This is a genomic window from uncultured Rothia sp. (assembly GCF_963555405.1).
Lineage (GTDB): Bacteria > Actinomycetota > Actinomycetes > Actinomycetales > Micrococcaceae > Rothia.
In genome coordinates this window covers 57672-115342 of record NZ_CAUVVO010000001.1, presented here as the reverse complement: position 1 = coordinate 115342, position 57671 = coordinate 57672, and the positions used below count along the sequence as shown (strand labels likewise).

The 57671-nt window shown below is 60.6% G+C and carries 37 protein-coding genes and 1 tRNA gene (1 of these 38 only partly in view); 25 read left to right on the top strand and 13 right to left on the bottom strand.

The features are described from left to right. On the top strand, window positions 1-1694 hold the 3' end of the coding sequence (locus RWL87_RS00445; protein WP_313968540.1) for an ATP-dependent DNA helicase. Its footprint begins 3058 nt before the window's first position; the window shows 1694 of its 4752 coding nt (coding positions 3059-4752); its start codon lies off the left edge, out of view; the stop codon is at window positions 1692-1694. A 1004-nt stretch (window positions 1695-2698) separates the two neighbouring features. On the opposite strand, the gene RWL87_RS00440 is transcribed toward RWL87_RS00445, so the two are convergent. Beyond that, entirely contained in the window at window positions 2699-3655 is a 957-nt protein-coding gene (locus tag RWL87_RS00440; protein WP_313968539.1) for a phosphotransferase, read from the bottom strand. Window positions 3656-4021: 366 nt separating this feature from the next. Between RWL87_RS00440 and RWL87_RS00435 the strand changes: the two genes are divergently transcribed. Next, on the top strand, window positions 4022-5926 hold the full coding sequence (locus tag RWL87_RS00435) for an ATP-dependent helicase (RefSeq protein WP_313968538.1): 1905 nt from the start codon (window positions 4022-4024) through the stop codon (window positions 5924-5926). Beyond that, window positions 5910-6542, top strand: a complete 633-nt coding sequence (locus RWL87_RS00430; RefSeq protein ID WP_313968537.1) for a M48 family metallopeptidase — start codon at window positions 5910-5912, stop codon at window positions 6540-6542. Before RWL87_RS00435 ends, RWL87_RS00430 begins: the two co-directional genes overlap by 17 nt. A 140-nt stretch (window positions 6543-6682) precedes the next feature. On the opposite strand, the gene RWL87_RS00425 is transcribed toward RWL87_RS00430, so the two are convergent. Next, window positions 6683-8146 (bottom strand): zinc-dependent metalloprotease, encoded by a 1464-nt coding sequence (locus RWL87_RS00425; RefSeq protein WP_313968536.1) that lies wholly within the window; start codon window positions 8144-8146, stop codon window positions 6683-6685. 297 nt (window positions 8147-8443) lie between these two features. Between RWL87_RS00425 and RWL87_RS00420 the strand changes: the two genes are divergently transcribed. From RWL87_RS00420 to RWL87_RS00395, 6 genes are all read left to right on the top strand, one after another. Then, the gene (locus RWL87_RS00420) at window positions 8444-9673 is read left to right on the top strand and encodes a PDZ domain-containing protein (protein WP_313968535.1); all 1230 of its coding nucleotides are present in this window, start codon (window positions 8444-8446) and stop codon (window positions 9671-9673) included. A 215-nt stretch (window positions 9674-9888) separates the two neighbouring features. Next, window positions 9889-13002 (top strand): UPF0182 family protein, encoded by a 3114-nt coding sequence (locus tag RWL87_RS00415; protein ID WP_313968534.1) that lies wholly within the window; start codon window positions 9889-9891, stop codon window positions 13000-13002. Window positions 13003-13337: 335 nt separating this feature from the next. After that, window positions 13338-13414 (top strand) — tRNA-Met (locus tag RWL87_RS00410). 648 nt (window positions 13415-14062) lie between these two features. Further along, window positions 14063-15298, top strand: coding sequence for an IS256 family transposase (locus RWL87_RS00405; protein WP_313968533.1), 1236 nt, complete (start codon window positions 14063-14065; stop codon window positions 15296-15298). A 98-nt stretch (window positions 15299-15396) separates the two neighbouring features. Next, window positions 15397-15990, top strand: a complete 594-nt coding sequence (locus RWL87_RS00400; protein ID WP_005505324.1) for a protoglobin domain-containing protein — start codon at window positions 15397-15399, stop codon at window positions 15988-15990. Between the two features lie 1940 nt (window positions 15991-17930). Next, window positions 17931-20432: an S-layer homology domain-containing protein gene (locus tag RWL87_RS00395; RefSeq protein ID WP_313968532.1), complete on the top strand. Its 2502-nt coding sequence runs from the start codon at window positions 17931-17933 to the stop codon at window positions 20430-20432. A gap of 118 nt (window positions 20433-20550) precedes the next feature. Here RWL87_RS00395 and RWL87_RS00390 read toward each other — a convergent pair whose 3' ends face one another. From RWL87_RS00390 to RWL87_RS00375, 4 genes are all read right to left on the bottom strand, one after another. After that, window positions 20551-21315: a PspA/IM30 family protein gene (locus tag RWL87_RS00390; protein WP_313968531.1), complete on the bottom strand. Its 765-nt coding sequence runs from the start codon at window positions 21313-21315 to the stop codon at window positions 20551-20553. Window positions 21316-21578: 263 nt separating this feature from the next. Continuing rightward, a complete protein-coding gene (locus RWL87_RS00385; protein ID WP_313968530.1) occupies window positions 21579-23639 on the bottom strand; it encodes a TPM domain-containing protein in 2061 nt (686 codons plus the stop codon). Window positions 23640-23892: 253 nt separating this feature from the next. Further along, the gene (locus RWL87_RS00380; RefSeq protein WP_313968529.1) at window positions 23893-26325 is read right to left on the bottom strand and encodes a non-ribosomal peptide synthetase subunit; all 2433 of its coding nucleotides are present in this window, start codon (window positions 26323-26325) and stop codon (window positions 23893-23895) included. Window positions 26326-26628: 303 nt separating this feature from the next. Continuing rightward, window positions 26629-26796 carry a hypothetical protein gene (locus tag RWL87_RS00375; protein ID WP_313968528.1) on the bottom strand — a complete coding sequence of 56 codons (168 nt, stop codon included), beginning with the start codon at window positions 26794-26796 and terminating at the stop codon, window positions 26629-26631. 380 nt (window positions 26797-27176) lie between these two features. Between RWL87_RS00375 and RWL87_RS00370 the strand changes: the two genes are divergently transcribed. Beyond that, complete coding sequence (locus RWL87_RS00370; protein ID WP_313968527.1) at window positions 27177-28505, top strand: trypsin-like peptidase domain-containing protein; 1329 nt, start codon at window positions 27177-27179, stop codon at window positions 28503-28505. A 205-nt stretch (window positions 28506-28710) separates the two neighbouring features. Here RWL87_RS00370 and RWL87_RS00365 read toward each other — a convergent pair whose 3' ends face one another. Both RWL87_RS00365 and RWL87_RS00360 read right to left on the bottom strand, forming a co-directional pair. Further along, window positions 28711-29358: a uracil-DNA glycosylase family protein gene (locus RWL87_RS00365; protein WP_313968526.1), complete on the bottom strand. Its 648-nt coding sequence runs from the start codon at window positions 29356-29358 to the stop codon at window positions 28711-28713. A gap of 1 nt (window position 29359) precedes the next feature. After that, window positions 29360-29827, bottom strand: a complete 468-nt coding sequence (locus RWL87_RS00360) for a tRNA (cytidine(34)-2'-O)-methyltransferase (RefSeq protein ID WP_005508556.1) — start codon at window positions 29825-29827, stop codon at window positions 29360-29362. 159 nt (window positions 29828-29986) lie between these two features. On the opposite strand from RWL87_RS00360, the gene RWL87_RS00355 reads away from it, so the two are divergent. From RWL87_RS00355 to secA, 10 genes are all read left to right on the top strand, one after another. Then, window positions 29987-31234 (top strand): cysteine desulfurase family protein, encoded by a 1248-nt coding sequence (locus tag RWL87_RS00355; protein WP_049345810.1) that lies wholly within the window; start codon window positions 29987-29989, stop codon window positions 31232-31234. 195 nt (window positions 31235-31429) lie between these two features. Continuing rightward, window positions 31430-32644 carry a tRNA 2-thiouridine(34) synthase MnmA gene (gene mnmA / locus RWL87_RS00350; protein WP_313968525.1) on the top strand — a complete coding sequence of 405 codons (1215 nt, stop codon included), beginning with the start codon at window positions 31430-31432 and terminating at the stop codon, window positions 32642-32644. A 73-nt stretch (window positions 32645-32717) separates the two neighbouring features. Further along, the gene (locus RWL87_RS00345) at window positions 32718-33116 is read left to right on the top strand and encodes a chorismate mutase (RefSeq protein ID WP_313968524.1); all 399 of its coding nucleotides are present in this window, start codon (window positions 32718-32720) and stop codon (window positions 33114-33116) included. 67 nt (window positions 33117-33183) lie between these two features. Continuing rightward, entirely contained in the window at window positions 33184-34488 is a 1305-nt protein-coding gene (locus RWL87_RS00340) for a methionine synthase (RefSeq protein ID WP_313968523.1), read from the top strand. A gap of 55 nt (window positions 34489-34543) precedes the next feature. After that, on the top strand, window positions 34544-35245 hold the full coding sequence (gene mtrA / locus RWL87_RS00335; RefSeq protein ID WP_012903206.1) for an MtrAB system response regulator MtrA: 702 nt from the start codon (window positions 34544-34546) through the stop codon (window positions 35243-35245). A 34-nt stretch (window positions 35246-35279) separates the two neighbouring features. Then, the gene (mtrB, locus tag RWL87_RS00330) at window positions 35280-37031 is read left to right on the top strand and encodes an MtrAB system histidine kinase MtrB (RefSeq protein ID WP_313968522.1); all 1752 of its coding nucleotides are present in this window, start codon (window positions 35280-35282) and stop codon (window positions 37029-37031) included. 235 nt (window positions 37032-37266) lie between these two features. Further along, complete coding sequence (locus RWL87_RS00325; RefSeq protein ID WP_313968521.1) at window positions 37267-38973, top strand: LpqB family beta-propeller domain-containing protein; 1707 nt, start codon at window positions 37267-37269, stop codon at window positions 38971-38973. Between the two features lie 40 nt (window positions 38974-39013). Then, window positions 39014-39916 (top strand): ComF family protein, encoded by a 903-nt coding sequence (locus tag RWL87_RS00320; RefSeq protein ID WP_313968520.1) that lies wholly within the window; start codon window positions 39014-39016, stop codon window positions 39914-39916. A gap of 209 nt (window positions 39917-40125) precedes the next feature. Continuing rightward, window positions 40126-40767, top strand: a complete 642-nt coding sequence (hpf, locus tag RWL87_RS00315) for a ribosome hibernation-promoting factor, HPF/YfiA family (protein WP_012903212.1) — start codon at window positions 40126-40128, stop codon at window positions 40765-40767. A 364-nt stretch (window positions 40768-41131) separates the two neighbouring features. Further along, window positions 41132-43747 (top strand): preprotein translocase subunit SecA, encoded by a 2616-nt coding sequence (secA, locus tag RWL87_RS00310; protein WP_294627513.1) that lies wholly within the window; start codon window positions 41132-41134, stop codon window positions 43745-43747. A gap of 163 nt (window positions 43748-43910) precedes the next feature. On the opposite strand, the gene RWL87_RS00305 is transcribed toward secA, so the two are convergent. Continuing rightward, entirely contained in the window at window positions 43911-44561 is a 651-nt protein-coding gene (locus RWL87_RS00305; protein WP_313968519.1) for an Rv3235 family protein, read from the bottom strand. 126 nt (window positions 44562-44687) lie between these two features. After that, a complete protein-coding gene (locus tag RWL87_RS00300; protein ID WP_313968518.1) occupies window positions 44688-45668 on the bottom strand; it encodes a LysM peptidoglycan-binding domain-containing protein in 981 nt (326 codons plus the stop codon). Between the two features lie 208 nt (window positions 45669-45876). Between RWL87_RS00300 and RWL87_RS00295 the strand changes: the two genes are divergently transcribed. Further along, the gene (locus RWL87_RS00295) at window positions 45877-46560 is read left to right on the top strand and encodes a histidine kinase (protein ID WP_313968517.1); all 684 of its coding nucleotides are present in this window, start codon (window positions 45877-45879) and stop codon (window positions 46558-46560) included. A gap of 123 nt (window positions 46561-46683) precedes the next feature. Here RWL87_RS00295 and RWL87_RS00290 read toward each other — a convergent pair whose 3' ends face one another. Next, window positions 46684-46917: a helix-turn-helix domain-containing protein gene (locus RWL87_RS00290; protein WP_044150292.1), complete on the bottom strand. Its 234-nt coding sequence runs from the start codon at window positions 46915-46917 to the stop codon at window positions 46684-46686. Between the two features lie 363 nt (window positions 46918-47280). Here RWL87_RS00290 and RWL87_RS00285 point away from each other — a divergent pair, with 363 nt between their 5' ends. The 3 genes from RWL87_RS00285 to RWL87_RS00275 all read left to right on the top strand — a co-directional run bounded on the left by RWL87_RS00285 (window position 47281) and on the right by RWL87_RS00275 (window position 51559). After that, window positions 47281-47973, top strand: a complete 693-nt coding sequence (locus RWL87_RS00285; RefSeq protein ID WP_049356534.1) for an SAF domain-containing protein — start codon at window positions 47281-47283, stop codon at window positions 47971-47973. Further along, complete coding sequence (locus RWL87_RS00280; protein WP_313968516.1) at window positions 47970-49646, top strand: P-loop NTPase; 1677 nt, start codon at window positions 47970-47972, stop codon at window positions 49644-49646. Before RWL87_RS00285 ends, RWL87_RS00280 begins: the two co-directional genes overlap by 4 nt. A 338-nt stretch (window positions 49647-49984) precedes the next feature. Then, complete coding sequence (locus RWL87_RS00275) at window positions 49985-51559, top strand: sensor histidine kinase (RefSeq protein ID WP_049342195.1); 1575 nt, start codon at window positions 49985-49987, stop codon at window positions 51557-51559. A gap of 155 nt (window positions 51560-51714) precedes the next feature. Here RWL87_RS00275 and RWL87_RS00270 read toward each other — a convergent pair whose 3' ends face one another. Next, on the bottom strand, window positions 51715-51963 hold the full coding sequence (locus RWL87_RS00270; RefSeq protein ID WP_005505386.1) for a WhiB family transcriptional regulator: 249 nt from the start codon (window positions 51961-51963) through the stop codon (window positions 51715-51717). Between the two features lie 485 nt (window positions 51964-52448). Here RWL87_RS00270 and RWL87_RS00265 point away from each other — a divergent pair, with 485 nt between their 5' ends. Beyond that, window positions 52449-52889 (top strand): hypothetical protein, encoded by a 441-nt coding sequence (locus RWL87_RS00265; protein WP_005508577.1) that lies wholly within the window; start codon window positions 52449-52451, stop codon window positions 52887-52889. A gap of 50 nt (window positions 52890-52939) precedes the next feature. Here RWL87_RS00265 and RWL87_RS00260 read toward each other — a convergent pair whose 3' ends face one another. Continuing rightward, complete coding sequence (locus tag RWL87_RS00260; RefSeq protein ID WP_313968515.1) at window positions 52940-57403, bottom strand: FtsK/SpoIIIE domain-containing protein; 4464 nt, start codon at window positions 57401-57403, stop codon at window positions 52940-52942. Window positions 57404-57671: the final 268 nt, after the last annotated feature.

Genomic DNA, 57671 nt, shown 5'->3' with positions numbered 1-57671 from the left:
ACCATGTGCGCCGCTGGGCTGAGCAGCTGGCTGAGTCGAAGTACCGCTTGGTGGAGCCGGTAACCCTGGTGCACGGCACGGTCGTGGATCCCGCGAATCTGCCGCCCGCCCCCGATGAGGCGGCACTGCTGGAGGAGCTGGAACGCTACCCCCTCGACGCCGACGAGCTCACCCCCGAGCAGGCGGAGGCGCGCGCGGCCGCCCAGGCAACCTACGTCGAGCAGGTGCAACGCTACGCCTGGGCGCTGGTTGAGGTCATGGCTCCCGCCCTCGCGCGGGATTGGCAGCTGGCGGCTCCTCATACCCGCGCCCGCACGGTGGCGGAGAATTGCTCCCGCCTGAACCTGCCGGTGCCCGAGTGGATTATTGAGGCTACGGAGCGAGAGAAATGGCGTGAAACGCAACCGCTCGAGCCAGGTTACTCACCCACAGTGGCGGCGGCACTGCCGATTGAGGTGCGCGGCCAGTTCGCCCAGAAGAACTACGAGGACAGGAACCCGAACCTGGGTGCGGTGCTGACCGCCATGTGGCCTTTCGACCCGCTGGAGCGCCCCGTGATTTGGCGTTGGGCGTCTGACGATGCCCTCACGCAGGGTACTGAGGCGATGCTTCGTCGCGGCCAGTACGAGAACCTGCAACGTGAGATTGCGATTAACTCCTCGAGCCGTCGTGAGGCGGTGGAGCGTGCCGCTCTGGCAGTAGAGCTTGCCGTCGGCGCGGGTGACGAGGGTGCCGTGTATGAGGGCGCCGAATCTGAGGCACCGGGGGAGGGCTCAAACCACCCTGCACCCGTGGCAAGCGGCGAGTCCGCTATTCCCGAGTCGCTATGCCAGCAGGCGGTGGACTGGGAACGCGAAGCCGACCTGCTACTGCTCATGATGGGTCAGACCGACCCGGTGCTGCCCGAGCAGCTGCCGGGGCACCTGTCCGCCTCCACTTTCATTCGCCTGAGCGAGGACCCGCAGGGCACGGTGCATCAGCTGATGCGCCCGGTGCCTCAGCGTCCCTCGCGCGCGGCGACAATCGGTACGGCGGTGCACGCCCTGATTGAGGAGCACTTCGGTGTGGTTCCGACCGCCGACCCGCTGGAGGCACCCGAAGCGGAGGACACGGTGGGCGTTGACCTGCCGGGCTCCACCTCCGTTGCTTCCGCCGCATCAGGTGCGCTCGCTGAGTCTGCAGACCCCGCTGACCTACAGGAACAGGCGCTGGGGGAAAGCTCCGACGAGTTCACCTTCGAGGATGCCTACGAGGAATCCGAGAGCGAGCTGGAAGCCTCCGTTCAGCGCCTCTGGGAGCGCTTCGCCAACAGCGAGTGGGGCAGCGATGAGTGGAAGGAACGCATCTGGGCGGTCGAGTACCCGGTCGAAACCCATATCGAGGGCGTGAGCCTGCGCGGCCGTATTGACGCGGTGTTCCGCACCGAGGACGAGGACGGCGAACGCTGGGTTCTGGTGGACTGGAAGAGCGGTTCCCGCCCGAAGATGTCGACCATGCAGTCTCGACGCTTCCAGCTGGGCCTGTACCGTATCGCGTTCTCCCGCATTATGGGCGTGGACCCGGAGCGTATCAGCACCGTGTTCGTGTACCTGGGCGGCAAGGGCGTTGCGGAGGTGTGGGATCACCAGATTCGCGGCGGCCTGCCCACGGAGGCGCAGCTGGCGAAGGTGATTCGTGAGGCGCGCAAGGGCTAAATGGCTAGGCTAGACAACAGGGCTAGACAGCATGCGCTCGCGCGTTAGCCTGAGCCAATAACCGCATATAGAAAAGCAGCTCACGGAGGCATTACGTCTCGTGAGCTGCTTTTCTGTGTGGACTTTTCGTGTTAACGGCAGAGGACGCCTCGTTACCCCACTGCATTAGGGTAAGAGGCGTCCTCAGCCGCTGAAGAACTATAGAGGTACTTCGTGCCCTCGCACGCTCCGGGAAAGAATCGCGCCGAACGACTGCCGCTCTCGCGGCCTCACTCGCGCCGCCGGCGCCCCGTGGGGTTTGCGTGCGTCTTTACTCTCAAACACAACCTCGAAAGTAACTCTATAGATTTCTGCCATCGGTGATTGGTTGCGCGGTGCATGAATCCGGCTCGGGTCTGACATGACCGGTCAGGGTCCCGTCCAATCTGTCTCCCCAATTTATCGCTGCCACGATATCAGCGCTGGTCAGTGCGCTATGGGGAGTGTGTCCGCTGGTTTTCTCGCGGCACAGCAAAAGTATTCCAGGAGTTTTTGAAAAAATCTACGGGCAAAGTTTTTACCCTAAAATGCACTATTTTGAGCATAGTTCAAGGTGAAGTTGAGGCTCTGTGGACTCTCAAAACCAAAAGTTGGTTTTTGTGGGTTTGTGGTGTAATTGCACCAGGGAAATATTGTGAATGGCACCTTTAGCGCACCTTCAAGTCTCAGCCTTAATCTGAGTCATTCATGCACAAAAATGCAAAACCGGTGCTCAAAAGGTGAGGGGAAACACTTAAAGAAATTTTGATAAAAAGCCGTCAAAAGCCCCTCCACTAGCCCTTATAAGCATCATTCTGCCGGTTTGACAGACACTCAGTAGAGCTGATTTCGCCGGGCGCCTTTTATACCTAAACCCCTGCAGATACCTACCCGGATACAGCTCAGCCCCGCAGTACAAGTACTGCGGGGCTGAAACTGAAAACCTATGCGGCGGGCGGCAACCTGACGGCTACCTACCCTAACGCCTACTCGTCGGGACCGACCAGCGGGCCGACCTCCTCCTGACCGAGCAGTTCACCGGAGGCACGAAGATCGTCCTGAATGTCCAGGAGCATGGACACGGCGTGGGTTGCACCGTCGCGGTCTCCGACCTCCACGGTGTGGGTGAGCCACTGGGCAATCGCGAACTCCGCGTAGAAGTTCGCGCGCTGCGCCAGATAGGCGTCGGGCAGCTGAGGCATCTGCTGGCGGTACACCTCAATGGCCTCGTCGGTGAAGTCAATGTCCTGGCAGGAGTACAGCCAGGCGAAGTCCTGCGCGGGGTCGCCCACGTGCACTTCGGACCAGCCGGTGACCTCGACGATGCGCGCCTCCGTAGGAGTCACGTGCAACACGAGGTTCTCGGCACCCATGTCGCCGTGGACCACGCGCGGGCGGAACTGCCACATGGGGCCGGGAGAGAGCACGGCACGCCAGTGGGCGAGCAGGTCGGCGGGTACCTTGCCGGTTGCGGCGGCACGCTCCAGCTCGGCGTTCTTGCGCAGGCGAATCTGCTCCGAGGAGTAGGAGGGCAGGTCAGCCTCGTAAATAATGTCTTCGGGCATCACGTGCAGGGTCGCAATGTCCTTGGCGATGATGGACGCCAGGGAGGGGCGGTTCGCCGCAACTTCGCGGCGGCTCAGCTCGGCGAGCTGGTCCACGTCGTAGATGGTGCCGGGGATGTGCGTGTACACAAACACGTTGCCGCCCGCATACGGCACGGTGCCGGCGACGGTGGGTACGGCGAAGGGCAGTCGGGCGCGCAGGCCGGGGCTGAACGACTGCAGGATGAGGTGTTCAGCTTCGAGGCGCATGCTGGCGTCGGGGCGGCGCGGGGCGCAGACTCGCCAGCGGCGACCGGTGGAGTCGGCGATGATGGCCGAGTCGAAGTCGTCGCTGTCTTCGCGGACCGGTTCGGCGCCGACGGGGTAGATCCCGGGCACTCCGGCGGAGACAATGGCTGCTAGCTGAAGGGGAGATAAAGTCACGGGTTAAGGTTACCAAACCTATGTGTGCCGTTTAGTAGTTTTTGGGATCTTTATGCCAAGTGGTGAAGATACTTGTGGACAAGCCCAAACGCCTCCGCCTGCGCTTCTTCCCTCACCTCTATCCGTGCTTCTACCTGCACGCACCCAGATAGGTAGCGCCTCACGCCCTGAATGAAAGAAGCGACGGCTAAGAAGCCCCGGTGCTGTCTGGGAGAATACAATGGAAGATCGGCTATCACCGCCTCGCGCGCCCGCATATCCATATGTCCAGCGCGAGCGCCTGCCGCCTGCCCGTACCGCCCGCCTTACTGATGGAGCATTATGACCGCCACACCTCAGCAGCCTCAGCATATGATCTCCGCAGACGATATTCTTGCCGGGCTTGACCCGGATCAGCGCGCGGTTGCCACCGAACTGGACGGCCCCATGCGCGTGCTGGCGGGTGCCGGTACCGGTAAGACTCGCGCGATTACGCACCGCATCGCCTACGGTATTGCGACTGGCCGCTACCAGGGCCCGCGCGTGCTCGCCCTGACCTTTACCCTGCGCGCGGCGGAGGAGATGCGCACCCGCCTGCACCAGCTGGGCGCGCACGGCGTGCAGGCGCGTACCTTCCATTCGGCGGCACTGCGTCAGCTGGCGTATTTCTGGCCGCAGGTGGTGGGCGGTACGTTCCCGTCCATCGTGCAGAATAAGGCGACTCTCATTACGGAGGCGGCGAACCGCCTGCGTATCAGCACGGACCGTTCCCTGCTACGTGATTTGGCGTCGCTGATTGAGTGGGCGAAGGTTCAGCTGCTCACCCCGGACACCATCATGCAGCGCCTGAGTGAGAAGCAGCTGCCTTCGGCGATTACCCCGCAGAACATGCAGCGTATTTTCCAGGCGTATGAGGATTTGAAGGATGAGCGTAACCTCATCGACTTTGAGGACGTTCTACTGCTGACCATCGCCATGCTGGAGGAGGACGAGAAGCTTGCCGCGACCGTCCGTAACCAGTACCGCCATTTTGTGGTGGACGAGTACCAGGACGTGTCCCCGCTGCAGCAGCGTCTGCTGGATGTGTGGCTGGGTGGCCGCGACGATATTTGCGTGGTGGGCGATGCCTCCCAGACGATTTACTCTTTCACCGGCGCGACTAGCCGTTACCTGCTGGATTTTCCGCGCCGGTACCGTGGCGCGCATACGGTGAAGCTGACCCGCGACTACCGTTCCCATTCGCAGGTGGTGGAGCTCGCGAACCGTCTGTTGGCGGCGCGTCGCCCGCATCCTGATTCGAGCCCGCACTCCTGGGCGCCGCCGCTGGAGCTGATGTCTCAGCGCGGTCCCGGCGTGGACGTGGAGTGGTTCGGTTACGCGGACGACGAGCAGGAGGCCGCCGGCATTGCCGAGGATATCCGAGACCTGATTGAGAAGGACGGCGTGGTGCCTTCGGAGATTGCGGTGCTGTTCCGCACGAACGCCCAATCGGCGGCGATTGAGTCTGCGCTGGCTGCCGCCCACATTCCGTATCAGCTGCGTGGCGCGGAGCGTTTCTTTGAACGCCCCGAGGTCAAGCAGGCAATGCTTGCCCTGCGCGGTTCGGCGAAGTCCACGGACGGTACCGAGGACGTCACCCGCTACACCCGCGATGTGCTCGGCGGCCTCGGCTACAAGGAGGAAGGCCCCCTTTCCGGAGGCGCTACCCGCCAGAAGTGGGAGTCCCTCGCCGCCCTGGTGCACATGGTGGACATGATGGCGCAGAATCGTCAGGAGCAGCTGAAGGAGCACCGCGCGAACCCGCGCCCCGGCGTTCCCGAGCCGCTACCTTTGACCATGCACGAGGTCGTGGCGACCCTGAACCACCGCAGCGAATTCAACGACGCACCGCAGGTCAACGGCGTAACCCTCGCATCCCTGCACGCGGCAAAGGGCCTGGAATGGGACGCCGTATTCCTGTGCGGTCTGAACGAGGGCCTCATGCCGATTACTTTCGCGACCACCCCGGATGAGGTGGACGAGGAGCGCCGCCTGCTGTACGTGGGTATTACGCGCGCCCGCAAGTACCTGTGGCTGACCTGGACCATGACCCGCACCGTGGGCGGTCGCGGTCAGCGTAAGCGCTCGCGTTTCCTGGACGATATTGATCCGGCGAAGCGCCGCCGCAGGGCTGAGGGCGCCGGCTCCTTGTATAACCAGCCCCGCCGTTCGTCGAAGGGAAGGGGAAACTATGGCTCAGCGTTTTAAACGTGAGATTCTGCCCGCCACCGAGGACCGCCCGCAGATTGAGCTGGTCCGTTCGGCGCGCCGCACCCGCACCATCAGCATGCAGCGCGACGGCGAGGACGCGCACGGCAACCCCGCCTACCGCCTGTTGATTCCCGCCGCGAGCACGAGCGAAGAGATTGACGAGCATATTGCCCGCCTGCTGCCGCGTATCCAGCGTCGTGCCGCCCGCCGTGAGCGTGCCACGCAGCTGACGGTCACGGACGAGTACCTGCGCTCCCGCGCGCTGTACCTGGCGCAGAAGCACCTGCCGGAGCTGGTCGCCTCGGGCAGGTTGGAGAAACTGTCGATTCGTTGGGTGACGAATCAGCGTCAGCGCTGGGGCTCGGCGACCTACGCGAACACGCAGATTCGCATCTCCTCGGAGCTGCAGGGCGTGCCCGAGTACGTGCTGGACTCGGTGATTCACCACGAGCTCTGCCACCTGCTGCAGCCGAACCATTCGGCGGCATTCCGTGCCCTGGAGGCGCGCTACCCGCAGCTGCTGCGGGCGCAAGCCTACCTGGAGGGGTACGCGCTGGGGCGCTCGCGTGCTGAAAGCGAACGTGCTGAGGGCGAGCAGAACAGCGCCGGCTAATGCGCTCCCCGAAAATCAAATAAGCAAAAACCAACTCAAACGCTAAAGCGGGGGTGGCTTGTACATTCACAAGCCACCCCCGCTTTACGGTGTCAGCTATTTACTTTTCGCGGCGCAGAATCCTGCTACTTCCCGCCGGTTTACTTTTCTTCGGGCGCGTCGCCGAAGCCGCCGTCCAGCAGCTTCTGCAGCTCCGAGTCGAAGTCCACGTCGTCCAGGCTGATTTCGTTCATGCGCGCATCGTATGCGGTGAAGTCTTCCAGCTCGGCGGGGGTGGGCAGGGTCTCCGGGGTGTCCCAGAGGCCGTCGCGCGCCTCAATGCCGTGGGAGTTTTCGTACCAGCGCCAGAACTGCTGTGCCTCACGCACCAGGCGCGGGCGCAGCTCCAGTCCGACCAGGTTCTCGAAGACCTGCTCGCTGGGGCCGCCGTCGATGCGGCGGCGCGCCATGATTTCGGTCAGCTGTGGTGCCTTGGGCAGGTTGCGGGTCGCATCCTCGGTTACGACGGATACCCAACCTTCGATGAGGGCGAGCAGACCCTCCAGACGCTGCACCGCGAGTTCCTGGTCTTCGGTGCGCTGGGGGCTGAACATGCCGCCTTCGAAGGCCTCCTGTACGGCCTCGGGGTTGCTCATGTCCACCTGGGATGCGGCGTCCTGCATGCGGTTCATGTCCACGCGGATACCGCGGGCGTAGCGTGCCACAAGCTGAACCAGGTCTTCACGCAGCCAGGGGTTTGCCTTGTGCAGGCGAATCAGCGCGGATTCACGCACGGCAAGGTAGAGCAGGACCTCCTGCGGGGGCACCTCAATGTTCTCGGCGAGCTGCTGATAGCCGTTGGGCAGCAGTGCGGAGGAGCCCGGCGCGAGGGGGAAGCCCACGTCGGTGGAGGAGTACACCTGACCGGCGAGCTGCGCGAGCGCCTGCGCCATCTGCGCACCAAAAATCACGGAACCAATATTGTTCAGGAAGCCGCTGTTGAAGATCTGAGAAATCTCTTCGGGCACGTCTTCGGGTGCGCCGGGCATGACCATGGACTGGGTGACTTCGGCTGCGACCGGCTCGACCATTTCGCGCCAGGAGTCGAAGGAATGCTCAACCCATTCCGCCTTGGACCATGCCTGCACCGGGTGGTTGTGGCGCTCAATGGTGGTTACGGCATCCAGCCAGAGGTCTGCGAGGTTCGCCGCGTCTTCTACGGCACGCTTGAGGTTTTCGGGTACGGAGGGGTCTTCACCCTTGGCGGCGAGCATCTGGCGGGTCTGGTTCTTCACGCTGTCCCAGTTCACGCCGCTGGGGCTGTCGGATGCACCCGCGCCGGAGAACATTGCCTGTACCTGCGCGAACATGCTCTGCATCATGGCGGGGTCGAAGCTCATGCCCATGTTCTTCAGGTCTTCGGGGTCGATGCTGATGCCGAAGGGGTTCTGGCCGCCTTCGCCGAAGAGCGCGCCGAAGGGGTTCTGCGCGTTGGAGGAGGCGCCCTTGCCGCCCTGGCCGGTTGCCCCTGCGGAGGGGTCGAAGCCCTGCTCCTGCATCTTCTTAATGAATTCTTCGAGGGGGTCGCGCTCGTTGGAGGCGCCGCCGGTGGGGTTCTCAGACATGTGAAGCCTTTCGTAATCCGGGGGTGGGCGTAGCTGGCCCGCTCGCTGTCCAGCCTACCGATTTTTGCTGAGAATTTCCCGCGCCACCGCTGTGGAGGCGGCTTAATCAGCTGAGGGCTCACAAGCTTGTCTTCGGGGCGGGTGTTTGGGAGCTTTTCGTGCCGCTGTAACCGCGGGGTGCTGACAATGCGCGGGGGGGGGTAAGAAAGTGAACGCCCCGTGGTTGCTCTATTTTTAGCGGGGTTAGGATGCCCGCCCGCGTGCTGAAAAGCCGGTTTATCCGGTACTGTAGAAACCATGACTAAGCCCACCCCCGCATCCGATGCTGAGCAGCAGCCGAACGCTGCCTCCGCGAGCGTGAAGAGTACCGAGAAGACGGCTAAGCGCCGTTCGCGTTTTGCGCCGCGCCGCGTGAACTTGCGTTCGGTCAGTGCTGTGGCGACCTGCGCCCTGCTGGCTGGTGCTTTTGTTCTGCCCAGCTCCTATGTGAAGGAGGGCCCCGGCCCGCTCTTTGACGTGCTCGGAACCTACCAGGAGAAGGACGTCATTGAGGTCTCGGGCGCGCCCAGTTATAAGACGTTCGGCAAGATGAATATGACCACGGTGTCGGTTTCGGGTGGCCCGTACACTGAGCTGTCCGGTGCGGAAGCGTTCTACGGCTGGTTGGCGTTTGACGGTAACCGTAGCCTCGTGGTGCCGACCGACGCCCTGTACCCGCATGTGAGCCATGAGCAGGCGACGGCGGCGACCGGCGCGCAGATGGCTGATTCGCAGACTCAGGCGAAGGTCGCGGCGATGCGTCAGTTGAAGATGCCCGTGACCGAGAAGGTCGAGGTGCTGACCACGGTGGAGGGTTCCCCTGCGGCGAGCGTGCTGAAGGGTGACGATCGCATCGTGAAGGTGGGGGACAAGCAGATTGAGACCCTCACCGATGTTCCGAAGGTGGTGAACGCCTCGAACGGTTCTCCGATTGACGTGACCGTGGAACGTGACGGCAAGCAGCAGACGTTTAAACTGACCCCGGTTCGTTCGAGCGACAACAGCCGCTGGATTCTGGGCGCTGGTCTGAAGCAGAGCTATGACCTGCCGGCGCACGTGCAGTACAACCTGGATGGCGTGGGCGGTCCGAGCGCGGGTCTGATGCTGGCGCTGGGCACGGTCGATAAGCTGAGTGAGGGTACTCTGCTCGCCGATGAGGACGCCGGCGGCGACCCGTACCGCAGCTACATTTCGGGTACCGGCACGATTGATGCGAACGGTAAGGTTGGCGCGATTGGCGGTATCAAGTACAAGATTCTGGCGACGGGCCGTTACGGTGCGCGCTACTTCCTGGCGCCGAAGGAGAACTGCGATTCGATTGTGAAGATGCAGGCGCAGGACCCCGACCTGTTCAACTACTATCACGCAGGCCAGGTCAAGGGTGAGATGGTGGTAGTCCCTGTCTCAACCCTGGACGAGGCGGTAAAGACCGTAGAGGCGATTAAGTCCGGCACCCCGGATGATTCCCTGCCCCGCTGCGGTTCCTAATCGCGGTTCCTAGCGGCGCAACCACAACCCCTATAACGTCAGAACAGCCCCGGTACATACGGTACCGGGGCTGTTCTGCCACCTCTTCTCTGTCCTCATCAGCGGGCGCGCCCTCATATATTTCACCCGGCTTACGCCTCATTCTGCCCTTCTGCTGTACCTCTGAGATACTTAAAGGCAGTTATTTTCTCTGAACGTATGATGAGCGAGGAATTGTGTCTGAGTCGACCAATAACACCGCGCATCCCAAGCCGAAGAAGTCCACGCCTAAGCGTCGTAGCCCCTTGCGGGTGACGATTGCTGTGGTGGCGGTGCTTATTGCCGCTTTTGTGGGTGCGTCTCAGGTGTACACGGACTGGCTGTGGTTTGATCAGCTGGGTTATAGCACCGTGTTCACTACCCAGATTCTTTTGAAGGCCGCCGTGTTTGTGGTGGCTGCCCTGGTGGTTTCTGTGCCGCTGTGGGCTTCGATGTCGTATGCGGTCCGTCATGCTGATGTGGCGCCCGCGTCCGAGAAGAAGCCGCAGGAGGCGCCGAACCCGAATCAGAGCGTGCCGACCAGCGGCACGGATGCTGCCGAGCAGATGCTGCGTGACGTGTTTGGTCAGCAGCGTGCTGAGGAGAGCATGCGCCGCTACCACGAGAGTGTGGATAAAGCGCGTAAGGTTCTGCTGATTGTGGTTCCGCTGCTGCTGGGTCTGTTCATTGCTTCGGCGACGATGACCCAGTGGAGCACGGTTGCCCTGTTCTTCAACCAGCAGTCCTTCGGTAAGACTGACCCCGAGTTTGGTCTGGATTACGGTTTCTTCCTGTTTGCGTTGCCGTTCTTCCGCATGGTGGTGACTCTGGTGACCTCCGCTGTGGTGCTGTCGGCGCTTGCGGGTCTGTTTATGCACTACTTCTACGGCGGTATTAAGGTGCAGCCGGGCGGTGTGAGCACCACTGTGGCGTTCCGTCGGCATGCGGCGGTTGTGGCGGCTGCGTTCTTGCTGACTCGTGCGGTGAGCTTCTGGCTGGATCGCTATTCGTCGACTCAGCAGCAGGTGGGCCGCTGGGCTGGTGCAATGTACACGGACGTGAACTCGTCGATCCCGGTGAACGCTATTTTGGCGATTTCTGCTCTGCTGGTGGCTGTCATGTTTGTGGTGGCGGCGTCGATGAATCGTTGGCGTCTGCCGCTGATTAGCACCGCGATGCTGGTGGTTGTTGCTCTGGTTGCTGGCGGCCTGTACCCGTGGATTGTTCAGCGTTTCCAGGTGGTTCCGAATGAGCAGGGTGCTCAGTCGAAGTTCATTCAGCGCAATATTGATGCGACCCGTTACGCGTACGGTCTGGACAAGATTGAGACGACCCCGTATGACGCGACGATTGATACTCGTGCGGGTGCGTTGAGCTCTTCGAGTGCGACCATTGCGAATATTCGTCTGTTGGATCCGAATGTTGTGTCCTCGGCGTTTGCTCAGATGCAGCAGTTCCGCCCGTACTATCGTTTCGATTCGCAGCTGTCGGTGGACCGCTATGCGGTGGGTAACACCACGCAGGATACGGTGCTTGCCGCGCGTGAGCTGAACCCGGCACAGACGAGCGGCGATTCTTGGTATAACCGCCACGTGGTGTACACCCACGGTTACGGTGTGATTGCCGCCTATGGTAACCAGGTGGATTCTGCGGGTAACCCGAAGTTCTTGCAGTCCGGTATTAAGGCGACCGGTACCCTGAGCGAGGATTACGAGCCGCGTATTTACTTCGGCACGAGCTCGCCGGAGTATTCGATTGTGGGCGGTAAGGGTGACACCCTGGAGCTGGACCGTCCGCTTTCTGCTGACGAAACCAACGCCTCCGATGCGAAGTACACCTTCACCGGTTACGGTGGTCCTCGCGTTGATTCGCTGCTGGCTCGCCTGTCCTACGCGATTAAGTTCCAGTCCTCTGACATTCTGCTGTCGGATGCGGTGCGTGAGGGCTCGCAGATTCTGTACGAACGTAACCCGCTGGATCGTGTGCGTAAGGTGGCGCCGTACCTGAGCGTGGATTCTAAGCCGTACCCGGCGATTGTGAATAATCGCGTGCAGTGGATTGTGGATGCTTACACCACGAGCGATCAGTTCCCCTACGCGCAGGGTAGCTCCCAGGATGCGGCAACCGCTGCGGGTGCTCAGCGTTCTAACTCGGTGAACTACATCCGTAACTCGGTGAAGGCTACCGTGGACGCGTACGACGGTTCGGTGACCCTGTACGCGTGGGATGAGGAGGATCCGGTGCTGAAGGCATGGCAGGGCGTTTTCCCTGGCACGGTGAAGAGCTACCGTGAGATGAACGCTTCGCTGATGAGCCACGTGCGTTACCCGACTGACATGTTCAATATTCAGCGCACCATGCTGAATAAGTACCACGTGACGAACGCGAATAGCTTCTACGCCGGTGACGATGTCTGGTCGATTCCGAACGACCCGACTAATGATCGTAACCAGCCGATTTCGCCCTACTACCTGTCCCTGCAGATGCCGGGGGATTCTCGTGCGCACTTCTCGTTGACGACCACGTTCATTCCTCAGCAGAGCGATTCGAACTCTCGTAACGTGATGTACGGCTTCCTTGCCGCTAATGGTGATGCCGGTACCGGTAAGGACGGCGAGCGTAGCCCCGATTACGGCAAGTTGCGTCTGCTGGAGTTGCCGCGTTCTTCGGTGGTTCCCGGCCCCGGCCAGGCTCAGAATATTTTCAACTCTGACGCTGAGGTGTCGAACCAGCTGAACCTGTTGCGCCGTGGTTCCTCTGAGGTTATTAACGGCAATATGCTGACTCTGCCGGTGGGCGGCGGCATGTTGTACGTTCAGCCGGTGTACGTGCAGTCGAGCGGTGACGCTAAGTACCCGCGTCTGCAGCGTGTGCTGGTGAGCTTCGGTGATAAGGTCGGTTTCGCTCCGACTCTGGAGGAGGCGCTGAACCAGGTGTTCGGCGGCTCCTCGGGCGCGAAGCTGGACGGTTCGGCGGCTAGCCCCTCGGCTTCTGCCTCCGGCTCCTCTGGTTCTTCGGGTGCTTCGACCGGAGGTTCTTCGGCTTCGCAGTCTTCGGAGCTGAAGCAGGCTCTGACGGATGCCTCGAAGGCGATGACCGATGCTGATGCGGCGATGAAGAAGGGCGACTGGGCTGCCTACGGTGAGGCTCAGAAGCGTCTGGAAGCAGCCGTGAAGAAGGCTCTGGAGGCTGAGGAGGCGCAGAGCACGGCGTCCGCTAAGGCTTCTGCATCGGCAGCGCCCAGCGCCTCGGCGGCTCCGAGCGCAGCGGCTAGCGCTAAGCCCAGCGCGAGCCTTTCGACTTCTCACTAGGATGCCTGAGGCGGCGGGGGAGTAGCGCATACCGGATGCTCACGGATCGGATGTCCACGGGTCTAGCGTCCTCGCTCTAGAACCGGGGCCTGCACTGGATACGGCTCCTACTGACTACCTCTAGCGGTCTCTGACGGAACGGGGTGGAAGTGTATCGCTTCCACCCCGTTCCTGTATGTTCTACCCCTGGCACTGCCCCGTAGCCCCTATTCCTACCCAACTGCTTTCTACCCAACTGCTTTCTACCCAACAGCCCCTATTTTTGTGTGCTTGGTTACAAATCGCGTTTTTGGCTTGCATGCCCGGTTTGGGGTCTGTATAGTTGTATGAGTCGCCGCGGGGTGGAGCAGTTCGGTAGCTCGCCGGGCTCATAACCCGGAGGTCGCAGGTTCAAATCCTGTCCCCGCTACCAGAAAAACCCGGTATCTCAACGAAAAGTCGCTGAGATACCGGGTTTTGTTTTGCCCTGACGAGACCGAATCCCTATGTTATTCCCTACCTTTCAGCCAAACTCAGGCCCGTCGTCGAGGTGGGGGGAGGGGGGACTATCACCCAACATCGAGGACTATCATCCAACGCCCCTTCGGGGCGTATGACTATCTTCGCTCGTGCATGATCTCGTGGGAGGGAGGTTGCAGAGGAGGATTTTCACCGCCTAATCGGCGTTGATACCGGCTGTTTACCGCCTGAAAATGCAAAAGCGGTATAGCATTTTCCCTCGTATCTCAACCGAATCCCAACCCTTTACCGCCTTCACCGCCTAAAACCGAAAACTTTTATATATACACACGCATATGTAGGAAGATGAACACTCGCGTGTACACTTTTTAGAAATTAGGCGGTAGAGGCGGCAACACACCATGTTTTGACTGATATACCAACGTTTTCGATATACCGCTTAGCCTCAAACAGGCGGTAACTAAGCGGTGAAAGAGTAGCGTCCCGCATAGTGGTGTAACCGTGTGGTGATCGGCCCGTTGCTTGTGATGGGTGCGGTCACCGTGTGATCCTTCGAGAAAGCTCTTCTACTTCTGACTCGAAACGATTTGGAGGCACAACGATGACCGCTCCTCATATTATCGACCCTGCTGGCCTGCTTGGCGAGGCGTTATCCCAGGCGTCCCCAGATTTGATGCGTTCCCTGCTCCAGCACGTGATCAACGCGTTGCTATCAGCGGACGCTGACACCGTGTGCGGGGCCCAGTGGGGTCAACAAGATCCGCAGCGTCACACCAGGCGCAACGGGTATCGCTACCGGCCCCTGGACACCAGGGTCGGCACCATCGACGTGGCGATCCCCAAGCTGCGCTCAGGCACCTACTTCCCAGAATGGTTACTGCAACGGCGCAAACGCTCCGAAAACGCCTTGATCACAGTGGTTGCTGACTGCTACTTAGCGGGAGTATCCACACGCCGCATGGACAAGCTCGTCAAAACCCTGGGGATCACAGGACTATCGAAGTCCCAGGTCTCACGGATGGCAACAGACCTCGACGAACACGTGGATCAGTTCCGCAACCGGCCCCTCCACGATGCCGGGCCTTTCACCTTCGTCGCCGCTGACGCACTGACCATGAAAGTACGCGAAGGAGGACGCGTCGTCTCGTGCGCGGTCCTGGTTGCCACCGGAGTCAACAATGACGGACACCGCGAAGTACTGGGGGTGCGCGTATCCACCAGCGAGACCGGCCCGGCGTGGAACGAGTTCTTCGCCGACCTGGTCGCCCGAGGCCTCACCGGCGTGCGCCTGGTCACCAGCGACGCGCATCTGGGCCTGGTCGAAGCCATCGCCGCCAACCTACCCGGAGCCACTTGGCAACGATGCCGCACCCACTACGCCGCTAATCTCATGTCGGTCACCCCCAAAGCACTATGGCCTGCTGTCAAAGCGATGCTGCACTCGGTGTACGACCAGCCCGACGCCGCATCGGTCAACGCACAATACGACCGGCTCTTGGACTACGTGAACGACAAGCTCCCCGCCGTGTGTGACCACCTCGATCAAGCCAGGGCAGACGTCCTCGCCTTCGCGTCCTTCCCCACCGGGGTATGGACCCAGATCTGGTCCAACAACCCCAACGAACGCCTCAACCGCGAAATCCGCCGCCGCACCGACACCGTGGGAATCTTCCCCAACCGCCACGCAATCATCCGCCTCGTCGGAGCCGTCCTCGCCGAACAAAACGACGAATGGGCCGAAGGCCGACGCTACCTCAGCCTCGACATCCTCACCAAATCACGACTCACACCACAACCCACCCAACAGGAGGACACCCCACTCCAACTCAGCGCATAACCCAACCCGAAGGACACAAAACGATTACACCACTCCACAGGACTTGAGCTGAGCAAGAGCACGTTCTACAATTGACGCATAAGTTCAAGGAGGTTCGCATGACCGCTTACGACCACTCGTCGGGGTACACCTACGGCACCGATGCCGTCCCCACGTCTCCGCTCACACTCGAGGATCTACGCCAGATTGAGGCCGCCGCGCACGTCCAGCCCGGTGACGCAGAGCTGCTCGCGCGAGCAGAACCCATCCTGGCGCCGCATGCCATGGAAATGGTCGACACGTGGCGCGGGATTTTGGCTCAAAAGACCTACCTGGCAGCACATTCCGCGCATCCGGATGGACAGCCGAACCCCGAGTACGCGCAGGCGTCAAAGCCCCGATTCGCCCAGTGGATCATCGACATGTGCACGCGCGAGCGGGATCAGGCGTGGTTGGACTACCAGTACCTGATCGGAGCTCGACACATGACCGCGGCGAAGAACGCGGCGGATGGGGCGGACTCGACGCCATTCGTGCCTCTGCGCTACGTGCTCGCCTTCATCGCGCCGACTGTGGAGGTCGGGCACCGTCTCCTGGCGGAGGGCTTCGAGGGCGCAGAACTGGACGCTGTCCGTGACGCGTGGACTCGCGCTGTGACTGTCGCCGTGACAGTGTGGGCGTATGCCTACCGCGATCACCCCGAGCAATTCTGATCCGGCGCTCGCCACCTACGACTCCCCCATCGGCCGCCTCACGCTTGATAGCGGTGTATTCGTCTTTCGCACTCTCTGACTGCTCTCCCTGGAAGCCTCAGTGGCTTCCAGGGAGAGCTTTCTTTCTGGGTTATTGGACACTACGTGTTGCTGGTTGGGTGACTTTTCGGCTTTCTGGTGCGGGAAAGTCACTCTTTCAGTTGGTCGTGTTTGCCTCGTTCCTGTGAATACTGCATCGTGCTCTGTGTGTGGCTGCCCCATGATCCGTCACGGTAAGAAGTCAACAGGAGGTCCTTTGAAGATCGCGGTGGTAGAAGTCCGCTCATCATCAAGGACCTCGACCTCTACCCACAACCCCCGACCAATACCTGGTCACCCACACTCAACTCGGAAGAGCCGGAAATAGCCTTCGTGATAGCGGAATAAAACGAAGGTGTGGAACTTGCAAGGACCGATCTCAAACTGGGATTCGATAGAACAGTTTAGCAAACGCTGACTTCGCTTTGCCGTCACTTGGAAACCTATCCGTTGGAAGTGCAGCTATCCTCACATACGCTTTTCCAAGTGAAGTATAGCTATGCACGTTTCACCGACGTTAGTAAAAACCCCGGAGGTCGCAGGTTCAAATCCTGTCCCCGCAACGGATAACTCCCGATAGCTTAGCTATCGGGAGTTTTTTTATTCCCTAAAACCCGTACTCCCGCCGACCTGTCTCCTTCTGCTGTCCTCCCGTCACCTTCCGACCGCCGGTCTGCCTTCTTTCGCCACCTTCCTGCACCTTTCCTGTCGGCGACCTGTCTTCATTTGCCGCCTACTTTTCTTCTTCTTGTGCTACCTTTCTGCCGCCTGCTGGGCGGCTTTCTTTATATCTCCTGCCTCTCCGTATCTCCTGCCTTCTGTAATCTGCGGAGGGGGTCTTCTGAACCTTGTCGGGGCGGTGCTTCGGGGAGACTGATGGGGGGGGGGCAGCCTGCTGCCCCTTCCGGGGTGCTTGAGGTGGATCTTTCGGCCTCTCGAAACCCCTCTTGAAACCTCCTCACGGAATTTCATAGAACCGTCGTGAAAGTACCCTGGACTGGTTTCGGAACGTCTCCCGATGCGTCTTTCGAGGTATTCCTCAGTCCGTCTATCGGGGCTTCAAGCGGGTGTGCCCATGGGGGTGGTGGAGTCACTTCCGAGCGGTTGCTGGAGGGTGGTTACGCCTTCTTGAGACGCTGCTTTTGAGCTCCTTGAAAGGGGATCTGAAAGGGGTCCTGAAGGGGGCTCTGGGGCGGGTCTCAAGAGCGTGATGAGGGGTCCGATAGGATGCCTGGGTGGGAGAGTGGCGAGGGGGCTGTTTTTGCCTCAAAGTGCATTCTCAAAGTGGAATATGCGAAAGGTGCCTATATTCCGGGCTTGGAAATCACCCGTTTTGCCCCGGAATTCCGCGGTTTTTGGCAAAAATTGGGCTTCGAGTGCAACAATTCACTCTGAAAGTGATTGTAATCACATACGAAACATTCAAGTTAATTGTAGAGTTTTTTGAAACTCTTTCAAAAAACGCTCAAAAACCCCGGAAAATCAAGGAAAAATAGCCCATTCAACCTCTACTTGAGGGTGATTCAAGTTAAACTAGAAGCTTAGAAAAAGCTCTTGTTAAGATTGAATCTTGTTCGATACCCAAAAATAGCCCCAAAAAACCGCTGGAAAAGGCTTTTTGACCTGGTAGCTTTGAGTACGTGGTCACCGCGGTCCGCCGCGTAGCTCTCCGAAATGAATACTGCACCCCTCCATCACACGAGGAAACCCCCGCAACACACACGGGACGGTTACTGGACTTGCTCCATGCGGCATCACATTCGCAGGCCGACCGCCTATAGGCTTCTCACCTATAGACCACCTATCACTCAACCACTCTCGGGCGTCCGCGCCCCACGAAACACCAACAACGAGGACAACCCATGGCACTTCGCCCCCGCACCGTTAAGGCTGGCTCTCTCGCAGCCATCGCCGTACCCTCCGTGCTCGGTAGCACCCTGGTAGCACCCGCTTCCGCATTCGCACCCGTCGTTCAGGACATCCCCGGCGCAGCTACCCAGGCTCCGAAGTCCCTGTTCACCTCCACCGTGCAGCCCACCCTCTCGCAGGTTGCTGTGCAGATCCGCCAGCAGGCAGAACAGGCAAAGCAGACTCAGCAGGCTCCCGCAACGACCGCGGTTCAGCCCATCCAGAAGACCTACACTGCCCAGGCAACTCAGCAGACAACCCCCTCGGCTACCTTCCAGTCCGCACAGGCGGCTCAGCCTTCCGCTCAGCCCACCCTGGCACAGGTTGCACAGACCCCCGCAGCTACCCAGGCTCCCGCAGCTACCCAGGCTCCCGCAGCTACCCAGAGCGCTGCAACCCCTGCCGCGCAGCCCGCGCAGACCGCTCAGGCGGCACAGTCCACCGTTGCCGGCAGCACCGTTCCCGCAACCCGCACCAACCAGACTTTCCTGTCCTACACCTCCCCGGCGGGCACCACCTCGCAGTACCACGTGTACGCTGAGGGCGTGGACTTCTCCAAGCCCGTTGGCGTGGTCTTCTACTTCGACGGCGACTACTGGCGCAACGACCAGTCCAAGGTCTACGACCCCTCCGGTGAGCTGGCTCAGATGGCTGCATCCGCAGCGGCACAGAACATGCTGTTCGTGCCCGTGATCTCCCCGGACGCTAACCGTTACGATGCTGGCGTGACCTGGTGGGAAGACATGGAGCGCAACGGTGAGTTCTTCCGCTCCTTCGCGTCTTCCTTCATCGCGGCTAACGGCGTGGATTCCTCTAACGTGTGGACCATGGGCTACTCCGGTGGCGCCGAGTTCATCACCTACGAGCTGAACACCAAGCCCCAGACCTGGCGCAACGGCGGCGGCTCCATCATGGTTGCCGGCGGTGGCCTGGATGAGGGCACCCCCTCCGCAGCGCTGAAGTCCCAGCCCATGTTCTGGTACGCAAACTCGAACGACGGCACCGGCGAGACCTACCCGCAGACCTGGAGCGCACGAGGCGCCGTTGAGGGTGGCTACAACGCCTACCGCAACGCCGGCTACACCAACGCTTCCGCGACCGTTCTGAACGGCTCGGGCCACTTCGACTACAACTTCTCGCAGATTCTGAGCAACTCGCTGACCAAGGGCAAGGCAACCGCCGCTCCCAAGGCCGAGCAGAAGGCTGAGCAGAAGACCGAACAGAAGTCTGAGCAGAAGCAGAACACCCAGCGCGCCCGCACCATGAGCTCCGCAACCTACCAGAGCTACACCTCCCCGGCGGGCACCACCTCCCAGTACCACGTGTACGCGAACAACCTGGACTACTCCAAGCCCGTTGGCGTGGTCTTCTACTTCGACGGTGACTACTGGCAGCGTAACGAGTCCAAGGTCTACACCCCCGATGAGGGCATGCTCGCGGCAATGGGCAAGATCGCTAACGCCCGCAACATGGTCTTCGTGCCGATCATCTCCCCGGACACCAACGCATCCGGTGACGGCATCACCTGGTGGGAAGACATGGACGCCAACGGTGAGTTCTTCCGCTCCTTCGCGAAGTCCTTCATCAACCAGAACAATCTGGACGCTTCCCAGGTGTGGACCATGGGCTACTCCGGTGGTGCTGAGTTCATCACCTACGAGCTGACCGACCACAACACCTCCTGGCGTAACGGCGGTGGCTCCATCATGGTCGCAGGCGGCGACTCGGACGGCTCCGTGGACGCTGACGCAACCACCAAGGCATCCCCGATGTACTGGTGGGTTGGCGCTAATGACACCTCCGGTAACACCAACCCCGTCACCTGGAGCGCACGAGGCGCGGTTGAGTCCGGCTACAACGCATACCTGGGCGCTGGCTTCTCCAACGCCCGCGTGAAGCTGATTGACGGCTTCAGCCACCACGACTACGACCTGCCGCACATCCTGGCGTCCTCCCTGGACTTCGCGGGCAAGACCCCCGCGCTGGGCTACAGCGACCTGTCCGACTCGAACCCGAACTACAACGAGATCAGCTGGAACTCTGACCACCGCATCATGCTCGGCTTCGCGGACGGCACCTTCCGCCCGAACGCGTCGGTCAACCGTGCGCAGCTGGCAACCTACCTGTACCGCGTGGCTGGTCGCCCCGCCGTGAACGCACCGGCTGTTTCGCCGTTCAACGACGTTCCGGCCAACCACCCCGCGTACAAGGAGATTTTCTGGCTGAGCCAGCAGGGCATCAGCGGTAGCGACTTCCGCCCCCTGGAGGCCGTCACCGAGTCCACCATGGCTGAGTTCATGTACCGTGCGGCTGGCTCCCCGGCACAGGCTCAGGGCGGCTACGCGTCCCAGGCTCTGGCTTGGGCTGCCTCCAACGGTATCGGTACCGGCTCGACCTCCTCGGCAGCCATCACCCGCGCCGCTATGGCAGGCTACCTGTACATTTACGCGAACTAGGCTCGCACCCCTTAACGCATAAAGAACCGCCCCGCTCCTGAAATTCAGGAACGGGGCGGTTCTTTATAGGTTTAGCCCAAGAAGCTATACGCTAGACCAGGCTTAGAAGGTCCCAGGCTTAGAGGGTCTGGGTGGGAGCTTCCACAGCCAGGGGCTCCGGAGCTGCCGGAGCGTTCTTTGCCTTCAGAGCGGCGAGGCGAGCGTCCAGCTCGGTGTCGCGCTCCATCTGGTCCAGGGTGTTGAACTGAGCGTCCAGGGAGGAAGCTGCCAGCTCCTGCTGACCGATGACGCGTGCCTCTTCGCGGCGAACCTTCTCTTCGAAGCGGCTCATCTCGCTGGTCGGGTCCAGAACGTCGAACGCCTTCAGAGCGTCGTTCACCTGGGTCTGAGCTGCTGCAGTCTTCTGACGTGCGGTCAGCTCATCGCGCTTGTACTTGACCTCTTCAAGCTTGGAGCGCATCTTCTCCAGGCCGTCCTTGAGCTGGTTGACAACCTGAGTCTGAGAAGCCAGCTGAGGCTCAACAGCCTGTGCAGCCTTCTCAGCCAGCAGCTGCTTGTTCAGAGCAATCTTAGCGAGGTTGTCGAACTTGTCAGCGTTGGCAACGTCGCCAGCTGCGCGGAACTCATCAGCCTTGTTAGATGCTGCCAGAGCCTTGGTGCCCCACTCCTGAGCGGTCTTGACGTCCTCAGCGTGGTCCTTTTCGAGCAGTCGCAGGTTGCCGATGGTCTGTGCTACTGCAGCCTCCGCCTCGCGGATGTTGTTGGTGTAGTCACGGACCATCTGGTCCAGCATCTTCTCCGGGTCCTCAGCTGCATCAATCAGAGCGTTGATGTTTGCCTTAGCGAGCTGTGCAATACGGCCGAAGATGGTCTGCTTAGCCATAATCTCCTACTTTCTGTTCAACGGGCTGCGGGGGAGCACTACGCTCCTCGTGAGCCGTGCCCGTATAACTAATTATGTGGCAGATTTCTGGGTGCATGCTGTGAAAATGATGCACGCCTGATTTCTGCAACCTAAACTTTTGGTAAATTGCCTCGGGTGCTTTCCAACTGGGGAAGAAAGTGGTGAGGTGAGCTACGTACCCCGCCGGTCAGCCTGTAGAAACGCCTACAGAAACCAGCCGACAGGAACGTTAGTGGAGGGGGTTAGAAGCTACCGCCGTCACCGCCGCCGCTACCCCAATCGCCGCCTCCACCGCTGAAGCCGCCACCGCCGCCCCAGCTGCCGCCGCTACTACCGCCACTGCTACCCCAGCTACTCGTGCCGGAGTTAATGGCGGTCATCAGAGCGCCCAGCAGCAGGCCCTTCGCCAGGTCACCACCGAAGCCGCTACCGCCTCGGTCGTTCTGGTTGTTGTAGTAGTTGCCGACCTCGCTCTGCGCGCGGTTCTGTGCATCGGTCGCCTTCTGGATAGCCATGTTGGCTTCCTTCATCGCGTTCAGCGGATCCGAAGGAGCCAGACGCTGAGCCTGACCCAGGTGACGCTCCGCCTCAGAAACAGCGGTCAGAGTCATCGGGCCGACCGCAGCGCGGCGGTTGTTGATGTAGCTACGCGCACCGTTCACCGCAGCGTACGCAGAACGCATCGTACGATCCAGGTTCTGCTCCGCCGCACGGGAACGCTCGCGGGTAGCACGCATATTCGTCATTGCCTTATCCAGCTCGGCAGAGAGCTGACGCAACTGGTTCGCCAGAGTCAGCGGGTCGTTCGGGCGAGCCGAAGCGCTCTGGTTGACCTGGTTGAGCACTGCCTCCATACCGGCGGCGACCGCACCCAAATCATCGCGACGCTGAGATGCCGCGAGGCTCTTCGCCTCAGCCACGTCACGCTGAATGCTCAGCAGGTCGGTGCTCAGGCCCAGCTGAGCCTGCTCCAGCTCCTGCGCGCGGGTATTGACCGCAGCACCCAGAGCCTGAATCTGCGAGGCGGCTTCCTCAGCGGTGCGCAGGTGAGCAACCGCCTCCGAACGGGCGGTATTAACGGTCGCCTGGGCCTTCTCAAGCTCCGCAGCGCACAACACCATGTTCGAGTCCAGCAGGGTGGGGGTCTTCGAAATGGGCTCCAGCGCGCTGGGCAGGTAACGCTCCTTCATTGCGCGGTACTGGGCGGCAATCTCCTCTACCGAGGCACGCAGCTGCGGCAGGCGCTGAGCCAGAGCCTCAATAGCCTGCGGTGCCTCCTGCTCCAGGTTGCGCAGCTGAGCCAGCTTAGCGTCCTGCTCCTGAGCAATGCGGGTGACTTCCTGAGAATTATCGATAATCTCAGTCAGCCACGCACGCTGCTCAGCCTCAGTATCGGGAATGCTGTCGGTCAGAAGCTGCTGACGCTGGAAGGACTTACGCATCAGATCCTCAGCGCGCGCAATCTCCTGAGCGAACTCAGCGACCTGCTGGTCAGTGTACTGGGCACGCGCAAACTCCAGCTCCTGCTTCGCATGGCTCATCGTGGTATCAGCCTGCAGCAGGGCGCTACCGGCGCGGGTACGCAGCTCCTCCAGCGGAACCTCCGGAATGGGGGAGTAGTTACGAGGCGCACCGTAGGAACGCTGAGGCTGCTGCTGAGTGTTCTTCTTCTTACGGCGACGGTACATCGCATAACCGCCGGCACCCACGGTCGCCGCTGCACCCACACCGAGCACACCGGTCACCACGCCAGAAGAGCTACCGCCCTTCTGCGCCTCGATACCCTCAACCGCGGCAAGAGCCGCACCCGAATAATCGCTATTCTGCAGCTTCGGCTTGATGTAGTTCTGGTACACCTTCGTCTGCTGATCGCTCGACAGGGTCTTCGTGCTACCCGCCAAGAAATACGCCTGGCGAGTCTCAGTAGCAATCACCAGCACCACATCGGCAGAACCCCAGTTGTTCTTCGTAGCCAGCGCCTTCGTCCAGCTCGAAGAAGTAGACGGGTTCTCAAACTTATCGATCACCACCACGTGCAAATCCACGTTGTGCTTCTTCGACAGGGCCGAAATCTTAGACTTCAGGGTAGCGGTATCACCCAAAGAGTTCGTGGAATCATACACGGTGGTGCCCGTAATCTGCATCGGGTCAGCAGCCTGCGCCGACGTGCTCAAAAATGCAGAACCAGCCGGCAAAACCACCGGTGCACAAGAAAGACCTGCCGCCAGCACTGTGGCACCCAAGATAGTGCGCAGGCGAGGGCGTGCGGGACGAATCTGACGCGCAAAGGCGTGCTCGGTCATGGTCTTTCCTCCGTTGTCGTGAAGTATGAACGGACCTGCACTTCACGGCGTGCTTGTTCATCGCACACCTTAGTGCTGGTCACATTATTAGTGTAGCGGTGGCACAGGGGCACAACGGCACAGATACGAGAATATTGCGCCGCTGTTTGCCGACCGTTTACCGACTTCCCAGGGTTTATACAGGAAAGCCGGTATATAGGAAAGCCGGGGTCTAGCCTCACACCAGACCCCGGCTCACCGGCTATTCAGTCGATTAGCGCCGACGCGCAATCTGCAGATTGCTCATCAGATGCTCCACTACCTCCGCGGCATCAACATCGTGGATACTCTGTGCTATGCCGTTCACCACCTGCACCCGCGACGACGAGGCGAACATCCAGCCCAAGAACTGCACCGTATTCAGCAACCTAGAACTGCGTTCTGCCTGCTTCCGCATCTGTGACCACAGGATGCGTGGGACCGGCACGTCACGGCCCCTATACTCTCGAGAGCTGGAGCGGGCGTCCAGAAGCTCAGCGAGCGCCTCAGTATTTTCGGTCAGCTCCTTCAAAACCTCATCCCCGGCAGAAGGGCCGACGTAATACCGCTCAACCAGGCTCAAGGGCATGTAGCCGCTACAGCTGCTCACCCACACGAGCTTTAAACGCAGATTCTGCAGGCGAAGCACCTGCTGCAGAAGCCGCGAATGGGTGCGCAACACCGACAGCGGCATGGGAGATAACTTCATCTCCTCCGAAAGCAGACCCTCGAAGGAGCCTTCCCCGGAAAACGCCTTATACGGATCCGAGACGCCCACCAGAAGCTTGGTGCCCTCGTAGCGCACGAACGCCAGAACCTCGGGAACACTCGAGAGGGAACGGATGCGCTCGCCGATGGTCGGCAAATCCTCCCCATCGGGGGCGTACTGTTCGCGCCTGTACATCAACGTTTCGATGGGCAGCTCAGCAAGGTGCGGCGAGTAATGAGCAAGCGCCCGCAAATCGGTCACAACCTCCGCCAGAACGCCGTCCTGCTCAACCTGCAGAAGCTCCTCCAGAAGCTCAATGACGGCCTGCGCCTGCAAGCTCAAGACCGCGGCGCAGAACTCCGCATCCTGAAGCTCAAGACGCACCTTCTCCAGGCGCTCTTCCAGCGTGGACTGCACGCCCTTGAGCTCAAACTCGCTCAGCTGTTCCGGGTGGAGCATACGGTGCGTACCATCATCGCCGGAACGGTAGAAAAGCTCGCTAAACTCCAGCGTAGACTGCACACCCTTCAACGCCCGCTCTCGCAACTCGGGCAGAACGTCAAAGGCGACTTCGGTCATCTCATTCCAGAGCTTGCCCTCATCAATCTTCGAATCCTTGCGGGCCGTCTTTTTCCAGGTTTCGGCAAGCTGCATAGCGCGGTCAAAATCGCTCAGTTCCACAAAAGCCGCCAGCTTCTGGGCACTCTCACGCAGATAACGCACCGCGTACAGGCGGTCGCTCAAAGAATCCGGGAGAGTATCCTCCAGCAGACGCCACCGGAACGTACGCTCAAAGCACTGCTCCGTCAGGTCAATGATGGTGGCGCTCAGGGAGAGCGCACGATCACGGGCAAAAGCGAAAGAACTCGGAGCCTCCGCCAGACGAGGAAGGGACGTATAGAACTCCAGCGCCCCGCTCAGCTTCAGCCGAGACTTCCGGATGGTCTCTTCCAGCTCGGCGGCAAGTACCGCGCGGTCAGCCTGGGCAGTCTCCTTGAAGCTGTGCAGCGGGGACACCTGCGCGCGCTCCAGCGTCTGCAGGTTCATGACCGCACGCATGAGGTAGTTCTCCAGGATCTCGACCTGCTCCCAGCGCTGACGCTGATTCAGCGGAACATGATTCTCCTGCGTGCCGACCAGCAGATGCTGCGGCACACCGCTAATCGACGGCAGCGCAAAGACTTCATCCTCAGATTTACTGACAGAAAGCACCATGGGGTAGCGGCTGCGCTGCGCATTCTCTAGGGGAGGAATGAGCTTGAAGTTGGTGCTCAAAGAGAACGGGTCGGAAGGCGCCGGGTTACTCTGTGCCGGGTTACTCTTGGGCGCCTGATGGGTGGTCTCCTGCTGCGGGTGCTCTTCAGGCTGCGCCGGGGTGTTCTGGGGCATGCTCTGCTGCTCCTGGCTTTCTGCTGAATGGTTCTGCACCGAAGATGAACCGGAGGCACCGCCCGCCTGCATTGGCTCCAGCGGGGACGGTGCCGCCACCGGCTGAGGAGGCTGAGGTGAGGGTACCTGAGCCTGCTGAGCTTCGGCAACCTGATCCTGCTGGGGGAGCGGGGGCTGTGCCTGGTTCTGGGGGAGCGGGGGCTGCACCGGGCTCTGTGCCGACTGCTGATCGCTACTGCCGGGCTGTGCCGGCTTCGGCTGGTAGTGCATCGGGTAGCTCACAGCGCCCTGCACCTGCTGAGGGGGTACTTGCTGATTGGGTGCCTGCTGAGGCGGTACCTGCTGATTCATCGACTGATTCTGTTGCTGCTGTTGCAACACCTGCCGCCTAATCTCACGAGCGCGACGGCGCGACGGGCTCAACGACGCGAACAACGCCACTGCCGCACAGATGAGAACAAACAAAAGTAGCGCGTACAGGCGGGTTGCGCCGTCCAGCGAAGACGCCACCGCCGCAGGCATGACCGGCAGCGCGCCAACAAGAGCGAAAACAGCAGAAATAATCCTCATGACTTCACCATAACCCAGCCAGCCACCTGCTGCTCGTAGCACCGTCGTCTTACCGCATGCTAAAAGGGAAGTAGCCGGGGCGCAGGGTGCTCTCCGCCAGCGCCTCCCGCATCCGGATCACAGTTAAAAGACGATGCGGCGCAAGCCCTCATGCAGGGGCTCACGCCGCATCAATCATCACTCAACTCACTATCACACCCGGGCCGGTCCTCACACCGACCCTTCGGGACATACTGGGGATTCTCGCCCCTCCCGGTGCAGACCTCTCATCTCCTGCCCCGGAAAACTATCAAACTTTATGCGCTACCTACCGGCGGTCAACGCGTGGGTGGCAAGCGGCTGCGCCAACTCGGAGGCCTTCTCCGCACGATGACGGCGGTACACCATTCCCGAGCAACAAGCCACAATACCCGCACCAATACCGATGGAGCTTGCCAAGATCGCACAGAAAATCAGGGTGCCGATCATCATGGGTTTCTCCTTTGCCTTTGTCCTTTGCCTTTGTTCTCGGCTCTATGTGCCTTCAACATTACGGACTGACCCTGTGTTCAAGCTGTGTACCAAGAAGCGTCATGCTGTGTAAACCGTGGAGAAAAACTGGGCGCTTTAAAAGAGAAACCTGAGAGTGACGAAAAATAGCGAACAAAGCCCCAAAATAAACTAGCTGCCGGGCAAATCGCCGGGTATCTCAGATCGGCGAATCAGCTGCCGATGAAAGGGCGCGAGAAAAATTCCCAGGGAACTCCCCGATAACCAACAGCGAAAAGATATAGAACGCCATGAAACACCCTCTACAGTAGAAAGATAGCGTGCGCCCAGGGTGAGGCATACGCACGACTCTAGGAGAACTCATGACTCAAAACAACGGATGGTCTTACGGCGGCAATGACGGCGTCACGGATGCAACCCGTCCCCTGCAGAACGTGAACGGACAGGCAAGCTACCAGCCCGCAAACCAGCAGCAGGGTCAGAACGCATACCCGCAAGCATATGCTTCTCCCGGCTACACCTACCCCCAGGCAGCCGCTGCTCAGGTCGCTTCGGCGCAGTCTGCACGCCAGAACACCGATGACAACAAGCGTTACGGTGCCGGCGTTGTGCTCACCGCGGCTCTGCTTGCAGCCCTCGTTGGCGGTGGCGTTGGCGCGGGTGTCGGAGGCGGCATCGCAGCATCGAATAACAGCTCCACCAGCACCTCCTCGCGTGGCTCCGTCAGCTCCAATATCAGCAACTCTTCCACCGTGGCAGGCGTAGCAGAAACCGCGAAGAAGGTCCTGCCCTCCACCGTGACCATCATGGCCTCAAGCGGCTCCACATCCGGCGGCGGTAGCGGCGTTGTCCTCGATAAGGACGGCCACATCCTCACCAACCACCACGTGGTCACCCTCGAATCTTCCAGGGAAGCATCCACCATTGAGGTTCGCCTGAGCGACGGTACCGTACGCACCGCATCCGTGGTAGGCCTGGACTCTGCCGCTGACCTGGCGGTCCTGAAGATTAACCCCTCCGGCCTGGACCTGCAACCCATCACCTGGGGCGACTCCTCCAAGCTGGTCTCCGGCGAGGCCGTGGTTGCCCTCGGCGCGCCGTATCGTCGTAGCGAATCGGTGACCGCCGGCGTAGTCTCGAACGTCAACCGCGTGCAACCCGCCGATGCGAAGGGTCAGAACTACATCCCCATGATTCAGGTTGATGTGCCCATCAACCACGGTAACTCCGGTGGCCCGCTGGTGAACCTCAAGGGCGAACTGGTCGGCATTAACGCGCAGGGTCAGGCAAGCCAGGACGGCGGCACCGCCGACGGTATGGCGTTCTCCATTACCTCCAACTACGCCAAGCGCATCTCCTCCGAGATCATTGCCAAGGGTAAGGCAACCCACGGCTACCTGGGCGCGAGCGTAAAGAACAGCCCCGCGGACACCGGTTCGGGCTCGTCCAAGCTCATCCCCGGTGGCGTTGAAATTGCCTCGGTAGAATCTAACAGCCCCGCCGCGAAAGCAGGCCTGCGATCCGGCGACGTCGTGATTGAAGCCGACGGTCACGCCGTGACCAAGAGCGACGAGCTTAACGGTACCGTGCGTGCCGCGGCAGCAGGCTCTGATCTGAAGCTGAAGATTAAGCGCGGCTCCTCCACCCATGACATCACCGTGACCCTGGGCGACGCCGACAGCCAGAAGTAAACAGCCAGAAGTAAAACGCACTCTGCCTCTGAACAGATAGAAACGCGGTTGGGAAACACCCGCTCAGCCGGCTCTACCGTTCAGTAACTCTAACTTCAAAAGAGTGCCACATGGTGTAACGAAAGAAAGCTCCCACCCCATATGCGGGGTGGGAGCTTCTTTCGTTAGTACAGCAAACTGTATTGGTGTTGCAGATAGGGGCAGGTTAGAGGCCCTCGAGAACCTCGCCCACGCGCTTCTGCAAAGCCGGGATAACCTCCTGCTCGAACCACGGGTTCTTCGCCTGCCACCTAAAATTCAGCGGCGAAGGATGCACCAGCGGCAGAAACTTAGGAAGATAAGACTCCCACGCACGAACCGTCTCCGTCAGGTTCTTCTGCGCCTTAGGGGCGTGCATACCATCCAGGTAGTGCTTCTGAGAGTAAGCCCCCACCAGCAGAATCAGCTGAACGTTCGGCATGAGCTCCAGAAGCTGCGGATGCCACTTCGGTGCGAAATCCTTACGCGGCGGGTTATCGCCGTGCGCGCCCTTACCCGGGTAATAGAAATCCATCGGCAACAGCGAAATCAGCTCGGGGTCATAGAACTGCTCAGCCGTCACGCCCATCCACTCGCGCAACTTCACGCCGCTCGGGTCATTCCACGGGATACGGCTCTCCTGCGCGGCACGCCCAGGCGCCTGACCAATCACCACAATACGAGCATGAGGCGACGCCGAATAAACCGGCTCCCAACCCTGCTCCGTGAACTCCCTATTCTGCGGATCCTGGCGAATCTGCTCAGCCAGGGGAGGGCGCGCCTCCAGAATCTGCTGAACCAGAGGCCCCGGCAGATTATGGTGTGCTGCAGCCATGCTAGATAGCGCCTCCCTCAAAACCGTTCTGACGCCACGCCTCAAAAATCGCAATGGACGCAGAATTAGCCAGGTTCAGCGAACGGCGGCCCGGCTTCATCGGAATCTTCACCCGCTCAGTCACGTGCGGGTCCTGCTGAACCTCAGCGGGCAGACCCACCGACTCCGGACCAAACATGAACACGTCACCGGGACGGTACTCAATGTCCGCATACGAGGTCGAAGCGGTCGTCGTGAACGCAAAAACCCGCTCCGGGGCAAGAGCCTCCCACGCATCCTCAAGGGTCTCATGCACCGTCACCACCGCCAGGTCGTGATAATCCAGACCCGCGCGGCGCAGATGCGCATCATCAAAGTTAAAGCCCAGCGGCTTCACCAGGTGCAGCTCAGCGCCAGTAATCGCCGCCAAACGGATAGCATTGCCGGTATTGCCCGGAATCTCAGGGGTATAGAAAAGAATCTTGAACACGTTCCTAAGTGTACCGCGCAGCCCCCGACCAGCATTGAGCGTCCCGGGGCAGTAGCGCTCGCCGACCCAGCCGCAGGTGAACACACCTAGAAGAGCGCGGATAGAGCGCGATAAAATAAGCGAGGCGAAAAACCGCCGAACAACCCAGCAGGAGGAACCATGAGCGCAGAAACCAACCGTCAGAACGGCCGCGTCTACCTCGACCATGCCGCCACCACCGACGTGCTTCCCGCAGCCATCGACGCGATGGTCGAACAGATGCGCAACGGCGGCAACCCCTCCTCCCTGCACGCTACCGGACGTGATGCCCGCGCCACCGTCGAGTACGCCCGCGAACGCATCGCCCGCGCTGTTGGAGCGGACCCCGCCGAGGTTATTTTCACCTCCGGCGGCACCGAGGCGGACAACCTCGCAGTCAAGGGCATCTACTGGAAGCGCCGCGAAGAAGACCCGCAGCGCACCCGAATTCTCGTCTCCTCCATTGAGCACCACGCTGTGGAAGAAACCTGCGAATGGCTCGAAAAGGCAGAGGGCGCGCAGCTCGAATGGATCCCCGTAGACGAGCACGGTAGCGTCAACCCGCAGACCGTCCGCGAACTTATCGAAAAGAACCCCGAAGACGTCGCGCTCGTGACCGTCATGTGGGCGAACAACGAGGTCGGTACCGTACAGCCCATCCCCGAGATCGCCGCCATCGCCGCCGAATACGGCATTCCCGTGCACTCGGACGCGGTGCAGGCTTTCGGTGCGGTGCCTATCGACTTCCACGCCAGCGGGGTAGCGACCCTTGCAATCTCGGGCCACAAGATCGGCGGCCCCATGGGCATCGGCGCGCTGGTCGCAACCCGCGCCGTGCAGCTGACCCCCGTGCTTCACGGAGGCGGTCAGGAACGCTCCGTACGCTCCGGCACCATCGACGCGCCCGCCATCGCAGGTTTCGCAGAGGCCGCCGTGCACTCGGTACAGCACCTCGACAAAGAATCCGCCCGCATCGCCGCGCTACGCAACGAACTCGTTGCGGCAATTAGCGCGCTTATCCCGCAGGCACACCTGAGCGGCGAAAACCCGCTCACCGAAGAATACCCCGGACAGAAGCGACTGCCCGGCAACGCCCACTTCACCTTCGAAAACGCCGAAGGTGACACCCTACTCTTCGTGCTGGACATGCAGGGTATCAGCAGCTCCACCGGCTCCGCCTGCAACGCCGGGGTGACCCGCCCCTCCCACGTGCTCATGGCAATGGGAATGGACGAAGACACCGCCCGCAGCGCCCAGCGATTCACCCTCGGCCACTCCACCACCGGAGCCGATATTGCGCGCCTCATCGCGGCACTACCCGCCGCCTACGAACAGGCTGCAAAGGCGGGACTGTCCTCGCAGCTGCCGGACGCCTCCCGCTGGCATTAGAAAAGCAGAAGAGAAGATACCCAACCGCCCTCAGCCTGCAATCTCAGCGTTCGCTGAGGGCTGGCTGAGGGTGCACTGCCCAATATCCCGCCGAGCCCCTGCGTACAATGGGTAGCTACAGTAACGGAAAGTCCGCCCGCACACAGGGCACGCTCCGAATGTTCCTAGAGGCTCAACACAACAGAAGGATAGGCAGTGAAAATTCTTGCAGCTATGAGTGGCGGCGTTGACTCCGCAGTCGCCGCAGCCCGCGCCGTAGACGCAGGACACGAAGTAGTCGGCGTTCACCTCGCCCTATCCCGCATGCCCGGCACCCTACGCACCGGCTCCCGCGGCTGCTGCACCCTCGAAGACTCCATGGATGCCCGCCGCGTCTGCTCCCAGCTGGGCATCCCCTTCTTCGTCTGGGACTTCTCCGAACGCTTCAAGGAAGACGTGGTCGACGACTTCATCTCCGAATACGAAGCCGGACGAACCCCCAACCCCTGCATGCGCTGCAACGAAAAGATCAAGTTCGCCGCGCTGCTCGAACGCGCCCTCGCCCTCGGCTTCGACGCCGTGGTGACCGGCCACTACGCCCGCGTCATCACCACCGAAGACGGCAACCGCGAACTGCACCGCGCCGCCGACTGGGCTAAGGACCAGTCCTACGTGCTCGGCGTGCTCACCCACGAACAGCTCAAGCACGCCTGGTTCCCCCTGGCTGACACCCCCTCCAAGGCACAGGTGCGTGCCGAGGCGGCAGAGCGTGGCTTCTCCGTCGCAAAGAAGCCGGACTCCTACGACATCTGCTTCATCCCCGAAGGCGACACCCGCGCCTGGCTGGGCGACCACATCACAATGCGCCCCGGCCTCATCAAGGACACCCACGGCGAGGTGCTCGGCGAGCACCCCGGCGCGCAGGCATACACCGTGGGTCAGCGCAAGGGCCTGGCTCTGGGCCGCCCCGCCGCCGACGGTAAGCCCCGCTTCGTGCTGGAGGTGCGCCCCAAGGAAAACGAAGTCATCGTCGGCTCCCGCGAACTGCTTGCCGTGCACGAAATCCGCGGTATCCGCGCCACCTGGGCGGGCGTACCCGTGGAACAGGCGGCATGCTTCCTGGAAGAGCCCGCACAGCTGGGCGCTCGCAGCGAAGAGTTCGAGGTGACCGCGCAGGTCCGCGCGCACGCCGACCCGGTCCGCGCCAAGGCGCACATGACCTGGGCGCCCGACCCCGAATCTGAAGAAGAAGGCGCACTGCGCCTGGAAACTGTGGTGCGCCTGCTGGACCCGCTCTCCGGCGTGGCACCGGGCCAGACCATGGTGCTCTACCAGGGCACCCGAGTGCTGGGCCAGTCCACCATAGCCCGCGCTTACTCGCTGGACCGCGAAGACATTCAGGAAACCCTGAGTGCCAACTCCCAGCAGTAGACCCCCGCGGCTTGCCCCAACCACACCGCAACCGCAACACACAGAAGACCACAAACGATCTGAGGAGAAACCGATGACCGCCGAACACACGTCCTGCGAATTTGACCCCCACGCCACCTCCATGGGCGATGAAGTCGCACCGGAAGTCTACGAAGAGCTCTTCGCGATGCGCCGCTCCATCGACAACTTCGACGCAGCGCTGGTGCACATCCTCGCGGAGCGTTTTCAGGCGACCAAGCGCGTGGGCATCCTGAAGGCTAAGCACAACCTGCCCGCCGGTGACCCCGGCCGTGAAGAGGCGCAGATTGCTCGCCTGCGCGCCATGGCGAAGGAATCCAGCCTGGATCCGGAGTTCGCGGAGAAGTTCCTGAACTTCATTATTTCTGAGGTGATTCGCCACCACGTGCGCATCGCAAACGAGCAGGCTGAGCAGGACGGCGAGGCAACCGAAGCTGAGAAGTCCGAAGGCTAGTAACGCGCTACTTTCGCGTCGCTACGTTTGAATTTGTACGTTATCTGATCCCTCTGGATAAACCCCTATGCCCGCTCAATCTTCCAACCGCCAGAACGCCCGCACCGAACCTGTGCCGGAGCGCCTGCTCCTGCCCGGTGAGTACCGCGCCCCCGAGGGGGACGAGCTGACCGAACAGGACCTCACCGCGCTCGCTACGGAGCGTCCGCTGGTACGTGCCAGCGGACTGGGCGATTTTCCCGGTGACGATTTGGGCGAGGCGATGTCCCGCGTGGAGGGCGAGCTGGGCTCCCCGCACCTGCCGTTCCTGCCGCACCTTCCGGCGTTGGGTTGGAAGAGCACCCCGCTGGCACGCACGCTGGCGATGTGCGAGGGACTCGCCTTTGACGGTGCCTCGTTTGGCTGGCGCATGGTGCATAGCGGCGGCAGGGGAGCACGCGAGTCTGCCCTGGCGCAGGATCGTCTGCTCTCGGACATCAACCTTCTCGCTGATCGCGTGGGTGTGCAGAAGAAACGTTTCGGCTCCGGACAGGACACCGCCCCGGTGTATAAGATTCAGCTGGTCGGCCCGCTGACCCTTGCCGCGAGCATCTATCTACCCGGCGGTGAGCGCGCTATCAGCGATGCCGGTGCGAACCGTGACCTGCTGGAGTCTTTCCTGGAAGGCCTGGAGCGCTGGGTGGAGTCTCTGCGTGAGGCCCTGCAGGCTCCGCGGGCGCTGATTGCCGTGCAGCTGGATGAGTCGGAGTTTCAGCGTCTGCTGGAGGGCTCTATCCCTACGGTGAGTGGCTTCCGTTCGTTGCCTTCGCTGCAGCCTCACTATTATCAGCAGGTGTACCGCCGTGTGGCGGAGCGATTCGCGGAGCTGAACCTGCAGCTCATCCTTGATGTGGACGGCACCGCGCTCAAGCCAGTGCAGGAGCTGAAGCTGCTGAGCCAGGCGCGTCCTACCCTTGATGCTTTGGCACTGGTAAAAGCTATGCAGGTTGAGGGCGCTACTCCCTGCGCTTTGCTGTTGCATCCTGATCGTGCTCGCCCGAAGGGTCCCGGCATGCTGCAGGTTCCGCCGCTGAGCGACCCTCGTTCGTGGGAGCCCATGGCGCAGCTTCTGGAGGCGCAGGCTCAGCTGTGGCTACCAGTGGTGACCTCTGCGCGGGTTCCGGATCAGGTGCGTCGTCTGTACAGCCTGTGGCGTGAGGTTGGTCTTGAATCTGCTCAGCTGAGCGCGGTGGGTTTGATGCCTGATGAGCGTATTCAGGGCGGTTCTGAGTCTGCTGGGTCGGCTTCTGGCACGGTGAGTGTGCTGGATGCCACGGCTTCCCTGGCTCGTGTGACAGAGTGTGCCCGTGCATTGGCTGAGTGCGCGGTATGATTAGATAATCAGCATTTTTATGTAAGTATTTACGACAATTCTTTAGGGAGGTACTGTGAGCGCAAGCGATGCACACACCATTTTGGTGGTTGATGACGATGATGCTCTGGCGGAAATGATTGGCCTCGTGCTCGCGCAAGAGGGCTTTAACGCTGTTTTCTGTGAAAATGGTGCACGCGCTTTTGAAACTTTTATGCGTTCCACTCCCGATTTGGTGCTTTTGGATTTGATGCTTCCTGGCATGAACGGTATTGAAGTGTGCCAGCAAATTCGTCGTTCTTCTAATGTGCCGATTATTATGTTGACCGCTAAAAGCGACACTGAAGATGTTGTTAAGGGTCTTGAGGCTGGCGCTGATGATTACATTGCGAAGCCTTTTAAGCACGCTGAATTGTTGGCACGTATTCGTACCCGTTTGCGTCCGCGCGAGAGCCGCCAGCTGGTGGTGTCCATTGGCGATATTGTCATGGATATGGATGGCCGTACCGTCAAGTACCACAGCACTGAGGTTCCGATGACTCCTCTGGAGTTTGACCTGTTGGCTGCGCTGGTGCGTCACCCGGGTCAGGCGTTGAGCCGTCAGGAACTGCTGGACATGGTCTGGGGTTACACTGATGTGAGCGATTCGCTGGTAAACGTGCACGTCCAGCGTTTGCGCGCTAAGTTTGATGAGCTGGGTGCGGATCGTTTTATTCAGACGGTTCGTGGCGTTGGCTATAAGATTCCGACCGAGCTGGTGGGATCTTCCGGTAGCTAATCGGAACCTATTCATAGGCGAAGGGATAACCTGATTGTCTGTTGCGAAGTCGAGCCATGAGCACGGCGCTTTGACGGCGGAGGCGGTAGCCTCCGCCTCTTCGCGTACCCGCACTTCCAAGCCGCGTAAGGCACAGAAGCAGCGTAGGAACCTGATGCAGCGCGCTCAGCGTCTGTGGAAGGAATCTCTGCAGTTCCGTGCTCTGGGAACCGCGGGCATCATGATGTTCCTGAGCTTCTTGATGGTGGGTTGGTCCTTGTCGAGCCAGATTGCATCGAGTCTTTTTGAGAATCAGAAGAGCCAGGCGTTGGCGGAATCAGAGAGTGGTTTCCGCAACGTTCAGAGCGTGCTGGACTCCTCTGAAGCCCGTAGTGACAGCGAGATTCGTCGTAATGTGAGCCGTACCCTGACCGTCTTGGACGCGGGTAGCTCGGGTAAGCGCAATTGGATTCTTGTGCCTTTGGAAGGTCAAGGTAAGCAGGGTTTTATTCCTGAGCAGAGCAGTAATAATTCTTTGAATTCTTCGAGTATTCCGAATGATTTTAAAAAAACTGTTCGTGATAAGGACGGTATTTTCTGGCAGACGTCTACGGTGACTACTGTCGAAAATAATCGTGAGCGCACCTATCCGGTGCTTATTGTTGGTACACATATTTCTATTTCTCAGAACCCTAATTACGGTTTGTTCCTTGTGTACGATATGACGGATTCTTCCGCCACGATTGCGCATATTAACTTTGTTCTTTTTGGTGGTTTCTGTGCACTGCTTACTGTGGTGCTTTCTGTGGTGTGGATTGTGACTCGTTTTGTGGTCCGCCCGATTACGCAGACCGCTATTACGGCGGAGAAGCTGGCTGCTGGCGACCTGGATCAGCGTGTGTCTGTACACGGTGAGCACCAGGCGGCGCGTCTGGGCTATTCCTTCAACCTGATGGCTGACTCGCTGCAGGAGAAAATTGTTCAGCTGGAGCGTCTGTCGACTCTGCAGCAGCGATTCGTTTCTGACGTTTCGCACGAGTTGCGTACTCCGTTGTCGACGGTTCGTCTGGGTACGGAGCTTCTGTACGATACGCGTAACGAGATGGAGCGCACGCAGAGCCGCACCGTGGAGCTTCTGCACGATCAGGTGGATCGTTTCCAGTCGATGCTTTCTGACCTGCTGGAGATTTCTCGTTTCGATGCCGGTAGCGCAATGCTGACCATCGACACTGAAGACTTCATGCGTGTGCTGTCGAATATTCTGCAGGAGGCTCTGCCGCACCTGGAGCGCACGAATACTAAGCTGAACGTGCATACGAGCCATGAGAGCATCATGGTTGATATGGACCGCGTGCGTATTGAGCGTGTGCTCCGTAACCTGCTGTACAACGCGATTGAGCACGGCGAGTCCCGCCCGATTGACGTGTACGTGGGTGCGAATGCCACGAACCTGGGTGTTGCGGTGCGTGACCACGGTATCGGTCTGTCTGAGGATGAGGCTGTTCAGGTGTTCAACCGTTTCTGGCGTGCTGATACTTCACGTAAGCGCACCCTGGGCGGTACGGGTCTGGGGCTGTCGATTGCTGCTGAGGATGTGCGTCTGCACGGCGGCACGATTGAGGCGTGGGGCGAGAAGGGCCGCGGTGCCTGCTTCACGATAAACCTGCCGCTAATTCACGGTGCGCCTTTGGGCGAGTCGCCGGTTTTGGTGACGGGTGAGCCTGAGGTGAGTGCGCATCGTTCGGCGACCGCGAAGGATACGCTGCCCAATATTGCTCCTCGAGCGAACCTTGAGGGCGAGCTCTAAGGGGTTCAAACGGGGAGAGGCTTTAGGCTTCTGTCATATATCGGTGCGTTGGTGTTGCTCGGCTGTATTTACGCTTATCCTTGCGTATTTGCACTGTTCACCCAGTACAATCAATGCAGATATGTTTTCACGGTGTTGCTATTTCGCTGTGGTCATCTTTTCACCGTGTTGCGATGGCCTGCAACGGTAGTTGGCGATTGTTTGTCTTTGTTCGTAGAGGAAGGTTAAGACCTCCATGGCTCACAGGGCTATTGTTTCTCGACGCGCCGCGCTGTCTTGGGGTGCGGTGTCTTTGGCGACGCTCGTGAGCTCTTGCGCGGGTCTTCCTTCGAATGATCGAGTGACTCAGCACAGCAGCGGTCTGGATGTGAAGAGCGTGAATACTTCTCCGGCGCGTGCGCCGGGACCGCTGGCGGGTGCTACCCCCGAGGCGATTATTGAGGGCTTCGTGCGTGCTGGTGTGGATAGCATCGAGAATTATGCTGTGGCGCGCCAGTATTTGAGTTCTTCTTTTGCACGCCGTTGGAATCCTATGGGTACGACTCGTGTGTACCGTAATACGGTGCAGCCTCGTAGCGACGATAGCGGAACTGCCGAGGGTACCTACCATGTGCGTTTCCAGCAGACGGCGACTGTGAATAGTCAGGGTATTACGAGCACCTTCCCTGAGGCTCAGACTGAGACTCAGGACTTCACCATGGTTATGGAAGATAACCAGTGGCGTATTAGCTCCTGCCCGGATGGTCTGTGGCTGGATGGCACCGAGTTTGAGCGCGTGTTTAGCCCGTGCCGCCTGTACTTCTACGATCGTGCGTTCCGTTATGCTGTGCCGGATATTCGTTGGTTCCCGCATACGGATCGCTATTTTGAGTTGCTGGTGCGTACGCTGATGGCTGGCCCGGCGTCCTACCTGAAGGATGTTGCGTTCTCGGCGTTGAACGAGTCGATGAGCCTTGAGACCGCTAACATGAGCGATAACCAGGATGTGCTGGTTCGCCTCTCGGGTGAGCACCTGGACGATAACCGTTTGGCGCGTGTGCGTGAGCAGATTATGCACGGTTTGGAGAACTTCTCGGGTCTGGGTAAGACCGAAGTGTTCTACAACGGTACTTTGATCCCTGAGAACGCGCCGAGTGGCTTTTCTGGGGTGAAGCTGAACCCGGGTGTTCCTGCCCGCACGGTTGCTATTAATTCGAACGGCCAGATGGTGGCGCGTGATGATTATATGAGCAATGCGGGCGAGCAGCTGCTTCTGCGTGGCGTGAACCAGTTGAGCTCCCCGGCGATGGGCTACACTGCGGATGTTTACGCCTGCTTGGCGAATGATGCCGCGAGCCTGTACACGGTGTATCAGGGTACTGCCCGCCGCGTGTGGCAGAGTACCGCGCTGACTGCCCCCAGTTTTGACGCGTACGGTTGGGTGTGGGCTGCCGATGGTACGGGCGTTGTGCGTGCGTTCAAGCCGGACTCTGAGGACGCGAATGAGCGCGAGCGCGGCGTGGATATTGGTCTGTCGTGGCAGCGTAATTTGAGCTTTACGAGCGTGAACGTTTCTCACGATGGTGCGCGCATGGCGATTGTGGCGTCTACTGAGGGTGCGTCGGCTGTGATTATTTCCGGTATTGTGCGTGATGATGCCGGCAAGCCTCTGCGCCTGACGGAGATGGTTCGTCTGAGCTCTTCGGTGACTCCGCGTAATGCCCGTTGGGCTGGCGACCAGAGCGTCGTGGTGGTGAACGTGAAGAACGGTGAGTCTGAGGTGATTTCCCTCAGCGGTGAAGAGACGAAGCTGGACCGATTGGATGGTGTGATGACCATTTCGACGGCGGATAATACGTCGAACATTATTGCTCACCGTTCTGACGGTTCGTGCTACCTGATGGAGGAGCGCGGCTGGATCCGTCTGGACACGACCCTGCACGAGATTAGTTACGCCGGTTAGCCTCGGGCACCGGGTATAGCGCGCGGAAAGGTTGCTTTCGGTGAGTTCAGGACAGCGTGGTTTGAACGAGCCCGTGAACGGGTCCCTGAGCAAGTCTCTGACCGGGCTTGCGGGCGCTCTCAAGAATGCTGGCGGGTCTTTGGGTGAGGTTCTGATGCCGCGTACCTGCCCGTGTTGCGCGGTGCCGGTTGCCTATGGTGCAGGTTCGCCGCTGTGTGAGGCGTGTCTGCCGCAGCTGCATTCGGCGTTGGCTCGTGTGGAACAAGTACAGGTTCTGCAGCCTCTGTCTTCTGGCGACTGCGCTACTGGCGGCGGTGCCCCTGAGGTGCGTGCGGCATCCCGTTATGAGGGGATTATGCCGCGTGCGTTGCTGGCGTTGAAGAATGCTGGTCGCACCGACTTGCTACCCCTGCTGGGCGAGGGTTTGGCGCGTAGCGTGTATGAGCTTCTGCGCACTCACCGGGAGGAGCTTCAAGCTGAACCCGGTTCTTCTGAGCCTGTTGAGGTTCTGCTGGTTCCGGCTCCGTCGTCTGCGCAGAGTGTGCGCCGCCGCGGTTATGCGCCCGCGAATCTTTTGGTGCAGGAGGCGGTGCGTCAGCTCAACCGGCGTTTGCCCGCCTCGGTGCGGGTGCGCGCTGTGGATGTTATCGGGTACGCTCCTCGCACGCGGCGGGGGAGCGGCGCCTCCATTATTTCTGACGCGCTTTCCGGTGCGCAGAACGAGCAGAAGGGCCTGGGCGCTGTGGGTCGTGCCGAGCGGATGCACGGTGCCCTGCGCGTCATGGAGCCTGCTCTGTGCGCGGGGCGGGTGAGCATTATCTGTGATGACGTGGTGACTACCGGCGCGACTGCCTCGGAGATGGTGCGTGTGCTGCAGGAATCAGGTTCGCGGGTGCTGGGCGTGTGCGCTGTGGCGGCGGTACCGAAAAAAGCTCAGACGTAGCGTTTCTTGTAGTTAGTTGCAAGAGATACACGATTTTTTGCCGTTAAAGTTCGCAGAAGGACGAATGGCTATTATTTGGGCTAAATATTTGTCATATCTAGTGATATAAACCATGTTTCGTACTAGAATAAATACAAGGGAACGGCATTGGAGTCGAACCCCCGTACCGGGTCCAACCGGACGCGGTATAAGCCCCCAACCTGGAGGGAATGATCGTGGAAGTCAACATCTACGGCCGCAATATCAAGGTCACCGAACGCCTGGAAGAATACGTGAACGACAAGGTTCAGAAGTTCGCGCAGCTCGGCGATAACGTGAAGGACATCGACGTCAAGTTCAGCAAGGACGGTCACCTGGGTGGCGAGTCCATCCGCGTTGAGATTACCGTGGTTGGTACCGGCCCTGTCCTCCGTTCCGAAGCCCAGGGTCACGACAAGTTCGCGGTCTTCGATGAAACCTACGGCAAGCTCCTGGAGCGTCTGCGCCGTGCACGTGACCGCCGTAAGCTGCACAAGCGCGGTGGCAAGCACCCCGTCTCCGTGGCGGACGCTACCGGCTCGATTCCCGTGGTTACCGAAGCAATTACCGAGATTCTGCTGCCGGATGTTCCGGTTGAAGAAGCAGCATTCGACAACAGCGAGGTCACCCTCGCCGACGAAGCCGCATCTCCCATCGAGATTCGCCACAAGAGCTTCAAGGGCGAGCGTCTGACTCCCGCAGAAGCTGTTGACCGTATGGAACTGGTCGGCCACGACTTCTACCTGTACATTGACAGCGAGACCGGTGCACCGGCTGCGGCATACCGCCGTAAGGGCTGGAGCTACGGCATCATTACTCTGGACAACGAGTAAAACTAATGTACCTGCTGGCTGCTGAGGCATAAGGCTCTTTAGGGGGCGTACTCAGCGAGCAGGCTCAAGACCCGGGCGGTCTGGGAACACACACCGTGTTTCTCCAGGCCCCCGGGTTTTTCTTTGCCCTCCACACATCTGTTTCTGTTAGACGTTCCTTCAGTCGGATGGGTCGGCTCTGCCTCAACCGGAAGGTGAAAGATTCGAGTGTCACTAAATGTCACCTCGTGGGCGCACAGCGTAAAAAAGAGCTCGGACGGGCGAATTAGGCGGCTCTGCCATACAATATGTAGGAAGGCCTCACCGCGCGCACTTTCGCGCGCCCTTGGTGAGGGTACCGAAACAAGCAAGGAGTAGAAGCTCAGTGGCATCTTTCTTGGAGAAAATCCTCCGAACCGGCGATAAGAGGGTTCTGCGACAGCTCGAAGCGTACACTAAGGCGGTGAACTCGCTCGAGGACAGCTTCGCATCGATGACCGATGAGGAACTGCGAGCAGAGACCGACAAGTTCCGCGAGCGCGTCAAGGACGGCGAATCCCTCGATATTCTGCTGCCGGAGGCCTTCGCGGTAGTCCGCGAAGCGTCCAAGCGCACCCTGGGCAAGCGCCACTACGACGTGCAGCTCATGGGTGGCGCTGCACTGCACCTGGGCAACATTGCCGAAATGAAGACCGGTGAGGGTAAGACCCTCGTCGCGACCCTGCCCGCATACCTGAACGCCCTGAGCGGCAAGGGTGTGCACATTGTGACCGTGAACGACTACCTGGCTGAGTACCAGGCGAACCTCATGGGTCGCGTGTTCCGCTTCCTGGGCATGGAGTGCGGTGTGATTCTGTCCTCCATGGAGCCGGACGAGCGTCGTAAGCAGTACGCCGCGGACATCACCTACGGTACGAACAACGAGTTCGGCTTCGACTACCTGCGTGACAACATGGCATGGACCGTGGAGGAGCAGGTTCAGCGCGGCCACAACTTCGCCATTATCGATGAGGTGGACTCCATCCTGATCGATGAGGCACGTACCCCTCTGATCATTTCCGGCCCCGCAGCGGGCGAAGCGAACCGCTGGTACGCAGAGTTCGCGCGCATTGCCGCTACCCTGCTCAAGCGCGGTGAAGACTACGAAGTAGACGAGAAGAAGCGCACCGTCGGCATCCTCGAATCCGGCATTGACAAGGTGGAAGACCACCTGGGTGTGAAGAACCTCTACGAATCCAAGAACACCCCGCTTATTGGCTTCCTGAACAACTCCATTAAGGCTAAGGAGCTGTTCACCAACAACAAGGACTACGTGGTCATTGACGGCGAGGTCCTGATTGTTGACGAGCACACCGGTCGTATCCTGCCGGGCCGCCGCTACAACGACGGCATCCACCAGGCGATTGAGGCGAAGGAAGGCGTCGAAATCAAGCCTGAGAACCAGACCATGGCGACCGTGACCCTGCAGAACTACTTCCGCATGTACGACAAGCTGTCCGGCATGACCGGTACCGCGGAAACCGAAGCGGCAGAGTTCATGAACACCTACGAGCTCGGCGTGGTGCCCATCCCCACCAACAAGGGTGTGCAGCGCATCGACAACCCCGATAAGGTGTACCGCGACGAAATCGCCAAGTTCAAGGCAGTGGTCAAGGACATTAAGGAACGCCACGAGAAGGGCCAGCCGATTCTGGTCGGTACCGCAAGCGTGGAGAACTCCGAGTACCTGTCCCGCCAGCTGGCGAAGGCTGGTGTGCGCCATGAGGTGCTGAACGCGAAGAACAACGAGCGTGAGGCAGCTATTGTTGCGCAGGCGGGTCGTAAGGGCGCCGTCACCGTGGCAACCAACATGGCTGGTCGTGGTACCGACATCATGCTCGGCGGTAACCCCGAATTTGAGGCCGTCGAGAAGATGCGTGAGCTCGGCCTGGACCCGAACACCAACTCCGAAGAGTACGAGGCGCGCTGGCCCGAGGTCCTGAAGGCCTGCGAAGACGCCGCAGCTGAAGAGCACGAGGAAGTCACCAAGCTCGGTGGCCTGTACGTGCTCGGCACTGAGCGTCACGAGTCCCGCCGTATCGACAACCAGCTGCGCGGTCGTTCCGGCCGTCAGGGCGACCCGGGCGAGTCCCGCTTCTACCTGTCGCTGACCGACGAACTGATGCGCCTGTTTAACACCGGTATGGCAACCCGCCTCATGGCGGCAGCCCCCGAGGACTCCGCATTGGACTCCAAGATCGTTAGCCGCGCCATCGCTACCGCACAGGCAAACGTTGAGGGCCGTAACGCTGAGCAGCGTAAGAACGTGCTCAAGTATGACGATGTGCTCAACCGCCAGCGTGAAGCGATCTACAAGGACCGCGGCCGCATCCTGCACGGTGACGACCTGAAGGAACAGATTTCCGGTTTCGTGGACGAGGTGCTGACCACCATCATTGACGCCCGCGTCTCTGAAGGCCACGCCGAGGACTGGGACTTCGACGAGCTCTGGAGCGCCCTCAAGCAGGTGTACCCCATCTCCATCACCGTGGACGATCTCGCTGAGGACGCCGGCGACCGCACCAAGATTACCCGCGACCAGATCGTGAAGGAAGTATTGGCGGACGCACACCTCATCTACGAAGAGCGCGAGAAGAGCGTCGGTGAAGAGAGCATGCGCGAAATTGAACGCCGCGTCATGCTGTCCGTCATTGGTGAGCGCTGGCCCGAGCACCTGTACGAGATGGAATACCTTAAGGAAGGTATCGGTCTGCGTGCGATGGCTCAGCGTGACCCGCTGGTCGAGTACCAGCGTGAAGGCTACGACATGTACCAGGCGATGCTCGGCGCGATCCGTGAAGAGACCGTGACCTACCTGTTCAACCTGGACCTGTCCAAGCAGCGTACCCAGGCTTCTGCCGTGCGCCTGGCTGAGCCTTCGCGTCCGAAGTTCCTGCAGTACTCCGCCCCGGATGAGGACGGCCACGAGCAGGTTCACGTGGAACGCTCGAAGGAAAAGTAGCCTCAGCGTAAAAGCTGACGCACCGCAAAGCGTGAAAAGAGCATAAAGCACAACAGAGAGGGTGCGAATCCAATACCGGATTCGCACCCTCTCTGCGTGTCTGTGAGTTATTCTGCAGGCGATTTAATCAGCGGGTAATTTATTCAGCAGGTGAGGAGGAAGCCTAGTCTTCGTCAACCCGGCTCTGCGGCTGCTCGATCGCGGTAATCAGCCACATACCGTGAATCAGGCGCATCTGCATGGTCACCACACGCACCCTATCCGCGCAACGCAGCAGTGCAACCACCTCGTAGAGCTCATCGTGCACCTTCTGCGCTCGCACCCGCAGCAAAACCGGCGGGAGAGTCAACAGCATCTCCTGGCGCACCTGGCGCGGGTTCTTCGGGAAGAACGGCAGCAGACGGTGGAAACAATCCGCTGACACCCACTGCGCCAACTGCTGACGCGAACGACGAGCCGACATAATCTCCAGGTATGCAATCGCCACACCCGCGCAACGGCCCTCCAGCTGGCGAGCTAGTGCATCCGCCGGACGCAACGGGCGGCCCATCTTCACCACCTGCGGACGCTGCGCCGAATGCTGCTCGTAACGCGGCAGCGGAAGCAACGAATAGACCGACGAGCTGTTCCGCCTCTGCACCAGAGCCATCGTGCCCTGACCCTGCTCGGGGAGCGGAGCCACCTGCTGCGGAATCACAGACTGCGGAATCACAGGCTGAGTGGACGGGCGGCTCTTCGAATACGGGCTGGCGGGCTGCGCAGACTGATGCGGCGGGGTCCACGGGGCGCGGGGGAGAAGGTGGGAGAAGCTCATGACGGCTCCTTTCGGTGCAGCGGGTTTCGGCGCAGAGGCTTTCGGCGCAGGGGTATGTGAGGTGGGTTGAGCGAATGAAAGACTGTCGAGGTGAGGCGGAGAGGGGAGCGGAGGACGCGGGTGAGGTTAGTGAACGGGCTGTTCGGGAATCTGCAGAACCTGCCCCTCGTAGAGCAGCTCGGCGTTCTGGCCCAGCGCGTCCTTGTTTGCCTCGTAAATGTCGAGGGTGTAGTCGTAAATGGTGGAGGCGTCGGTGCCTTCGCCCAGCTGATCGGCGGCAATCGACCAGAGCGTATCGCCCGGCTGGACTGCGTAAGAGTAGGTGCCCGCCTCGGTGCGGGGAGGAGAGAAGAAGGGGCTGCGGTCCTGCAGGGAGCCTGCCGCCTCCGTGGGTTCAGGAGCCAGGGGAATATCGGGAACCTCAGTGGAGAGCTGCAGAGGAGTAGCGGACTGCGCCGGGGCGGTATCAGGCAGTGCCGCATCTGATCTGGAGCCCGGGCTGGTATCTGCCACCACGGTATTCGTTGAAGCTGCGGTACTCATCGAGTCTGCGGTTATGACCGCGGAGATAGTCGTCTGCGGCATGCCCTCCGCGCCGGTCAGCCCGGCGTTGCTGGGCGTAGCCACCGTAGCCTGCGCGGGAGCCAAAACCGCACCCACTCCAAGAGCAGTGCCGCCGAGCGTCAGGACGATGCGGCGCATAAAGCGCGGACGGAAAATCGCCGGAACCTTCAGCACTGCGCGGTCAGCGTTGCGGCTCGAAACTCGCAGGGAACGAGCGTAGAAGAGCGCGCAGATAAAGCTGACGAACCACCATGCAGTAATGAGGATTGCCGCAGCCCCCGCGCAGAGCAGTGAAGCGTCTGTCAGCGGATGCGCCGAGGGGATGCGGTGCAGGTTCACGCTCAACGCGCCCAGGACCGCCGCGGAAAGCAGGGGAGGGGCGATGAAGAGTAGAGCGTCCTGGTAGTTAGCTTTGGTGCTGGTTTCGTGACCTGCGTCAGTGCCGGATGCGGCGGTTACTTCCGCGCTGGCAATACGAGGTGTGGCTACGGGGCGTGATGCGAAGGCTGCGGGGGTTGATCCCTGCGTGGAAAGACGGTCCACAATGACCTCCAAATGGTGTGTTTGATATGTTTTGGTGTTGCTTCATTTATACAGGAAGTCGCGCCAAAAATGAAGCAAAAAGCATCAAAATGCATAAAAAACATGTAATTTGGTGGAATTTGCTTCAAAAATCAAGCTTGGCAACCGTCATCTGACCGGAAAAACGCCCCGGTTCGTATCCGTACCCATCCTCAGGTAGGGTCATAGCATGAGCATGGAAAAGTTCCTACGAGACATTGAGGCGCGCCTCGCCTCCGAACGCGCCTGGGATATGGAACAGGACGCCCGCCAAGTCGCCCGCGTCCACTATTCAACCATCACTCTCGACGACCGCCTCCTCGCGCAGGTAGGCGGGCCCATCCGCATCTGCGCCACCGACATGCAAACCTACGAAGGCAAGCTCGAAATGGTCGGCGAAGAATGGGTCAGCATCGAAGCGCGCGGTGAGAACATCATCATCCCCCTGCGCGGAATGCTCTGGTGGGAAGGGGGCATCGCCCCCGGGCGAGCCGACATTCGCCCCGAACGCTACCGCATGAAAATCCAGCTCGCCCTCCGCTCCCTCGCCATGGCACGCGAACCCGTCCGCCTCTCCCTCGAGGGTGGCACCGTCAGCTACGACGGCGTCATCGAGCGAGTCGGCGCGGACTTCCTTGAACTGCGCCTGCTCAATGGCGGCCAGTACCCACGCATCTACGAACGCGACCAGTACGCGCGTGCAGCCTATGGTGCGCAGGGGGCCTACGGTCAGGCTGGCTATAGTCAGGGTGGTTACGGTCAGGCTGGTTATGGTCAAGGTGCCTCCGGCTACTCCCGCGCACCTCGCGGCGCCGGTGTGCGTACCATCCCGCTGGCTCGCGTCAGTGCGGTCATTGCCCGCATCTCGCGCTAAAAAGCCCGCATCAAAGCAATAAAAATACAAAAAGGTCCGCCCCTCTTCATTGAAATCTCAACGAGAGGAGCGGACCTTTCTGAAACCACTCGAGCGTTGCGCCCGCGAGGTGCATGTCGAATGCTACTCAGCCTTAGCCTTTGCAGTGAGCTTGCCGGAAGCAATTGCCTCCAGAGTCTGCTCGTGGCGCTCGGTAATGTACTCTTCAAAACGAGAGCGTTCAATACGCCACTGGTTACGCCCACCAATCTGAATGGCGGGAAGTTCGCCGCTACGCACCAGAGCGCGTACCTGCGAAAGCGAAACCTGCAGCTCCTCGGCGACGTCGCTCAGAGTGAGGAAACGAGGTGCAGTCATCGAATTGGATCCTTTCCGTGAGTGAAATCCTGGGCCCCTAGCTACCGTTAGTAGCCTTTCAGATAGAGTTCGTAGTGAACATCTATTGAGTACTTTCAGTATATGCCATCACCGTGAAATTTGCCCGCAAAAAGCCTTATATGAGCTGAAAAGTTATCTAATCACCCCTTCAAAAGGGACGAAACTCAAAAATATTTCATAAACACGACTCTTGTTGAGAGCGAGTACTAAATGAAATATGCTGTTAGGGTTAGTGCCAGAATCCAGTCAAAGCACTAACGAACACACACCACTCGCTCATCGGTCAGTTGAACAACACCCGGAATCACCGCCGGCTTCCGCACCGAAAGGCACAACCACATCATGCGCATACGACAGAACGCGACGAAGCGTTCCACCCTCACCGAGCCCCACGCCAAACGCCTCAAAAGGCCCACCGTCAAGGACTGGCGATTCATCCTCGGTGTGTTGCTCGTGCTCGTCTCCATCACCGGCGTGCAGCTCTACGTGCAGGCGAACAACAGCAAGACCGAGTACTACACCGCCAAAAGCGAGATCCGCCTCGGCGAGAAAATTACCGAGGACAAACTTGCCCGAGTCGAAGCGAACATCGACTCCGCCAAGGACAAGTACTTCACCCGCGCCGACGCCGCACAGATGAACGGCAAAATCGCGATTCAGCGCATCCCCGCCGGCAACCTCATCAGCAAGGAATCCGTAGGCACCGAAACCTCCCCGGGCCGCCGCCTTGCAACCGTCAGCATTGACCGCGCCGCAGCCTCCGCGCTGAAGGCGGGCGAGCGCGTGGACGTGTGGACCTCCGGCCCGCGCAACCCCGACACCAAGAGCGATAACCGCACCGAAAACGGCGCCCGCGCCATCGTCACCAACGCAGAAATCGTCGCCATCACGGTCGACGAGGGCGTGCTCGGCGCCAACGGCAAGGCAACCGTGCAGCTGTGGGTCAAGGAAGAAGCCCTCACCGACCTGGTGAAGGAAAGCAATAGCGACTCCAAGATCAGCCTCATCCCCGGCACCTACGGGGAGGGCCAGTGAATATCCCCGTCATCCTCTATGGCGATGACGGCTCGCTCCTGAACCGCATCGAATCCCAGCGCGGCCGCGTCTCCGTGGCGCGCACTGTGCAGGACTTCAGCGAGGCCGTCGGCATGGCGCACACCGGCATCGCCCGCGTGCTACTCTGCGTGCACGTGCCCGCCGAAATGAGCGCCTCCACCGTGGATGCGCTCGCCGCCTCCGAAGTGCTCCTGGCGGTTATCGCCCCGGACAACCTGCCCCTGCCCACGCAGGCGCACCGCATCCGCCCCGAAGCTGCCCTCGATGAGATTCTGGGTTCGCTCGAACAGGCGGTGGATGCGGCGCTCGCCCGTCCCTCCGTCGGTTACGGCATTCCCGCGCAGGCCCCGAATCAGGCGCCCGCGCAGGCGGTACACCACCCGGAAGCCGCCTACGGTCAGGACGCCGGCTACGGATACGACGCAGGGTACGGCTACGACAGCGCCTACGGTGGCTACGGCTACGATAACGGCGGACACAGCCCGGCTGGGTACGAGTCGGCTGGGTACGGCTACGACCCCGCCGCGGGTACTGCTGCACACGCCGGTGCGCCCTACGGCGCCGACTACGGAGGCTACGGAATCGACCCCGCCGCCCCCGCCGCCCCGGCACCCGGTGCGCCTGAGCCGGCGGAAGCCTCCTCGACCGCTCCCAGCAATGAGGAATCCGTGCTCAGCCAGGCAGCCGCCATCGTCGACTCCTTCGCGCCCGGCAGCGACTACGCCCTGCACGTGCAGAACGAGAACAACGACGGCACCCTGCCGCAGCACCCTGACATCAACCAGGATCCCGCCGCACCCTCCCGCTACCAGCCGGGCCACCGCCTCGGCAAGATTGTGACCGTCTGGGGTACCCACGGCGCGCCCGGTCGAAGCACCATCGCCTTCAACCTCGCAGCCCTCGCGGCACAGCAGGGGCAGCAGGTCTGCCTCATCGACGCAGATACGTACGCACCCAGCCTGGATGCGCTCATGGCTCTCGAGGATACCGGCTCCGGCTTAGCGATTCTCTGCTCGGACGCCGACCGCGCCCAGCTCGACGAGAAGAAAGCGGGCGCCATCATGGAGCGCGTGCCCCTCAAAAACGGCACTTTCGACTTCTTGAGCGGCATCACCTCCTCTTCGCGTTGGCCGGAGGTTCGCGCCCGCGCTTTCGCGGAGGTCCTCGAATGGCTCAAGCACCGCTACGACCTGGTCATTTGCGATGTTGCCGCACCCATTGAGGTGGACGAGGAGCTGACCTTTGACGGCCCGGCGCCGCGCCGTAACGCCGCGACCCTCACCGCGCTCGCCTATTCCGACCGCGTGATTGCGCTCGGTGAAGCGGACGTTATCGGGCTGCCGCGTCTGATTAACCTCGCCCGCGAGGTGCAGTCGCGCCCGGACCTGTTCGCCCCCGAAACGGACGTGCAGTACTGGCTCAACCGCAGTCGTCGCGAAGCCGCCGGGTTCAACCCGGAGGCGAAAATGCGCGATAACTGGGCACGCTACCTGTCGGTGCCGCTCACCGGCGTGATTCCGTACGAGCGTAAGGTCATGGACCGTCTGCGCCGCAACGGTGAAGCACTGCTGGAGGTGGTGCCCCGCCACGCGGTCGTGCAGTCCTTTGAAGCGATGCTCGAGGGCATGTACGCGGTACGCCCCGGCGCTTAACATCAGTCCCGGCGCGTAAATCCGTCAGCTACAACTAATACCCGCCAAAGGTGGGTGAAAGAGGCCCGGTTTATCGGTATTCCTCCCGGAACGAGGGAGCGCCGGTATGCCGGGTTTTCTGTGCCGTCACCCGGGGCCAAGGCAGGGTCGTGGTGCGAATGTCTTACTATCCATCTGAGGGGTGCATCTCATTGCGCTGCGTCATATTTGCAATTAAAAGCGCACTCCAAGAAATGCTCTGTAAACTATTCCACGTATTGTCGTTTGAATGGGACTCACGACGACCAAACCCGTAAAATGGTTGAATCTACCCGAACTCATGGGAAGCACACAAACATATGTCTTTTGCAGAAGGAATTATGAGCGCCTGCGACTTCGGTCCTGGCGACACTGAACGCGTTCACCTCATCATGGGTGAATGGCAGGTCATCTCTGACATCGCCCAGAGTGACCTGGTTCTATGGTTCCCCACCGACTACGTTGTTGCCGACGGCAGCTCCCCGGATGCCGTATCTGGCCCCAGCGAAACCAGTACTTTCCGTGCCTTCGCGCACGTGCGCCCCTCCAACGTCCGCACCCTCTTCCACCACGACATCATTGAGCAGGAAATGGAAGACGGAATCCGCGACGAGGCATACCGCGTCTGGATTGACCAGAACATCAGCACCTACACCGACGAAGGCAGCGGCGAAGGCGTCGGTGCCCGCCCGCGCGTACACGTAACCTTCGTGCCCATTGTGCGCAACAACCGCACCATTGCGTTGCTGACCAGCCACAAGATTGCCACCCCCAACGGCTACCCCTCCATCAGTGACGAGGTCTACGAATTCGCCGCCGACACCATGCTTTCCATGGTGCACTCCGGCCTGTGGCCCGACCCCCTCGCCCAGGGAAACAACACCCAGGGCAACCCCCGCGTAATTGACGGCATTATTGTGCTCGACCCCGCCGGCCGCGTGGTCGTTGCGTCCCCGAACGCGAACTCCATGTACAACCGCATGGGGCTGAGCGGTTACCTCGAAAAGCGGAACCTCGCCGACGTCACCCGCGCTATGCTTCCTGCCGGTGAGCAGGCAGACGAAACCCTGCAGCTCGTCCTTGCCGGACGCAGCGACCTGCGCACCGAACTTGTCATCGCCCGCGCCCGCGTCACGATGCGTTCCATCCCGCTGCTTGCGCAGAGGCGTGCCCGCATCGAGCGTGAGGGTGCCGTGATTCTTTGTCGCGATGTGACCGAGTTGCGCCGCCGCGAGCTGGAGCTCATGACCAAGGACGCGACCATTCGCGAGATTCACCACCGCGTGAAGAACAACCTGCAGACTGTGTCCGCTCTGCTGCGCTTGCAGTCGCGCCGCATGACCACGGACGAGGCTCGTCAGGGCCTGGAGCAGGCGATGCGCCGTGTGGCAACGATTGCGACCGTGCACGAGGCGCTCTCGCAGGGTCTGACTCAGAACGTCGACTTTGACGAGCTAATTGAGCGTCAGTTCCACCTTGCAGCTGAGTTGGCTTCGCCCGGTCAGCACGTGTCCACCAAGCTGATTGGCTCCTTCGGTTCTTTGCCGAGCCAGTTCGCTACCCCTCTGGCGCTGGTCATTAACGAGGTCGTCGCGAACGCTGTGGAGCACGGCCTGGATGGTGAAACCGGTACCGTAACCCTCGAAGGTATTCGCGGCACCAACGATGAGGGTGAGAACATCCTCACCGTCGTGATTACTGATGACGGTAAGGGCATGGGCGATAAGAAGATTGAAGAGTCCGGCCCGAACGCCTACCGCCCGGTGACCGGTAAGGAAGGCCTGGGCATGCAGATTGTGCGTACCCTGGTGGCGAGCGAGCTGAACGGCTCGATCCGCTGGGAGGCTAACGAACCGACCGGTACCCGCGTGGTCATCACCGCGGTGCTCGTCTAAGCCCCTTCTCGTATGACATATAGAACTGCCGCCGCCCCGAGTATGGGGTGGCGGCAGTTTGCTGTCTAGATAGGTTCTGTATATGACAAAAGCGTGGTGCAGTGACTTTATATCACTGCACCACGCTTTTGATGCCCTATTGAATACTCCGGAAGTTAGGATGCACGGCGGGCACGAGCTGCGCGACGCTTCATCGCACGACGCTCGTCTTCACTGGTGCCACCCCATACGCCGGAGTCCTGGCCGGTCTCGATGGCCCACTTCAGGCAGACGTCTACAACCTCGCAAGAGCGGCAGACAGTCTTGGCCTCTTCAATTTGCAACAGGGCAGGTCCGGTGTTTCCTACGGGGAAGAACAGCTCCGGATCCTTGTCCAAACAAGCTGCACGACTACGCCAATCCACGGTGGACCTCCTTCATGATTTACGGTCTCACGCGGTGGCAAGACACATCTATTTTCCTGTGTGCGTGTCAAATACATCCGATGATGGGATGCTCACCCAGCGTTAGGGTGAAAATTGACTTATCAACTTTCGCATGTTGGAGCGGATGTGACAAGTACTTTTCTCTAAAAAACTTCAGTATTACACTGAGGCATCTATCACTTAGGCAAACCTTTGTCTAATTGAGAGGGTGGGGAATCGCATTCTGACACGCATAGTCTGCACCCCGTCTCATGGGCGAGACGTGGGCGGTTGGGTGAGCGGCACCTCAGGCATAATATAAAGCGGTACCTACCCCTGAAATACCGCACCGACGACGAGGCGGTGAACCCGAGGCGAACCCGAGGCAGGGGAGTACCCACCCGCTAACGTACCAGTGCATCGACCAACGCATCGGACCGAGTACACCCCGGTCTGCCGCCGACACTACCCATGAGGAGCCCACCGTGCCGTCACGCCCGTTCAACGTCATCTATGCATTCGCCCTGACCGAAACCTTCGCGGCATACATCCTGATTCGCGGCATCCTCTACCCCTTTATCATCAGCGGAATGTCTACCGCCCAAGCGATTGTGGGCGGTGTGCTCCAGGTGCTCATTGCCGCTGGCATGACCTACTTCGGTCTGCGTTTCTACCGCGGCCGCTTCGGATCGCGCCTGCCCATGATCCTGATTACCCTCTGCGCCCTGTGGGTCACCGCAAGTACCCTCGTTATGAACGTGAGTGCTTACGGTCTGAACATTGGCCAGTCCATCACGATTGCGGGTGTTATTGGTGCGGCGGCTGCCTTCGTCTTTGTGCTCATGCCCAGTAGCCGCCGCTATATTGAGGCGGTCACCGAAGCATCGGGCGAAGAAGCAGAGAAGTACAGCCGCCGACGCCGCTAAACCCCTAGCGCCGCTAAACCCTAGACGGCTTGGCTCTAGAATGCTCAGCTCTAGACCGCTACCGGAACCTTCTGCGTAGCTGTTACAGCCTGCGCTGCCGTGGTCAGAGCCAGGGGAACCTGCGCCGCGCACACGGAGGCGCCATCCACCACCACCAGGCGACCTGCGGGCTGCTCACCCTGCGTGAATCGATCCAGAGGTAGCGCTGTCACCGTGCACATGTCGGCATCCGCCAGGGATGCGGGTGCGAGCAGAAGCGCACGCGAGCATCCCATGAGCGCAGCCAACAGGGGTGAGGAGGCGCGCCTCGGCCAAGGCGTGTAGGCGACCAGCATGGCGCGGAACTCACCTCGACGCTCCAGAAGTAGCTGCTGAACGGCGGGTTGCAGGTACTGCAGATTGTCAATGAGCACGAGCGTGTGCGCGGGGTTCTTCACCGAGTCCAGGAGCGCGCGGGTACGCTCCACGCTCGGCGGCTCACCTGTAGCACCGCCAGAACCTTCAAGGACGAGGGCTTCCAGCTGCGGGTTGAGCTGAGCAATGCTCTCCAGCAGGGTGCTTTTACCCGCCGACCGGGAACCCTGCACCGGAACTACTGCGCCAGCCGGGGCGCTCAACCACACCGGCATCTGTCGACGGTCAAACGCGACCAACAGCTTAGCGCCCTGCGGATTGCACGCGGTGTGGGCGGCGGCCACATACTCGGTTGAGGGCATGCGATAGTACTCGGGGAACTGCCGCAGAAGAGTGCCGGGGCGAGTATTCGACCCGTTAGAAGCGCTCGCGGCGTTACCCCGCAGAACCTGAACCAGCTCCCGGAAACCCGCAACGCAGGGCGAAAGAATCGAAGCGCTCAGCGGTTGATCCCCGATTAACTCCTCATTGATGGCACCCTCCACGCAGTAGTGGCTCTGCGCCGGGGTCGGGTAGTCCTTGCTTGTGGAACGCATCAGGTCGGCGTCCAGGAAGCGGCGGCTCAACAGCGTGGAATGTGCCGCCGCCGCGAAACGACCGCGCGGGTTCAACGCGGAGGTGAACACCACCGAATAGCCGCGACGGCACCCCTGCGAGAGTAGATCGTAGAGCAGATTCTCCGTATCTGGCTGGCGAACCAGCGCCTCCAGCCAACTGTCCAGACCGTCCACAATGATGAGCGGGCGGGCGGAGCCCTCGGTACCCCACAGGTTCGGGGTGCGCAGCTCCTCCAGGCAGAAACGCAGATGCGAAAGTTCCTGCGCACCCACGAGCGCCTCAAAGGCACCGGCGTAGGGTTCCAAGTCGCGGTAGAGCGCACCGTCAGAGGTCAGCAGAATAACCGGCGTGCGGGCGGCGAACGCCTGAGCCAGGAGTCCGTAGAGCATCGGGGCACGTTCAGCGCTCTGAGCCAGCAGCGCCAGCGTCTGCTGACCCGACCAGCTGATCGGGCGGCGCACACCGTAGCGGGCAATCTCCAACTCACCCAGCAGGCACCCTTCGGAGGCGGTGTTGGGCTCACCAGGTTCCTGAGAGGCAGCCGCCGGGTCAATACCGTACGCGACCGGTCCGCTAACCGGCGCCTCGAGCGCGGGTAGCGGGGTGTTTTCGGGAAGCTCCGGCGGAATCGGGCAGTACTTATCCTCAACCGCCGCGCTCTTCTGCGCACCCAGCGGGGAATACTCGCGTTCATAAAGCGCACGAATCTGCTGCGCCGAACGAATCAGCAGCTCATCCTCATTGCCGCCCACCTTCTGAACGGCAGAAGCGGTAGTCAGTTCACGCCAGCCGCCCTCCTCAAGACCCAGCACCTGAACCGGACGAGCATCGCTGCTCGAGGGGACCGCATCCACCAGCGGGGCGCGGAACGGCAGGGAACGACCATCCGGCAGACGCACATACCCGGCACCCGGATGCGCCGCCGAAATATACGCCGCAGACTCATGCTCCAGCAGGTTATAGGAATCCTGCGCGCTCGCCACACGCAGACAAATGCTCGTGGCAATATTGGCGCGAATATCCTGCGAAATAGCACCCTGCGGACGCTGAGTCGCCAACACCAGGTGCAGGCCCAGCGAGCGACCAATCGTGGCGATGCGCATCAGCTCAGCCATAGCGTCCGGCATGGAATCGATGAGCATGCGGAACTCATCCACCACAATCAGCAGCTCGGGGTAGCGCGGAGTCGTACCCGCCGCTTGGCAGGACGCCAGGTAGTCGCGGTAGGAGTTCACGCCGAGCGCCTGCAGATCCACCTCGCGGCGGTGAATATCGGCGCGCAAAAATTCAAGCGCACGCTCCACCGCGGACACATCAAAATTGCTCAACACGCTGAGCGCATGCGGTAGCTGAGCCAGAGGACCCAAACCAGCAGAGCCCTTGAAATCCACCAGAACCAGGCCGAGGCGCTCGGGCGGGTAACGTAGCGCAGCGCTGAGCACCAGCGAACGCAATAGCTGCGATTTGCCGGCACCGGTCGTGCCACCGAGCAGCCAGTGCGGGCCGTGCTCAGACAGACCAATATTCAGCGATCCACCTGAAGAAACACCGAGGTAGCAGCGAATATCGGAGGCGTAACGCTGAGCGGACCAGCGCTGCAGAACAGACTCCACCGCCATGTCATCGGTGCGGTTTTTCTGCCGCGCGCTCTGCGCCTGCAGGGAAGAGAATAGATGCGCTGACTGGTGCACCTGTGCCTCACCGAGCGCACCCTGCTCCTGCTCGCATCCGGCGCGGTACAGGTTCTCAAGAGCGGCACAGAACGCCTCAACGCTGAGCCCATCGGCGTGCTGGCACAGACCCTCACACGTCAGAGGATGCACCTGGTAGACACCCTCGGTGGGCTGTACCGGAGGCGCCGCATAACCCTGCGCGCGGTAACGGATGCTCTGACGGTGGCTACCCTCACTCGCACACTCAACCCAGGCGGCACCAAAAAGTGCACCGGGTGCATGGGTGGAACTATCACCCTCAGTAGTGCCCAGCACGCAGAGCGCCGGGGCGTTCATCTTCTGCTCACGCGGGGAGGCGAACGCACGGGACTGCGAAGACTCCGTGACCGCCCCAGAGTTCAGCGCGGTCAGCAGGGGAGCGTAGATAGGGCTCGCCTGCAGGGGCATGAGAATCAGCGGCGGAACCGAAGAAGAAAACTCCGATTGCAAGCTGCTCTGCAGAGCCTGCAGATACTTCTCCTGCCGCACGTCCGGCAGACAATGCACGCTCACGCCCGGCACCACAGCCAGAGTCTGCAAGAGACTATTGGTGCGCTGCTGATCAGCGCTCTCAGCGCCAGCCAGCAGAACATGCACCGAACCCGGATAACCCGCCACCAGCTGCACCAGGTAGGCGCGCAGATGCGCCTCCTCCAGCTTCAGGTAGTGGCCGAGAACCGGGGTTGGCAGCGGCAGGTAGTGGGGCGCATCCAGCTTCTCCAGAGCGCCCAGCGGGAGGTTACGGCCACGCAGGTAGGGCTGGCGGGGACCGCACCCGAGCACAATAGCCGGATAGGCGGCATCCTGCAGAGCCGAGGGGCCCGAAATCGCCAGATCGCCCGCGGTCGGCAGGGCGAGGGCACGTTCCTTTTCCTGCAGTGCCGCCTGATGAGTTTGCTGCGATGCGGCACGATTCTCCGCCCGACCACCAAAGAAATGCAGAAGCATCAGCAGCGAAGACGCCGCAGACATCAGCAGAAGGAACCACATACCGGTCACCAGCGCAATAATCAGACCCACCACAATCGGCAGGCACACGCTCAACAGAATCTGCTTGAGCTTACGCGGCGCGGGAGGATTTACGACTACTGGCTCGAAGGGGTTGCCGGCATCGCCCAGGGGAGCAAGCGTCTGTGCGAGCTCGCCAGAGGTCGTGGCAGGCGTGCTCGCCTTTTCTACGGTGTGTTCGCCGTCGGCGCTGGGGGATGTGAGCACGCAGAGTGAGGAGCCGAGGCGGAAAGGCTCGTCCCAGCGCAGGATGCGCGGCTCGGCGCGCTGCATCTTCTTGCCGACCTGTGTATTCTCGTTGCCCTCGCTCACGGCGGGGTGCTTCTCGATCCAGCGGATGCCGGAGCTGTCGGCGTAGAAGTTGCCGTGCACCGGTTTGAGGAAGGGGTCTTGCAGGTGAATGTGGTGTGGCCGTTCTCCTCCACTGGCAGCTAGTGCCGCCCTGCCGAGGCTGGTGCGGCCGCGGCTGATGGGGAAGGTTGCGCCCGCGTCGGGTCCACGCAGAATGTGCAGGAGGCTGACGGCGGGCGCGCCCGGAGTTTGAGATTCGTTCGGAATGTGGCTGTTTGGCGCAATCGAGGCTCCGGCGGGATCCTTATCGTGCGCGGGGCGTAGCTGGAACGTAGTCTCCTGTGCCTGAGCGTGCGCGCCGGCGGCAGGGTGTTGCAGGGCGTGGTTGAGCGCCTGCTCTAGAGCCTGCCGGTGTGCGCTACCGGGGCGCAGCTGTATTCCGGTGGGTGCCGCCTCGCCGTCGAGTCGGAGTACGCGGGGGTAGGGGAGCGCGTTGGTTGTGTTGTGGTGGTCGAGAAAGAAGAGAGTCATACCCTCAGAAAACATTAAAAAGCATTAAAGCTCAATAAATTATCTGTAGATAAACTAATATGTTCGTATTTTTTGAATTTTTCGCCCTATTTTTCAAAAAGCTGTGGATAAATCACCTCAATTGCCTCTCGCATACACCGGTGCGCATCCCCAAAAGTGCTGATGGAGGTACTTCTTTGTGGCGTGTGAGAGCCATGAAACGCCCCCCTCGAACCACCCCTTGCGCCTACAGCTCTAGGTGGCAGCTAATTACCGCCGCAACTAGGGC

Bases quoted from the DNA above. Each gene is read 5' to 3' on its own strand.
- RWL87_RS00425 (WP_313968536.1), bottom strand. From the start codon at position 8,146: ATGTCTGAGAACCCCACCGGCGGCGCCTCCAACGAGCGCGACCCCCTC.
- RWL87_RS00380 (WP_313968529.1), bottom strand. From the start codon at position 26,325: ATGAGGATTATTTCTGCTGTTTTCGCTCTTGTTGGCGCGCTGCCGGTC.
- RWL87_RS00275 (WP_049342195.1), top strand. From the start codon at position 49,985: ATGTCTTTTGCAGAAGGAATTATGAGCGCCTGCGACTTCGGTCCTGGC.
- RWL87_RS00295 (WP_313968517.1), top strand. From the start codon at position 45,877: ATGAGCATGGAAAAGTTCCTACGAGACATTGAGGCGCGCCTCGCCTCC.
- hpf (WP_012903212.1), top strand. From the start codon at position 40,126: ATGATCGTGGAAGTCAACATCTACGGCCGCAATATCAAGGTCACCGAA.
- RWL87_RS00375 (WP_313968528.1), bottom strand. From the start codon at position 26,796: ATGATGATCGGCACCCTGATTTTCTGTGCGATCTTGGCAAGCTCCATC.
- RWL87_RS00435 (WP_313968538.1), top strand. From the start codon at position 4,022: ATGACCGCCACACCTCAGCAGCCTCAGCATATGATCTCCGCAGACGAT.
- RWL87_RS00400 (WP_005505324.1), top strand. From the start codon at position 15,397: ATGACCGCTTACGACCACTCGTCGGGGTACACCTACGGCACCGATGCC.
- RWL87_RS00420 (WP_313968535.1), top strand. From the start codon at position 8,444: ATGACTAAGCCCACCCCCGCATCCGATGCTGAGCAGCAGCCGAACGCT.
- RWL87_RS00385 (WP_313968530.1), bottom strand. From the start codon at position 23,639: ATGACCGAGCACGCCTTTGCGCGTCAGATTCGTCCCGCACGCCCTCGC.
- RWL87_RS00285 (WP_049356534.1), top strand. From the start codon at position 47,281: ATGCGCATACGACAGAACGCGACGAAGCGTTCCACCCTCACCGAGCCC.
- RWL87_RS00340 (WP_313968523.1), top strand. From the start codon at position 33,184: ATGCCCGCTCAATCTTCCAACCGCCAGAACGCCCGCACCGAACCTGTG.
- RWL87_RS00390 (WP_313968531.1), bottom strand. From the start codon at position 21,315: ATGGCTAAGCAGACCATCTTCGGCCGTATTGCACAGCTCGCTAAGGCA.
- RWL87_RS00305 (WP_313968519.1), bottom strand. From the start codon at position 44,561: ATGAGCTTCTCCCACCTTCTCCCCCGCGCCCCGTGGACCCCGCCGCAT.
- RWL87_RS00395 (WP_313968532.1), top strand. From the start codon at position 17,931: ATGGCACTTCGCCCCCGCACCGTTAAGGCTGGCTCTCTCGCAGCCATC.
- RWL87_RS00370 (WP_313968527.1), top strand. From the start codon at position 27,177: ATGACTCAAAACAACGGATGGTCTTACGGCGGCAATGACGGCGTCACG.
- RWL87_RS00325 (WP_313968521.1), top strand. From the start codon at position 37,267: ATGGCTCACAGGGCTATTGTTTCTCGACGCGCCGCGCTGTCTTGGGGT.
- RWL87_RS00290 (WP_044150292.1), bottom strand. From the start codon at position 46,917: ATGACTGCACCTCGTTTCCTCACTCTGAGCGACGTCGCCGAGGAGCTG.
- RWL87_RS00355 (WP_049345810.1), top strand. From the start codon at position 29,987: ATGAGCGCAGAAACCAACCGTCAGAACGGCCGCGTCTACCTCGACCAT.
- RWL87_RS00365 (WP_313968526.1), bottom strand. From the start codon at position 29,358: ATGGCTGCAGCACACCATAATCTGCCGGGGCCTCTGGTTCAGCAGATT.
- RWL87_RS00405 (WP_313968533.1), top strand. From the start codon at position 14,063: ATGACCGCTCCTCATATTATCGACCCTGCTGGCCTGCTTGGCGAGGCG.
- RWL87_RS00260 (WP_313968515.1), bottom strand. From the start codon at position 57,403: ATGACTCTCTTCTTTCTCGACCACCACAACACAACCAACGCGCTCCCC.
- RWL87_RS00430 (WP_313968537.1), top strand. From the start codon at position 5,910: ATGGCTCAGCGTTTTAAACGTGAGATTCTGCCCGCCACCGAGGACCGC.
- RWL87_RS00345 (WP_313968524.1), top strand. From the start codon at position 32,718: ATGACCGCCGAACACACGTCCTGCGAATTTGACCCCCACGCCACCTCC.